Origin of the sequence: Streptomyces sp. NPDC019224, assembly GCF_040632605.1 — a bacterium.
In the GTDB taxonomy this organism is placed as follows: Bacteria; Actinomycetota; Actinomycetes; order Streptomycetales; family Streptomycetaceae; genus Streptomyces.
Map to the genome: position 1 here is coordinate 56,719 of NZ_JBEYCF010000027.1, position 43,420 is coordinate 100,138.

Here is a 43,420-nt window from a genome sequence, read left to right on the forward strand (position 1 = left end):
GGGCGTGAGCATGGCGGCCATCGGCTACCACTTCGGCTCCAAGGAGGCCCTGCTCAACCAGGCGCTCTTCGAGGCGCTCGACTCGGGGGGCCGGGCCCTGGGCCCGTCGACGGGGGACAGCGACCTCGGGGCGCTCTGGCACCGCCTGATCGAGGCGTTCTCGGCCGACAGGACGTTCTGGCTGGCCAACCTGGAGACGGTCCTGCGCGCCCAGCGCGACCCGGAGCTCCGCGAGCAGGTCGCCTCAGGGCTGCGGCAGGGACGCAGCGGCATGGCTCACGAGGTCACCGGGACGCCCGAGAGCGAACTCTCCGAGGAGACCGTGCGCACCCTCGGATCGGTGCAGCTCGCCCTGCTCGGCGGCCTGATGATGCAGCACATCACCGACCCCGACTCGGCGCCCACCGCCGACGAGGTGCTGGCCGGCATCCGCGCCCTGGCCGCCCGCCTGCCGGAGGAGGCGTGAGGCCGGACCGGGCGATACTGGGCGCATGACCCGCCTCATCCTCGCCACCCGCAACGCCGGGAAGATCACCGAACTCCACGCGATCCTCGCCGACGCGGGCCTCACCCATGAACTCGTCGGCGCCGACGCGTATCCGGAGGTCCCCGACGTCAAGGAGACCGGCGTCACCTTCGCCGAGAACGCCCTGCTCAAGGCCCACGCCCTCGCGCAGGCCACCGGCCACCCCGCGATCGCCGACGACTCGGGCCTCTGCGTGGACGTCCTCGGCGGCGCCCCCGGCATCTTCTCGGCCCGCTGGTCCGGCACCCACGGCAACGACCGCGCCAACCTGGACCTGCTCCTGGCCCAGCTCTCCGACATCGACGACCCCCACCGCGCGGCCCACTTCGCCTGCGCGGCCGCGCTCGCCCTCCCGGACGGCACGGAACGCGTGGTCGAGGGCCGCCTCACCGGCACCCTGCGCCACGCCCCGGCCGGCGGCTACGGATTCGGCTACGACCCGATCCTCCAGCCCGACGGCGAGACCCGCACCTGCGCGGAACTGACCCCGGACCAGAAGAACGCGATCAGCCACCGCGGCAAGGCGTTCCGGGCGCTGGTACCGGTGGTGCGGGAGCTGGTGGGGTGAAACGTGAAGCGGCTTCCGCCTTCGTTTCAAAGGTGGAAGCCGCTTCTTGCCTGTGGGCCCGGTGGGACTTGAACCCACGACACACCGGTTCTAAGCCGGCGCCCTCTGGCCAGCTGGGGTACGGACCCGCGCGCCCCACTCTACTGTGTGCTGGTGCGCCCTTTCGAGAAGGCTGCCGTTTGACTGGGGTGCGAAGGGCGGAGGCGTCGCGGAGCGGCCTGGCGGTGATCGACGGAGTTCCCGTTGATGTGGTCGGCCTCCAGTGCGAGGCGTCTCCCACGCCGCGACTCGCCGGTTCCGCATACCGCGCAGGCGCGTGGAAGCCCTACGTCGTCATGCGCGCAGCCTCTTCGGGCGGCTCGCGCGTGTACCGAGCCCCCACGTTCCCCTCCGCATCCGGCCGCCCGTGCGCGGCCTCGTACGGAGTAACGAACCGACTATCGGGGAGTTACGTCCGATATCCGACAAGATGCGGAACGGCCCGTACCGCTTCGAGGGGAAGCCGTACGGGCCGTACGCGGGGCGGGACGGGTCAGAACTTCGGATCCGGGGTCTGGGCCGCGACCAGTTCCGCCGCTTCCTCCGTGGTCTCCACCGAGGGCGGGGAGCCCGCCAGGGGCTTGTTGGCGGTCTCCTTCATGCAGGCCACCGCGATCACGCCGACCAGGGCCGCCGCCATCGAGTAGTACGCCGGCATCAGGTTGGAGCCGGAGACGCTGATCAGGGCCGTGATCACCAGCGGGGTCGTACCGCCGAAGATCGACGCGGAGAGGTTGTAGCCCACCGAGAGCGAGCCGTAGCGGACGTTCGTCGGGAACAGGGCCGGGAGGGCCGCGGACATCGTGCCGAGCATGCAGACCAGGGAGAGGCCCAGGAGGAGCATGCCGATGGTGATCGCCGGGATGCCGCCCTGGCGGATCAGGAGGAACGCGGGCAGCGAGAAGACCAGGAAGCCGAGCATGCCGGTCATCAGGAGCGGCTTGCGGCCGAAGCGGTCCGAGAGCTTGCCGACCCGGCTGATGATCAGCATCAGGAACACCATCACGCCGAGCAGGATGAGCAGGCCGTGGGTCTCGCTGTAGCCCAGCTCGTCGGAGAGGTACGTCGGCATGTACGACAGCAGCATGTAGTCGGTGATGTTGTACGCGCCGACCAGGCAGATGCAGAGGATCAGCGTCGGCCAGTAGTCGCGGAAGATCTTGGCGAGGTCGCCCTTGGCCGTCGTCTCGACGCTGTCCGCCGCCTCCGTGGCGTGCGCCGTGCCGCCCTCCAGCTTCTGGAAGGCCGGGGTCTCGTCGAGGCGCAGTCGCAGGTAGAGGCCGACGAGGCCGAGCGGGCCCGCGACGAGGAACGGGATGCGCCAGCCCCAGGACTCCATCTGGGCGTCGTCGAGGAGCGCGTAGAGCAGCGTGACCAAACCGGCGGCGCCCACGTAACCGGCCAGGGTGCCGAACTCCAGGAAGCTGCCGAAGAAGCCGCGCCGCTTGTCGGGGGCGTACTCGGCGATGAAGGTGGAGGCCCCGCCGTACTCGCCGCCCGTCGAGAAGCCCTGGAGCATGCGGAAGAAGATCAGCAGGACGGCGGCCCAGACGCCGATGGTGGCGTGGGAGGGGATGAGGCCGATCGCGAAGGTGCCGGTCGCCATCAGGATCATGGTGAGGGCGAGGACCTTCTTGCGGCCGATCTTGTCGCCCATCGGCCCGAAGAACATGCCGCCGAGGGGGCGGACGAGGAAGGCGACCGCGAAGGTGGCGAAGGAGGAGAGGAGCTGGGTGGTGTCGTTCCCGGACGGGAAGAACACGTGTCCCAGGGTCGCGGCGAGGTAGGAGTAGATGCCGAAGTCGAACCACTCCATGGCGTTGCCGAGCGAGGCCGCCTTGACCGCGCGCTTGACCGCCTGGTCGTCCGTGACCGTGATGTCCGTACGCCGAAGCTTGGGGTTCTGGCGTTTCCGGATCGCACGGAACAGGGCGGGGTGGCGTTTGACCGCTTCGGGATCGGCCACCTGGTGGGGGTCGGAGGCCGCCATGGCCGGGTCCTTTCCTCGGTAACTCTTTCAGGAAAGGCTTCTGCGCGGACATGGCGGTCGCAAACCGGTTCGGCGGTGGAATGGGATGTCCATCACATGTTTTCGGCCGTTCGGCCCAGTGGGTGGCTTGTTCCGGGTGGGTCCGTGCCCCTCTGTCCCGCCTCGCCGGAGCTCAGATCCCGAGGTCCTTGATGATCTTGGCGACGTGGCCGGTGGCCCGGACGTTGTAGAAGGCGTGGGCGACCCTGCCGTCCTCGTCGACGACGACCGTGGACCGGATGACACCCGTCACCGTTTTGCCGTAGAGCTTCTTCTCGCCGAACGCGCCGTACGCCTCAAGAGTCTCCTTGGCCGGATCGCCCACCAGTGTGACCTTGAGGTTCTCCTTCTCGCGGAACTTCGCGAGCTTCTCCGGCTTGTCCGGGGAGACCCCGATGACGTCGTAGCCGGCCTCGGCGAGCAGGTCGAGGTTGTCCGTGAAGTCGCAGGCCTGCTTGGTGCAGCCGGGGGTGAGGGCGGCGGGGTAGAAGTAGACGATGACCTTGCGGCCCTTGTGGTCCGCGAGCGAGACGTCGTTGCCGTCGGCGTCGGGGAGGGTGAAGGCGGGGGCGGTGTCGCCGGGTGTGAGGCGCTCGCTCATGGTTCTCCTCGTTGGTACGTGGGGTCTACGGGACCGAGCGTAATGGGGGTGCCGTCGGGTGCGGACGCGGCGGAACTGACAGACTGTCGATGAAGGTTTACCGGACGAGGACCACGGAGGCGGCGCGGTGTCGGATGCCAGGACCCCTGCGCAGATCGAGGCGGACATCATCAGCAGGCGCGAGCAGCTTGCGGTGGTACTCGATGAGATCGGGGTGCGGGTGCACCCGAAGACGATCATCGGTGACGCGAAGGCGAAGGTCGCCGTGACCGTGGACCGGACGGCCGGGCGGGCCTACGTGGCGGTGAACCGGGCCGTGTCGGACGTGAGGGGCCAGTTCGTGTCGCCGTCGGGCAGCCCCCGGCTGGAGCGCGTGATCCCGGCGGCGCTGCTCACGGTGGGCGTGGTCGGCCTGGTCGTCGTGACCTCCCGGCGCGGCAGGCGCTGAGTGACCTCCCGGCGCGGCAGGCGCTGACCGGGCGGGACCGGGCGCCGGTCCGGTGGGTGACGCGTGAAGCGCCGCCCCCTTGTGCGTGCGCGGTCCGTGGCCCGGTAGGTTGCGGGGCGTGAGCGAGAACACCGACGACAAGCTGCCCATCCGGATGCTGCACGACCGAGTGCTGGTCCGGTCCGAGTCGCCCGAGGGCGAGCGGCGTTCCGGCGGCGGCATTCTGATTCCCGCGACGGCCGCGGTCGGCCGTCGGCTGGCGTGGGCCGTGGTGGTGGCGGTGGGGCAGAACGTACGGACGGTCGAGCCGGGCGACCGGGTGCTGTTCGACCCGGAGGACCGGGCGGAGGTCGAGGTGCGGGGCGTGGCGTACGTGCTGATGCGCGAGCGCGATCTGCACGCGGTGGCCGCGGACCGGTTCGAGGGCTCGAAGGACTCGACCGGGCTGTATCTGTAGCCGGCGCCCCGTGCACGTCAGGACCCGGTGACAGCCGTCACCGGGTCCTTTGCCTGTCTTGTGGGGCTTGAAGGCCACGTCGGGACACTGAGTCCGGGGAGGGGTCAGGGACGGCTGCCGGGCGCCCGGGGGTCTTCGAGGAGGCCGCCGGTGTCGCCGCCCCCGTTTCCGCCGGTGTCGCCGGTGCTCCCGCCGCCGGTGTCCCCGCCCCCCGCCCCGCCGCCGGTGTCCGCGTCGCCGGTGCCCGTGCCGCCGTCCGTGGTGCCGCCGTCGCCGGTGCCCGTGCCGCCGTTGCCCGTGCCGCCGTCGCCGGTGCCGCCGGCGGGGGTGTCGGTGGTGCCGGGGTTGGTCCGCGGGGCGGACGGGGCCCGGGACGGGGTGGTGGACGGGGTGCGCCGGGGGTTGTCCGAGGGGGTGCGCCCGCCGGTGTCGCCGGGTGCGGTGTTCTCCTCGGTGGGCAGCGCGGTCTCGTCGGTGCCTTCCTCGAGGTCGAGGTCGAAGCCCTTGACCGGGGTGGAGCGCAGGGCGGCGCCGGTGTACTGGGCCCAGGTTTCCGCGGGGGCGCCGCCGCCGTTGATGCGGGGGAGTCCGAGTGCGCCGTAGAGGGGTTTCTGGGCGCCGGTGTCGGGGTCCTGGCCCATGACGGCGACGACGGTGGCGAGCTCGGGGGTGTAGCCGGCGAACCAGGCGGCCTTGTCCTCCTCGGCGGTGCCGGTCTTTCCGGCGGCGGGGCGGCCCGCGCCCTGGGCGGCGGTTCCGGTGCCGCCGTCGACGACGCTCCGCAGGATCGAGGTGGTGGTGTCGGCGGCCTCGCGGCTGACGGCCTGCTTCACCGTACGGTCGGGGAGGGTCACGTTCTCGCCGTCCTTGGTGACCTTGCCGACCAGGACGTGGGCGCCGTGCTTGCCGTGGGCGGCGAGGGTGGCGTACGCCTCGGTCATGTCGAGGACGCTGGCGGTGGCGACGCCGAGTGCGATGGAGGGGGTGGGGGTGAGGTCCGAGGTGTTCTCGGGGACACCGAGGTCGATGGCCGTCTGCCGGACCTTCTCGGGGCCGACGTCCTCGGCCATCTGGGCGTAGACGGCGTTGACGGACTTGTCGGTGGCGGCGCTGACGGTGATGGGGCCGTAGCTGCGGTCGTCCTCGTTGGCGGGGTCGTAGCCGGTGGGGCCGTCGGGGCCCTGGACCATGCGCTTGTTGGTGCCGTCGTAGATGGTGCCGGGGGTGATGCGGCGGCCGTCCTGGGTGGTGGAGTCGTTGGCGACGGCGGAGGTGAAGACGAAGGGTTTGAAGGTGGAGCCGACCTGGTAGTCGCGGCGGGTGGCGTTGTTGACGTACTGCCGGGTGTAGTCGATGCCGCCGTACAGGGCGACGACGTGGCCGTTGGCGGGGTCGATGGAGGCGCCGCCGACACGGACGTTGCGGTCGGGGGCGCGTTCGTCGTCGGTCCTGGACATGACCTTGTCCTCGACGGCCTGGACGAGGGCGTCCTGCTTCTTCTTCTGCAGGGTGGTGGTGATGCGGTAGCCGCGGGTGGCGAGGGTCTTCTCGTCGAGGATGTCGTTGCCGACGAGGTAGTCCTCGACCGCCTTGACGATGTAGCCGCGCTGTCCGGAGAGGCTGTTGGCGGGCTTGACCGGGCCGGGGACGGGGAAGGTCATCGCGGCGCGCTGTGCGGGGGTGAGCCACTTCTCCTTGACCATGCCGTCGAGCACGTAGTTCCAGCGGGCGACGGCGGCGGGCCTGTTCTCGGGCTGGGCGACCACGTCGTAGGCGCTGGGGGCGTTGAGCAGGGAGGCGAGGTACGCGCCTTCGGCGGTGGTGACGTCGTCGATGTCCTTGCCGTAGTACGCCTGGGCGGCGGCCTGGATGCCGTAGGCGTTGCGGCCGAAGTAGCTGGTGTTGAGGTAGCCCTCCAGGATCTGGTCCTTGGACTGTTCCCGGTTGAGCTTGATCGCGATGAAGAATTCCTTGACCTTGCGGACGACGGTCTGTTCCTGGCCCAGGTAGTAGTTCTTGACGTACTGCTGGGTGATGGTCGAGCCGCCCTGTCTGCCCTTGCCGGTGAGGGTGTTCCAGCCGGCCCGGAACATCGCCTTGACGTCGACGGCGCGTTCGGAGTAGAAGTCGCGGTCCTCGGCGGCGAGGACGGCGTGCTGGACGGTGCGGGGGACCTGGGCGAGTCGGATGTTCTCGCGGTTGATGTCGCCGTCGCGGGCGATGACGCTGCCGTCCGCGTAGAGGTAGACGTTGGACTGGGCGGTGGCGCTGGCGTTGGCCGCGGGGATCTCGACGAGCCGGTAGCCGGCGATGAACCCGCCGGTCAGGAGCAGGGCGATGAGCAGGATGCCGCCGAGGACCATGCGCCAGGTGGGGACGAGCCGCCGCCAGCCGGTGCGCTTGGGGCGCTTGGGCCGTTTGGTCCTGCCGGACTTCTTCGCGCCGGTGCCGTCCGTGGCCGGGGCGTCCTGGCCGGCGGGGGCGGAGCCCGGGGTGGCGGCGTCGGCGTCGGCAGGCAGGTCCTTGGGGGCCCACCCCGGGGGGTCGGTGTCCCCGTTCTGCTGCTGTGGCTCGTCGCTCATGTCGGTGCAGACTCCTCCGCCGCGGTCAGTTCCCCCATAGTGCCCTTTTCTTGCTCATAACCCTCGGAGCGACTGCCGAAAAGCGATCGCGGCGGTTGCCCCGGCTGGACTAGGGTTCTGCACTTTGGTGTCCACGCGCGGTGCGGCACCCGCGGACGGGGAGGCGGTTGCTGTGCGGGTCTACGCGGTGGTGGCGGCGGGTGGTTTCCGCCGTTACGCCACCTATCGGATCGAGACGGCGGCGGGGGTGTTCACCAACACCGTCTTCGGCTTCATCCTGGCTTACACGTACACGGCGTTGTGGGACGAGCGGCCCGGGCTGGGCGGTTACGACATGCCGCAGGCGCTCACGTTCGTCTGGCTGGGGCAGGCGCTGCTGATGACGTGCGTGATGATGGGCGGCGGCTTCGAGGACGAGCTGATCGAGCGCATCCGCACGGGCGACATCGCGGTCGACCTCTACCGTCCGGTCGATCTCCAGATGTGGTGGCTGGCGCAGGACTTGGGGCGGGCGGCCTTCCATCTGCTGGGGCGCGGCATCGTGCCGATGATGCTCGGGGCGCTCGCCTTCGACCTGGCGCTGCCGGGGTCGCCGGGGCCGTGGCTGGCGTTCCTCGTCGCGGTGGCGCTGGGCGTGGTGGTGAGCTTCGCGATCCGCTATCTGGTGGCGCTGTCCGCCTTCTGGCTGATGGACGGGGCGGGCGCGGCGCAGATCGCCTTCCTGGCGGGACTGTTCTTCTCGGGGATGCTGCTGCCGCTGAACCTGTTCCCGGGGCTGCTGGGCGAGGTGGCGCGGCTGCTGCCGTGGTCGGCGCTGCTCCAGGTGCCGGCGGATGTGTTCCTGGGCAAGCACACGGGCTGGGGTCTGGTGCGGGTGTACGTGTTCCAGGCGTCCTGGGCCGCGGTGCTGCTGCTGGTGGGGCGGATGGTGCAGTCGGCGGCGACGCGGAGGGTGGTGGTCCAGGGTGGCTGAGGGGGTGGAGGCGGCGGTTTTGGAGGCACCGGTGGCGGTGTTCGCCCCGAGGCCGCGGCTGGTCGAGGGGGTGCGGGCGTACGGGCTGATCGTGGGCATGTGGCTGCGCTCGACGATGGCGTACCGGGCGTCGTTCCTGATGACGGCGTTCGGGAACTTCGCGGCGACGGCGTTCGACTTCGTGACGATCATGCTGATGTTCGCGCACGTCGACGCGCTGGGCGGCTACTCGCTCCCGGAGATCGCACTGCTGTACGGGGCGTCGGGTACGGCGTTCGGCCTGGCGGACCTGTTGATGGGGTCGATGGACCGGCTGGGCCGCCGGGTGCGCGACGGCACGCTGGACACGCTGCTGGTGCGGCCCGTCCCGGTCCTCGCGCAGGTGGCGGCCGACCGCTTCGCGCTGCGCCGGCTGGGGCGGATCACACAGGGGCTGCTGGTGCTGGGCTACGGGCTGGTGGCCGCGGACATCGAGTGGACCGTGGCGAAGGCGGTCGTGCTGCCGCTGATGCTGCTGAGCGGGTCGGTGATCTTCGGTGCGGTCTTCGTGGCCGGCGGGGCGTTCCAGTTCGTCGCGCAGGACGCCTCGCAGGTGCAGAACTCCTTCACGTACGGGGGGAACACGCTGCTCCAGTACCCGCCGACGATCTTCGCGAAGGACCTGGTGCGCGGGGTGACCTTCGTGGTGCCGCTGGCCTTCGTGAACTGGCTGCCGGTGCTGTACGTGCTCGGCCGGGAGCTGCCGCTGGGGCTGCCCGACGGGGTGGCGTTCCTGCCGCCGCTGGTGGCCGCGGTCTGCGCGACCGGGGCGGGCCTCGCGTGGCGGGCGGGGCTGAGGGCGTACCGGAGCACGGGAAGTTGAAGCGGGACGGGAGAGGGAACGGCATGAGCACGGACACGGAATCGAAGCCGGGCGGGCATACCGGCGCCGGGACGGCCTTCATCGAGCTGGACCGGCTGGAGAAGGTCTTCGACGTCCGCCGCAGGACGGGCTTCCTGCGCGGCGAGCGCCGTCAGGTGCGGGCGGTCGACGGGATCAGCTTCCGGGTGGAGCGCGGCGAGATGGTCGGCTACATCGGGCCGAACGGGGCCGGCAAGTCGACGACGATCAAGATGCTGACGGGCATCCTCACGCCGAGCGGCGGCTCGCTGCGCGTCGCGGGCATCGACCCCTCCCGGGAGCGTACGAGGCTGGCGCACCGGATCGGTGTGGTCTTCGGCCAGCGCACGACGCTGTGGTGGGACCTGCCGCTGCGCGACTCGTACCGGCTGATTCACCGGATGTACCGGGTGCCCGACGCGCGCTTCCGCGCGAACCTGGACCGGTGCGTCGAACTCCTGGACCTGGGTGAGCTGCTGGACGTGCCCGTACGGCAGTTGTCGCTCGGGCAGCGGATGCGCGGCGACATCGCGGCGGCGCTGCTGCACGACCCGGAGGTGCTGTACCTGGACGAGCCGACGATCGGCCTCGACGTGGTGTCCAAGGCCAAGGTGCGGGGATTCCTGCGGGAGTTGAACGCGGAGCGCGGCACGACCGTGCTGCTGACGACCCATGACCTCACGGACATCGAGCAGTTGTGCAGCCGGGTGATGGTGATCGACCACGGCCGGCTGATGTACGACGGGGCGCCGGCCGGGCTGCACGAGGTGGGGGAGAGCGAGCGGACGCTCGTGGTCGACCTGGAGCGCGAACTCCCGCCGATCCGGCTGGAGTCGGAGCCCCTGGTGCGGACGGTGAAGGTGGAGGGGCCGCGCCAGTGGCTGGCCTTCCCGGCGTCGGCGTCGGCGGCCCCGCTGGTGGCGCGGATCGCCGCGGAGTATCCGCTGGTGGACCTCTCGGTGCGGGAGCCGGACATCGAGGCCGTCATCGCCAGGATGTACGCGTCGGCTCCCGCCCGGTAGGCCGATGACGTGAGCGTGTCCGTTCAATAGGCTGCCGGGTATGACGAGCGAACTCCCCGACATGCGGGCCTCCGACGCCGAGCGTGAACGTATTGCCGAGATCCTGCGCGAGGCGGTGGCCGAGGGCCGGCTGGAGATGGAGGAGTTCGAGCAGCGCCTGGACAGCGCGTACAGGGCCCGTACGCACGGGGAGCTGGAACCACTCGTCCGCGACCTCCCGGGTGTCGGCCCGTCCGCGGCGGCGCCGGCCGTCGTGCGGCCCCGGACCGGCTCGGCGGTCCGCTGGGCGGACCGGATAGGGAAGCCGGCCACCTCGGGCGGCGCCTTCGCGTTCTGGGGCGGTTTCCGCCGCCGGGGGAACTGGACGGTCGGCAAGGTCTTCACCGCGTTCGCCATGTGGGGCGGCGGCGACATCGACCTGCGCGAGGCGGACTTCGAGGACCGCGAGACCGTCATCCGCTGCTTCACGATCATGGGCGGCATCCATGTGACGGTTCCGCCGGACCTGAACGTGGACGTCCGGGGCATCGGCGTCATGGGCGGCTTCGGGGAGCGCGCCAAGGACGAGCCGGCCCCCGCCCCGGACGCGCCCCGGGTCCGGATCACCGGTTTCGCGCTGATGGGCGGCGTGGGTGTGGAGCACAAGCGCAGCAAGGCGGAGAAGCAGCGACTGCGGGAGGCGCAGCGCGAGCGGGGGCGGCTGGAGAAGGGCGGCCGATAGCGTCCCGGCTGCCGCCTCACCGCTTCTCGGCGGTCAGAGGGCGTCGGTCGTGGTGCGGGTCCCCAGCAGGGAGCCGACGTCCACCAGAGAAGCCAGGCGCGCGTATCCGGCGTCGTTCAGGTGCAGGTGGTCGCCGGAGTCGTAGGCGCCGCGCAGCCGCTGCGGGCGGTCCGGGTCGCGCAGGGCGAGGTCGGAGTCGAGGACCTCGTCGAAGACCCCGCCCGCCCGGATCTCCGCGTTGACGCGCTCGCGCACCCGCTCCCCGGCGGCCGTCCAGTTGCGCGCGCCCCGGTACGGCATGAGGGTCGCGCCGATGACCCGCAGTCCGCGCGCGTGGGCCCGCTCGGTGAGGCCGCGCAGGGCGCCGGTGATCCGCTCGGGGTCGGTCTCCCGGGGGAACGCCTGCACGTCGTTGATGCCGAGCGCGATGACGACGGTCTTCACGCCGGCGACGCCGAGGACGTCGCGCTCGAAGCGGTCGAGGGCGCGCGGGCCGATGCCGTCGCGCAGCAGGCGGTTGCCGCCGATGCCTTGGTTGACCACCGCGTAGCGGCCGTGCAGCCGGTCGGCGACGGCGTCCGGCCAGCGGGTGTTCGCGTCGGTGGTGGAGCCGGTGCCGGCGGTGAGCGAGTCGCCGAACGCGACGAGCGTCGCGGTCGCCTCCGTGTCGCCGCCGCGCACGTCCACGGCGGTGAGGTAGCGCCACTGCGCGGTGCGCCAGGTGCCCCGGGGGTCCTCGGTGTACGAGGTCTGGTGGCTGTTGGGGTGCGAGGTGACCGGCCCCTCGGCGGTCGGGGTGCGCAGGGTGACCACGAGGTCGGCGTCGGCGGCGACCGGGACGGCGACGGCGTCGCTGACGGTCTGCCGGCCGGCCGCGACCGTGACGGACGGGGAGCCGCGGAACGTCACCGGCCGGGTGTTCACGGTGACGCGGTCGATGAGCAGGGGGCGCGTGCCGAACAGGTTGGACAGGGTGAGGCGGGCCTCGGCGCCGCCGATGCTGGTGTGCACCACGTTGCGGATGACGCGCCGGCTCCGGTCCTGTGCCTGCGCCGGGTCGGCCACTCCGAGGACGGGGGCCGCGGCCCAGGTGGCGAGCCAGTGGCCGGAGGAGTGCGCCGGGGCGGCCGGGGTCCGGGCCCCGCCCTGCGGGGCCGGGGTGGCGGCGGCCGTCGCCCGGTGCCCGGTGAACAGCAGGGAACCGGCGAACGCCACGGCGGCGGCGAGCGCGGCGGTGCCCGCCACGAGGGCGATGAGCAGGGCGTACCCCTGGCGCCTGGGCATGGGCGGTGTGTCTCCTTGCGGAAGGCGGAAGGCGGAAGGCGGAAGGCGGGGAGTGGAGCGGGTTCCCATGATGCGGCAGGGCGCGGGGAACTCGACGTGCGGCCCGGGAGTAGGTCAGGTAGGCACAATGCGTAGCGGGCGCCGGGCGCTGTGCGTACACGGACGGGTGGAGCGGATGGAACGGATCGATGGGACCGGGCGGACCGAGCGGGGCGGGCTGCCCCCGGGGCCCGGCGGGAAGCCGCGGGACGCGGGCGCGCGGGAGCGGCCCGCGGGCCTCGCCTCGTTCGCGTACACCGCGGCGGACGAGGAGAAGCGTCGTGGCGTACGCCGTATGAAGACCACGGCCACCGGCCTCCTTCTGCTGGTCGCGCTCGTGTACGTCCTCGCCACCTGGGCGAAGAACGAGGGGGTGAGCGGCTGGCCGGGCTTCGTCGCGGCGGCCGCCGAGGCGGGGATGGTGGGTGCGCTGGCCGACTGGTTCGCCGTCACGGCCCTCTTCAAGCGTCCGCTCGGTCTGCCGATTCCGCACACCGCCATCATTCCCACCAAGAAGGACCAGCTGGGTGCCTCCCTCGGTTCCTTCGTCGGCGAGAACTTTCTCTCCGGGGAGGTCGTACGTGACCGGATTCACTCCCTGGGCATCGGCCGCCGGGTCGGCGGCTGGCTCGCGGAACCGGCCCACGCGGACCGGGTCACGGCCGAGCTGGCGACCGCGCTGCGCGGGGCGCTGACGGTCCTGCGGGACGCGGATGTGCAGGCCGTCGTCGGTGAGGCGATCACCCGGCGGGCGAACGCGGTGGAGATCGGCCCCGGCCTCGGCAAGATGCTGGAGAAGATCGTCGCGGACGGCGGCCACCGCAAGCTCGTCGACCTGGTCTGCGTCCGGGCGCACGACTGGCTCGTGCTGCACGGCGACTCGGTGATGGACGCGGTGCAGGGCGGGGCGCCGGGCTGGACGCCCCGGTTCGTCGACAAGCGGGTCGGGGAGCGGGTCTACAAGGAGCTGCTGCGCTTCGTCACCGAGATGCGGGACATGCCGGCCCACCCGGCACGCGGCTCCATCGACACGTTCCTGGCGGACTTCGCGGCCGACCTGCAGAGCGACTCGGAGACCCGGGAGCGGGTGGAGCGGCTGAAGTCGGAGATCCTGGGGCGCGGCGAGGTCCAGGACGTCATCGCCTCCGCCTGGGCGTCGGTGCGCGCGATGGTGATCGCGGCGGCGGAGGACGAGCAGAGCGAGCTGCGGCTGCGTGCCCGGGCCTCCCTGATGTCGCTGGGCGCCCGGCTGGCCACGGACGACCGGCTCCAGGGGAAGCTGGAGGGCTGGCTGGAGGACGCGGCGGTGTACGTCGTGACGACGTACCGGGCGGAGATCACCTCGCTGATCAGCGACACGGTGGCCGGCTGGGACGCGGACCACACCTCCCGCAAGATCGAGGCCCACATCGGCCGTGACCTGCAGTTCATCCGCATCAACGGCACGGTGGTGGGAGCACTGGCGGGCCTGGTGATCTACACGGTGTCCTGGGCGCTCTGGTGAGGAGCAGGTCCCCCGGGGCCCGGGCCCCGGGGGACCTGCTCCTCAGGACGCCCGGCGGGTGACCGCCCAGGACGCGGCGGCCACGGTGCCCGCCACGGTGAAGACGGCGGGCCAGGCGCCGACCTTCTTGGCCAGCGGGTGGGAGCCCGCGAACGCGGCCACGTACGCGGTGGTCAGCGCGGCGGCCGCGCGCGGGCCCGCCTGCCGGTTCCACTCGTACGCGGCGACGCCGCCCGCCGCCGCGAGCGCGACCCCGCCCAGCGGCCGCTTGCGGGTCCACCGCGCGACGGCGTAACCGCCGACCAGTCCGCCCGCCGCCACCGCCGCTGCCGGCACCTTCGCCATCGCAGCCACCTCCGCCTTCGTCCACGTCATGGGGGCGCGCCGGGCGCACTCGTACGCCCCGCGCTCAGCGCCGTACCGGCGCCCGGATCGAGGCTAACCCGCGTGCCCGCCCTCCGGTCGGCGAGGGGGTGGACAGCCGTTCACCCTGGCGGTGCGCATGCGTGCACCGGCCACAGCCTGTGGCTCGTCATCGCGGGCGCCACGGCCGTCGCCTCCGGCACGGCCGTCGCGTGCTCCGCGCTGCAGCGGCTGATCACGGGCTGAGGCTCCCGGGGCCGCCGCCCCGGGGGGACCCGCTCCTCGACCGCCGGAGGGGCTTGAGGGGTCAGCCCGTCGGATTCCGCGGATCGTCGATGTCGACCGTGAGCTCGAACTCCGCGGTGGAACGGAACGTGGCGACCTTGCCCGACAACCGGATCCGGGTGAACGGATTGGATTCCGAGAAGAACATCGCCCAGATCAGCTTGCGGTCGGCAGTCAGACGGGCGAGGAACCCGTCTGCGCCCATCGAGCCCTCGCCGCCCCACAGGAGCCCCTTCTCTCCCAGGTCCACCACGGCGAGGCCGTCGACCGAAGAGACCCAGAAGGGGTCCTCCTCCATCATCTCGTCGAGGTCGAACGGGGAGAGCACCGAGAAGCCACTCGGCGTGGTGGAGTCGAGGGCGACCTCGTAGGAGCGCCCGTCGGCGTAGTGGAGCGCGTCCGCGACGGGAAGTTCATAGTCTTCCCACAGGCGTTCGATCGTGGTCATTTCTTCTTGCACTTTCCGTTGCGCACGTGCTGGGGCCTTTCCTGGAGTCCGGTGGGGGGAACCGGCTCGCCGAGTTCGTTCCTGTTCCGCCCGGAGTTCATACGCCTTCGGAACTGTTCCGCCCACGTCCGTCCGGTGGTCGAATCGGGATGGACCGCGTTGGGGTCGACGCGCTCGATGACGACCGGCCGCCCCACTTCGCGTGCCGCGTCCAGCCGCCGGTTGTCGTACGACACCAGCTGACCGTCCACTTCCATCACCTTCAGCGCCGTGCCGGGGCGTTGCCAGTCCCACTCCCCGGAACGCATCTTCTCCACGTAGTCGTTCGGGGACACCGTACGTTGGGAGAAGTTGATGTCGTCCGGGTTGGCCCATTCCGGGTCGCCGGAGAGCCCCAGGTGGTCGGTCCAGCTGTGGGGGTTGCGGACATAGGCCGCCGCGTTGGGCGCCGGGGCCAGCCCGAGCGGGTCCGGGGTGGTGTAACGGGCGGTCTCCGGGTCGTAGTGCCGGAAGTAGTTGTAGTGGAGGCCGGTCTCCTCGTCCGCGTACTGGCCGGGGAAGCGGAGCGGGCAGTCCACCTCGCCGCCCGCGGCGGGCAGGGGGGTGCCCCAGAGGGTGGTGCGGGCCTGCCAGGCGAGGACGCCGTCCGGAGTGACCAGTTCGACGGGCGTACCGACCAGGTCCGTGACGATCGCGAAGAAGCGGGCGTCGTACTCGGACTGGGGGGTGGCGTCGGTGACGCCTGGGACCGAGGAGGCGGTCTCGGCCGTCCTGCGGATGGACTGGGCCATCGGGCGGTGGGTGCCGGGCGCGTGGTCCCAGGTGGTCGTCGTGCCGTCCGGGGCGGCCTGCTCGGCCAGGCCGGTGCCGTCCCAGGTGAAGGTGAGGACGGTTCCGTCGGGACCTGTCTTGGAGACGCGGCGGCCCAGGGGGTCGTAGGCGTAGGTCCATTCCTCGCCGTTGGGAGTGGTGGCCCCGGTGAGGCGGTTCTCCCCGTTCCACGTGTACGTCCAGGTGCGGGTTTGGCCGTTGAGGAGCTTGCGGGTTCTGCGGATCAGCCGGCCGGCGGCGTCGTGTTCGTAGCTGGTGCGGCCCGCCCGGCGGATCAGGGCGCCGTCGTAGCTCCGCTTCCCGGTCGTGGGGTGGTGCGGGGCGTCGGCGTGGGTCTGGTTGCCCGCCCTGTCGTACGCGTATCTCTCGCTCCACCCGTGGGCCTGGACGTCCGTGGCCCGGCCTAGGGGGTCCAGGGCGAAACGCCTTGTCCCCGTGGTCAGTTCGCGTATCTCGGTGGGGTAGCCGTCCGGGCGGTAGGCGTAGGTGCGCTGCTGGAGGATCCGGTCGGCCTCGCTCCCCTCGTGGGTGGCGAGGGTCTGGGCGATGAGGCGGTTTCCCCTGTCCCAGGCCTGGGTGAGGGTGGTGGCGTCCCCGATGCGGCGCTCCGTCTCGCGGCCCGCGGCGTCGTAGGCGAAGGCGAGAGTCGTGTCGTCGCCCCGGCTCAGGCCGATGGGGCGGCCCGCCGGGTCGTAGGACCATTCCGAGCGCACGCCTGCCGGTGTGGTGCGCGAGATGCGGCGGCCCATGGCGTCGTACGCGTAGACGCTGGTGCGGCCGTTGACCTGTTCCGAGACGACGCGGCCGGCCGCGTCGTGCTCCCGGGTCACCGCCGCCTCCGGGTTGGCCGCGTGGAGCAGGGCGCCGTTCGCGGCGTACGCGTAGGTCGTGACGTCGCCGGTGGACTCGTCGAGCTGGGCGATCATGCGTCCGAGCGCGTCGAGGGTGAAGCGCAGTGTCTGGCCCGCCGCGTTCGTCTGGGCCGTGAGCCGGCCGGCCGCATCGCGTTCGTAGGTGCGGGTGGCACCGTCGAAGTCGGTCTCCGCGACCAGGTTTCCCGCCGCGTCGTAAACGTAACTCCACTGCCTGCCCTGCGGGTTGGTGACCTCGGTCAGGCGCAGCTCGGTGTCGTAGGCGAAGGTGTAGTGCGCTCCGTCGGGGTCGGTCCTCGTGGCGGGCTGGTCGAAGTGGGTGTACGTGTAGGTGGTGGTGTTACCGGCCTCGTCGGTGTGCAGGACGAGGTTGCCCTCGGTGTCCCACTGCCACTCCTCGCGGGCGCCGTCCGGCCCCTCGCGCCACGCCGGCATGCCCTCGATCGTCCAGCCGTGACGCGTGGTCCGGCCCAGGGCGTCGGTGACGGCGGTGACCTGGCCGTGCGGACCGCGGCGCATGCGGAGGGTGGAGCCCACCGGGGTCGTCGTCCCGATCGGGAGACCCGCCGCGTCCGTGACGAACCGGGTGGTGTGTCCCAGTGGGTCGGTGACGGAGGTGAGGTGGCCCGAACCGTTGTAGCCGTAGTGGGTGACGGCGCCGCCGGGATCGGTGGTGGAGGTGTGGGAACCGCTTTCGTCGTAGGTGTGGCGCCACACCGCGCCGCCCGGCTCCCGGGTCTCCAGCGGCAGGCCGCGGTCGTCGTAGACGGTCCCGGCCACCGTCCCGTCGGGCCGCTCGACGCTGACCAGCCGGCCCTCGTCGTCGTAGCCGTAGCGCGTGGTGTGCCCCAGGGGGTCGGTGACGGCGACGGGATGCCGGTTGTCCTCGTCCCACTCCGTGAGCGTGGTGTTTCCCAGCGGGTCCGTGTAGGAGACGATCTTGTACGCCTCGTTGCAGACGTACACGGAGGTGTTGCCCTGCGAGTCGGTGTAGCGGGAGGTGCGGGCGGCCTCGTCGTAGTGCATGCGGCCCGACAGGATGCCGTCCGGCCCGATGCCCCGCAGGACGCGTCCCTGCCGGTCGTAGACGTAGCCGTACGAGGTGCCGTTGCGGTCCGTCCACGACGTGACCCGGTGCTCCGCGTCGTACCGGTAACGCATGGCCTTGTTGGTCGAGTTGAAGACCTGGGCCAGGTTGCCGGCGGCGTCGTAGGAGTAGGAGACGAGCGTGGTGCTGTGCTCGTGCCGTGCGCCGTGCAGGAGCCGCAGGGCGGTGATCCGCGGTATGCCGGGATCGGTGTCGACGGCGATGCGGTAGCCGCCGGAGTGCCTGATCTCCTTCGGCGTGCCCTCCGTGTCGTGGACGACGTCGATGCGGTCGCCGTCGCCGGTCCGGTCGGTGATCGCGGTCAGCGCCAGCTCGCGGCCGCTCACGGGCAGCGGGGCGAAGTGGAGCATGCGGTTGCGGTCCGGGACGACGATGCGCATGGTGCCGGCGGGGTCGCCGTCCCAGTACAGCGGCCAACGGGGCCCCGAGGTGGGGAGCGTGGCCTCACCGGGCGTCGGCACCGGATACGTCAGCAGCATGCCGCCGTCCGTGATGTAGACGATCCCCTTCCCGTCGATCTCCAGCCGCTGGTCGAGCGTGCCCGCCCAGGTGGGGCCGAACCAGCCCCCGCACGGGTGCCCCGAGACGTAGTGCCGCTCCAGGACCACCGGCAGGGCGCCGGGCAGCGTGACGTCGGTGGCGGACATGAGCATCTCGCCCGTCGCCACGTCGATCGGCTCGCCGGTCGTCGGGCGCTCCTCGTTGGGCGTGGTGTTCCTGCCCGGATCACTGTCCGTCCGCGCACGGGCGCTGCCGTCCCGGCGCAGGCCCTCCACCCGGCCGCGCAGCCGCTGCGCGGCGTTCTTGGCGACGGAGGCCCCGCGCCGCGCCGAGCCGGCGCCCCCGGTGGCGAGGGCGAGGAGGATCTCGGGCGTCAGCAGACCGGCCGCCCTGGCCGGGTTCCGCTGCCACTCGTCCCAGTGGACGACGGCCTTGGCGAACTCCTGGGGGTGCTGTACGGCGTAGGACGCCCCGTCCACCATGCCCGCCAGGTGCAGACCGAGGCCGTCCGGGCCGTCGTTGACCAGGTCGTCGAACCCCTCGTACCAGCCGCGCATGGTGTCGCCCGCGCCGCCGAAGAAGTCTCCGACCCCCTTCTGGAACTTGTCCCAGCCCTTGCGGGGCGGCGGCTTGTCGGGGGCTTCCTCCGCGGCCTTGTCGAGCTTGCGCTTGGCCGCGACGATGACGGTGTCGAGCTCGCTCTCCAGCTTGTCCAGGCGGCCGTAGCAGTCCTGCAACGCGGCGAGGCCCGGATCGTCGTCCGGCGGACGCTCCGGCAGCGGATCGTCCTTGCGCTCCAGGGCGGTGTTGTAGTCCGTGACCCGCTTCCAGTACTTCTTGGAGGTCGCCCGTGCCTCGTCGGCGTCGTCGATGATCGGCCTGACCCGCGTGTGGACCGAGCGCAGCGTGTACGCGTAGGAGTCCAGGGCCTTCCCCGAAGCCTCGAAGTACTTCTGCGCCGACTCCAGTTCCCGGGGGAGCTGCCGGGTGGCGTCCTTGAACGCCTCGGAGCCGGCCCCCGTCCAGTCCATCAGGGACAGGTCGTCCAGCTTCTCCAGGCCGTCCTTGAACGCCCCCGCGTAGGCGAGGAGTTTCAGGGCGAGGCCGTCGACGACCTCCGGGTCGCCGTAGATGACGTCGCCGGGCTTGGCGTGCGGAGGTATCCGCTCGCGCTCGCCGCCCTCCATCGCATCGCGGCTCGTCATATCACCGGCCCCTTCCCCGATCCGCCGTCCACTTCCCAGCCGCCGTCCACCCGCAGGCGGGGGTGCTGGGGCACATCCTGGTAACTGCCTGAATCGCCGTCGTCCAGCCACGGCTCCTGGTAGATCTCGGGCGGCGGGTCGAACTTCGGCCGGGACCCCTCCTGCCAGGCCTTCATGCCTTCTTCGCCGAACGGGAGCTTGGCGATGTTGGCCGCGGTCGGCGAGAAGTTCTCGATGCACAGCAGATCGGCCAGCACGTAGGCGGCGAGGACCACCCGGAGCGTCTCCACCACCGTGTCCGTGTCCTCGGCCACCCGCCCCATGCCGAAGCCCCATTTCGAGAGCATCGTCCGGGTCGGGCCGACGATGTCGTAATCGGCGGCCTCCGAGATCTGCGCGGACAGCGCGTTCCAGTCCCGCTTGATCCGGTGCGCGGCGACCACGGACTCCTCCAGGGGAGCCAGCACCTTGCGCACCGAGTCGATCTCGATCCTGTACCCGTCTCCCGGCGCCGGCGCCGGCCCTGCCCCCGCCGGCGTCCTCCCGGCCTCAGGATCCGCCATCGTGCGCCCCCCGCGTCTCCGCTGTCTCGAGCGTCTGCGCGTCCAGCACGAGCGGCCGCCGGCCCAGTGGGTCCACCAACGCCCGTACTCCCGGCGGCAGCAGCTCCACGAGGTCCTCGACCGTGGTGGACGCCCACCCGCAGGGACCGGCGAACAGCCCCAGCGCCTCGACGGAGGTGAAGACCGGCACCACCGGCCCCTCGTCGGTCTCGCTCACCAAGAAGCCCGGCGTGTCCGGGCGTTGGAAGTACAGCCGGGCGGAACGTAAGGCCGCCATTTGCTCGGAGCGGGACATCGACGCGAATGCTTCTTGGCGCAGCAGGTCACGCAGCGACATGTTTCCCCCTGGTTTGCTCTCGCTATCGCCAAAGAGAAGCTATCGCACGCGCGTGCTATGCCTCGGTGAATTCGGCCAGGGTGTGCGGGACCCCACTCCGGTGCGGTCCCGCCGCCGCGTCCGCGTGCGAACGCACCGCTCAGCGCGCCGCGTTCCGCCACACCGTCAGGTCGATCGTGACGTAGTCGCTCGGGGAGTCCTCCGGCGCGTGCCCCTGGTACGTCAGCAGCGCCAGGTGCCCCGCGCCGGAAGTGACGCAGATCTGGCGCCCCTTGGACAGGTCCTCCACGGGGATGTTGTCGGCGTACCGGGTCTCCGCACGGCAGACGTCCAGCGAGCCCTGCTGGCCCGGATCGAGCAGGGTGAGGCGGCCGTCCTCGCTCTCCGCTTCGAAGTAGCCGGATTCGTAGGTCAGGTCGTACCCGCCGTCCACGCCGTTCTGCGGCCGGACCTCCGGGTCGCCGAACGTCAGGTGGTATCCCCGCGTGAGGTTGATGCCCGGGAAGTCGTCGGGATCCGGGCTCGACGTGGCGGAGGGCATCGGGCCCGAGTCATCCAGGCCGGCGCCGTCGTCGTCCGTGGCGGTGGACTCCGGGCTCGGCTTCGCACTCGCCTTGGGGGCGGGAGTGTTCTTCTTGTCCTGGGCGGCCGTGCTGCCCTTCGCGCCCTCCTCGCCGTCCTTCAGCAGGAAGTACGCCGTACCCCCGCCCGCGACACCGAACAGCAGCGCCGCGACGATCGCGATGGCCGCCACCCGCCCCCGCCGCTTGGGCGGTGTCGGCGCGCCGGCCTGCGGGGCCGGCTGGGTGACGTGCGGCGGCGCGCCGGCACCGGAGTACGCGGGCGCCGGGCCCGGGTACCCGTACGAGGCCTGCTGAGCCGGGTACCCGTACGCCGGCGTCTGCGCGGAAGGCGCACCGTACGCCCCCGGGCCCACCGGCGCGGGCCCCTGCCCCGGCGGCGGCGTGACCGGCGGGCCGTACCCCGGCGGCGGGGTGCTCGGCGCCGGCGTCGTGGGCGCATGCGCGGCCGGGGCGGCGGGCTCGGGCCGGGCCGGGGGCGCGGCCGGGGCGGACGACGGGGGCGGCGGCGTCTGCACGGGGGCCGGGGCGGCGGCCCGTACCGTGATGTCGGCGGCGACCGGCTTCGGCAGCCAGTCCTCCGGCCGCCGCAGCACCGTCTCCGCGTTCGCGGTCTGGCACAGCCGGATCACCTCGGCGACCGAGGGCCGGTCCTGCGGGTCCTTCGCCAGGCAGCGCCCGACCAGCTCCATCAGCCGCTCCGGCACACCGCTGAGGTCCGGCTCCTCGTGCACGATCCGGTAGAGCACCCCGTGCGAGGTCCCCTCGCCGAAGGCGGGCGTCCCGGTGGAGGCGAACGCCGCGACCTGGCCGAGCGCGAAGATGTCCGTCGCGGCGGTGACCCGGCGCCCGGCGGCCTGCTCCGGCGCCATGAACGACGGGGTGCCGATGGTGACCCCGCTGCCCGTGAGCGAGGTCGCGTCGGCCGCGTACGCGATGCCGAAGTCGATGACGCGCGGCCCGTCCGCCGCGAGCAGCACGTTCGACGGCTTGAGGTCGCGGTGGACGATCCCCGCCCCGTGGATGACGTGCAGCGCCTCGGCCATGCCCGCGATCAGCAGCAGCACCGTCTCGACCGGCAGCGCCCCGTGCGCCACGACCGCGTCGGCGAGCGAGGGCCCAGGCACGTACGCGGTGGCGAGCCACGGCTGCGCGCCCTCGGTGTCGGCGTCGATCACGGGCGCGGTGAACAGCCCCTGCACGCGCTGCGCGGACTGCACCTCCTGCGTGAACCGCCGGCGGAACTCCGCGTCCTCGCCGAACTCCGGCCGGATCACCTTGATCGCGACGGGCCGCCCGCCGGGCGTGTACGACAGGTACACCTTGCCCATGCCGCCCGCGCCGAGCTTGGCGGCCAGCCGGTAGCCGGCGATGGTGGTCGGATCGTCGGCCGCGAGGGGCTGGAAGACCTGCGGGTTACCGCCTCTGCCTGGCTGCTGACCGCTCATGAACTCGTCACTCCCCCGGAGAGCCGCTGCTGTGGACACGGCACTTTATCCAAATCCCTGGGGGAGAAGGGCCCTTGCGGAGCTACCGGAGCAGTAACGGTCAACGGGGCGCGGAGAAGCCGAACCGCACACCCGTCGCCTGCTCCGACACCTCCCGCGGCCGTCGGCCCCTCGCGGCCCACGCACCGGGAGCCCCAGATTCCCCTTGCCTGCCGCGGCCGTCCGTCCGACCATGGCGGCCGACGGCCCCGACGTACGGAGGCCGCCCCGGACGAAAGGCCGTACGTGCGCAAGCTCGTGTACTTCATCGCCGCGACCCTGGACGGCTTCATCGCCGGCCCGGACGGCTCCGACCCCAGCGGCCCCGACGGCTTCTGGCCCATCCCGGAGGACTACCTCAAGCACCTGATCGCCGAATACCCGGAGACGCTTCCCGGCCCGGCGCGGGCCGCGCTCGGCGTGACGGCGGAGGGCACGCGCTTCGACACGGTCCTGGAGGGCCGCCGCTCGTACCAGGTCGGCCTCGACGCCGGTCTCACGGACGCCTACCCGCACCTGCGGCACCTCGTGTTCTCCCGCACCCTGGGCGAGAGCCCCGATCCGGCCGTGGAGGTCGTCGCGGGTGATCCCGCCGCGCGCGTACGGGAGTTGAAGCAGGAGGACGGCAAGGACATCTGGCTCGTCGGCGGCGGCGAGCTGGCCGCCTCCCTCTACGGGGAGATCGACAGGCTCATCCTCAAGCTGAGCCCGACGACGATCGGGGCGGGCATCCCGCTGTTCGGGCGGAAGGCGGCGTTCGAGCCGGCCGCCTGGTCCCTCGCGGACCACACGGTCCTGGGGAGCGGCGCGGCGTACCTGACGTACGAGCGCGCCGCCGTCACCGGCTGAGAACGGGGCGCCGGCCGGCAGGGGCGAAAACCCCCACCGGCCGGCTCCGTGTCAGGCGGCCGCGCAGGCCGCGCCGCTGAGGGTGAACGCGGCCGGGGCGGCGTTCGCACCGCTCCGGCTGCCGGTGAAGCCCACGGTCACCGAGCCGTTCGGGGCGATCGTGGAGGTGTACGAGGCCGGTACGACGCTCACCGAGCCGCCGGTCTGCGTGGGCGTACCGCCCCACATGTTGGTGATCGTCTGGCCGTCGGCGAAGGAGAACCCGAGCGTCCAGCCGTCGATGGCGGCGGTGCCGGTGTTGCGGATGGTGATCTCGCCCTGGAAGCCGCCCTGCCACTCACCGACGACCTTGTAACCGACCGCGCAGCTGCCGGCGGGCGTGGTGGAGCCCTCGTCCGTGGTGACACGCACCGCGGCCGAGCGCTCCGAACGGTTGCCGGCCGCGTCGCGGGCGTAGACCGCGAAGGAGTACGCGGTGCCGGCGCTCAGGCCGGTGACGGTGACGCCGGCGGAGGCCGACGAGGCGACCGTGGTCTCCGTGGCACCGTCGACGCGGACGACGTCGTAGCCGGCGACGGCAACGTTGTCGGAGGAGGCGGCCCAGGCCAGGGTCGCGGAGGTGTCGGTCACGGCGGAGGCGGCCGGGGTGCCCGGGGCGGTCGGGGCCTCGGTGTCCTCGGAGGCGCCGCCGTAGACCGTGGCCTCGCGGGAGGTCTGGGCGATGCCGTCGGCGCCGTGGAAGATCCGCTCGCCCCAGGAGCTGAGCCGGGCCGGGTCGAAGCCGATGGTCAGGTCGAGGATCGGGTCGGTGTTGCCGCTCCACGACCAGGCGATCCAGCCGAGCCCGAGGCGCTGGGCCTCGGACATCATGGTGTCCTCGTCCGGGTCGCCGTACTGGTCGGCGGGGCCGCCGAACTCGCCGATGACCAGCGGCAGTCCGGCGTCCACGAAGGCGTTCAGGTAGTCGGTGACCTTCTGGGCGGTGTTGTAGACGCTGTACATGTGGATCGAGAAGAGCAGGTTGCCGGTGGCGTCGGCGTCGTAGACCGCCTGGGCGTTGTCCCGCATGACGCCCTGCCAGTCCTGGCCCCAGTTGGGCGCGTCCACCATGATCGTGTGCGCGAACCCGGCGGCGCGCAGCTTCTTGACCGCGGCGATGGTGGGGGTGGTCCAGCCGGCCGGGTCGGTGTTGCCCCACGGCTCGTTGCCGATGTTGATGATGACGTGGTCCTCCTGGCCGGCGAGGACGTCCTTCAGGCCGATCCAGTAGTCGGCCGCGTGGTCCAGCGTGCCGGCGGCGGAGTCCTCCCCGTATCCGGTGGTGTCGTGCACCTCCAGCACGCAGATGAGCCGGTTCGCCTCGCACTGGGCGATGATCGCGGCGACGTCGTCGGGCCCGTTCTCGCTCCAGCGGTGGCCGTCGGAGAGCACGACGCGGACGGTGTTGGCGCCGGTCGCCTTGATGTCGGCCAGCGACTGGGTCTCGCCCGGGTACCAGGTGTGGGCGTGGTTGACGCCGCGCATGATGAAGTCGTTGCCGTTGCCCTCGACCAGGCGGCCGTCGCTGATGTGCAGACCGGTGGCGGCGGGGGCGGCCTGCGCGGGGGCGAGGCCGCCGAGGGCGAGGAACCCGAGCAGGGTGGCCAGGACGGTGAGGATGACGGTGGCGGGACTCTTCGCCGTATGTCTCGCTGTACTCACTGCGGCTCCAGGTGGGGGAGGAGGAGGGGCGGACCACCGGTGTGGGAGCGCTCCCACACCGGTGCGCATCCATGAAGCCATTCAGTCAGGGGCACGTCAATAGATCGGACGACTCGGTTTGGCGGAGGCCGACTTCGAACTTTTCTCGTCGGACTGTCGGATTCGGTGGACGCCGTTCGTCGTCTTCGTGAAACGTTCGGAACGGCAGCAGGGAGAACGCTCATGAAGTACGTGTTGTTCATCGCCACGGACCCCGCCGGGGAGCGCACCGACGAGAACCCGGAGGCATGGGTCGAGAAGTGGAACGGGCGCGGCGTCCGGCTGGAGGGCATGCCGCTCGAGCCCGTCGAGGAGACGAGCACGGTGCGCGTCCGCGGGAGCGATGTCCTGGTCACCGACGGCCCCTTCGCCGAGACGGCCGAGTGGATCGCCGGGTACGACCTCCTGGAGGCCGCGGACCTGGACGAGGCGATCGAGGTCGCCGCCTCGCACCCGATGGCGACCGCCGGGCGCATCGAGATCCGCCCGGTCGAACCGCTCGACCACGGCCCGGGCACGGACAACGTCCCCCACGAGGGCGACGCCCCCGCCTCCCGCTTCCTCGCGATCATGCGGACCGACCCGGGCGCCCCGCCCTTCACCCCGGAACCCGCCGCGGTGGCCGACTGGGTGCGCGACGGCCTGGCGTCCGGCCGCTACCTCGGGGGCGAGCACCTGAGCCCCGTCGAGGACGCCACCCTCGTACGCCGTCGCGGGGGCGAACTCCTCATCACCGACGGGGCGTACACCGACGTGCCGGAGTGGGTCACCGGCCTCGTCTTCGTCGACGGCGACCGGGAGCAGGCGACGGAGTACCTCGCGCGATGCCCGATGGCCCGGTCCGGGGCGGTCGAACTGCGGGAGTTCCGGAGCGACTTCTCGTGAGCACCCGGCCCGGGGAGGCGCGGGCGGGGCTTGCCGGCGGGGCGGGGCCCGGGGAGGCGCGGGCGGCGCTCGCCGGGAGCACCGGGTCGGCGGAGGTACCGGTGGCGCTCGCCGGGAGCACCGGGCCCGCGGAGGTGCGCGCGGCGCTCGCCGCGGCCCACCGCGCCGAGTGGGGCGTCGTCTTCGGCACGCTCGTCCGCCTCACCGGTGACTGGGAGCTGGCCGAGGACTGCGCGCAGGACGCGTTCGCCCGCGCCCTGCCGGCCTGGGAGCGCGACGGGGTGCCGCGCAAGCCGGGCGCGTGGCTGGTGACCGCCGCCCGGCGCCGCGCCGTCGACGTACTGCGCCGCCGCACGGCGGAGCGCGACAAGATCGCCGAGGCGGCCGCGCTGGAGGAGGCGTACGAACCGGCGCCGCCCGGCGACGAGCGCCTCCGGCTGATCTTCACCTGCTGCCACCCGGCGCTCCCGCTCGAAGCCCGGGTGGCCCTCACCCTGCGCGCGGTCGGCGGCCTCACCACGCGCGAGATCGCCCGCGCGTTCCTGGTCGGCGAGGACACCGTCTCGCAGCGCGTCCTGCGCGCCAAGCGGAAGATCGCGGCGGCCGGCATCCCGTACCGCGTCCCGCCGCCCGGCGCCCGCGCCGAACGGCTGGGCGGGGTCCTCGCCGTGCTCTACCTGATCTTCACCGAGGGCTACGCGCCGAGCGACGGCAGCACCACCCGCGACCGGCTCGCCGAGGAGGCCGTCCGCCTCGCCCGGCTGGTCACGGCCGAGACATCGGACGAGCCCGAGGCGCGCGGACTCCTCGCCCTGCTCCTGCTCCAGCACTCCCGCCGCGCCGCCCGGCTCGACGCGGACGGCCGCCTGGTCACGCTGGAGCACCAGGACCGCTCGCTGTGGGACCGCGCACTGATCACCGAGGGCGCCGCCCTGGCCCGCGAGGCGCTGCTGGGCGGGGGCGCCGTCGCGGGTGCGGCGCGGGTGGGGGAGGGCGCCGTCGCGGGTGCGGCGCGGGTGGGGGAGGGCGTCGTTTCGGGTGCGGCGCGGGTGGGGGAGGGCGTCGTTTCGGGTGCGGCGCTGGTCGCCGAGAGTGCGGCCCTGGTCCGGGAGGCGTCTCCCGCGGCCGGCCCCTACGCGCTCCAGGCCGCGATCGCCGCGCAGCACGCCCTCGCCCCGGACGCCGCCGCGACCGACTGGGCGGCGATCACGGCCCTGTACGACCGGCTCCTCGCCCTGCGGGCGAACCCGGTCGTCGCCCTCAACCGCGCCGTCGCCCTCGGCATGCGCGACGGCCCGCGGGCCCAGCTGGACGCCCTCGACGCGCTCGGCACGCCGAAGGAACTGGCCGGACACCACGCCCTGGCCGCCGTCCGCGCGGACGCGCTGCGCCGCCTGGGCCGTACGCGGGAGGCGACGGCGATGTACGAGGCCGCGAGGGCGGCGGCCCCGAACGCGGCGATCGCCCAGGAGTACGCTCGCCGCCTCACCGAGCTGGGGCACCCGACGAAGGGAACACCGCACGATGACTGACGCCGGCCACGACGAGATACGCGCCCGGATCGCCAAGGGCCTCGTCTACACCGAGACCGAGGCGGCCTTCCTGACCCACCGCCGCCGCGAGGACGAGATCTTCGCGTACAACCACACGCCCCCGGGCGACACGGAGCGACGGCGGTCGCTGCTGACCGAGATCTTCGGCTCGGTCGGTGAACGCACGGCCCTGCAGGCCCCGTTCCACGCCGCCTTCGGCAGCAACGTCCACATCGGCGACGACTTCTTCGGCAACGCGAACCTGACGTTCGTCGACGACGTCGACATCCGCATCGGCGACGACGTCATGATCGCCCCGAGCGTGACCCTGACGACGACCGGACACCCGCTCCACCCCGCGCGCCGCGCGGACTTCGGCCGGTTCTCCGAACCGATCGTGATCGAGGACAAGGTGTGGATCGGCAGCAACGTCGTGGTCCTGCCCGGCGTCCGCATCGGCTACGGCTCGGTCATCGGCGCGGGCAGCGTGGTCAGCCGCAGCATCCCCGCGATGAGCGTCGCGCTCGGTACGCCGTGCCGGGTGGTCCGGCCCATCACGGACGCGGACCTCGCCGAGCGCGCGTAGGGGGCTTACCGGACGCCCGGGCCCGGGGCGGTGGGCGCCGTCGCCAGGAACACGATCCCGCCGACGAGGCGGCTGCCGCGGCTTCGGCCGGCGGGGGCGCCCTTGCGTTCCGGGGCAGACACCGGGTCACTCCACGTGGCGGGCAACCGCGTCAAGGGCGAGGTGCCACGGATAGGGGCGGCGCTCGCCGGGCGGGTTCGGCTCGAACCCGCCCGGCCCGTACAGCACGCCGACCCCCATGCCCCGGAGCTCGGCGATGCTCCGGTCCAGGGCGCGGTGCTGCGCGTAGGCAGTGTTCACGCACGGCATCGTCACCGTCGGAATTCGCTTGCCGATGCCCTCGGCGACGACCCCGACAACGAACGCCGACGTGATCCCGAGGGCCCACTGATTGATCGTGTTGAAGGTGGCGGGGGCGAGCAGGATGACGTCCGCCCTGGGCCATACGTCCGGCTGTCCGGGAAGCTTGTACTCCGACCGCACAGGGTGCCCTGTGAGGCGCTCCAGCTCGGGCACGTCCTTCTCCAGCCAGCGGGCTGCTGTCGATGTCAGGCCGAGGCACACATCCCAGCCCCGCCCCTGCGCCTCCTCGATGACACCGGCCACCTCGAACACCGGCGGCGCGGCCGAGCCGAACAGATACAGAGTCGTCATGTCGCCATCCGACCACACACAGGCAACCGCCCCCGAACCGGAGGGAATCGGGGACGACACGGGGGCCTGCGCAGAGGCGCGCGGGTACCGTTCCGGAGGACGAGTCAGGAACGAGGTACCGGTATGCCCACACCCGACGACAGCCGCACAGGCGATCGCATCAAGGAGCAGCGCCGGCTCGCCCGCCTCAGCCAGCGCGAGCTGTCGGAGCGGCTCCCGTACTCGTACAGCCTGCTCAATCAGGTGGAGTGCGGAGCCCGGGTGGCCTCAGCCGCGTTCACCGCCGCTGTGGCTGCAGCCCTCGGGATCGACACCACTCTCCTCACCGGACCGCCGCACGTGACCGATACGCAGCACGGGCGCCTCGCCGCCCTGGTACACCCGATCCGCGAATCCCTCGCCCTGTACGACCTCGACCCGGGCGAACGCACGCCTGCGCGCCCGGTGGCCGAGCTGGTGCTCGACGCGGACCGTCTTTGCCAGGAAGTGCGGGCGACGCACCTCCGTAAAGCGGCCCACGCCCTGCCGGACGTCATCAGCGACCTGACCCTCGCCGCCACCACCGCGCCGACGACTGAGACGTGGCGCGCCCTTGCGTCCGCCTACCGCACGGCCCACGACATTGCCGTGAAGCTCGGCTTCCCGGACCTCGCCGTCGTCGCCCTCGACCGCATGGGGTGGGCGGCCGGCCGTGCCTCGGACCCGTGCCTCGCTGCGATCCGTCAGTACCGCAGGGCGCTCGGGCACGCCGAGGCCGAGCAGGGGCTCGGCCGGCGCCTGGTGGAGGCCGGCCAGGTTCTCGTCGCCGACCAGACGTCCCGGGAAGGACTGGCCGTCGCGGGGCAACTGCACCTCGGAGCTTCGGCGGTGGCCGCGCGGGCTGGGGACAGCGGCGCCGTGGAACGGCACATCGCTGCGGCGCGCGAGCTGGCTGACCGCGTCGGCGGTGAGGCCCCCGAGGTGCACTGGCTCAGCTTCGGGCAGATGAACGTGATCCTTCACGAGATGGGTGCGGCCATCACCATGCGCCAGTACGACGACGCCCTGCGCCAGGCCCGCGCCGTGAAACTCCCGGCGGCGACGCTGACGTCACGGCGGTCCCGGTACCTGGTGGACAGGGCGCTGGTGGAGATGGAGACCGGGCATCTGGACGCCTCGTTGCAGCACCTGGTGGCAGCGCGGCGTACGGCCCCGGAGCAGACCCGCTACCACCCGCGGACCCGTGAGACGGTGACCGGGCTGCTCCACACCCGCCGCCGGACCTCTGAATCCCTCGTCGGCATGGCTACCTGGCTCGGCCTGTAGGCCGCTCACAGCGCTCACAAATCTGTGAGCGTTGTGCCCGTCGCGCCCTGGCACCCTCGTCTCACCGATCAGCGACGAGCCGGGGACCGCCATGATTGCGAGAGTTTTGCCACCAGTGACCAGCCTGTCCGAGCATCAGCAGCGTGGATGGCGCTGCGTCTGGTGTCGGCACCCGCTCAGGGTCGGTGACGACCTGGACCTCGGCGAGCAGCGCGCCCGCCCGGCCGGCGGGGCTGCGTACTCCTGGTTCCCGCGGGCCTGCGGAGACCCTGCTGCCTGTGCTGTCCGCGAGGGGGAGGCGAGCCCGTGCGTGCTGTGATCCGCCATGCCGACTGGACGATCGCCCTGGACCAGACCCCGGGCGCGTCCGGGCCGGTCTACGAGCTGGAGTGCACGACGTGCGATGCCGCTTCGGATGCCGGCGAGGAGCGGACGAGCCCCGAGGACTGGGCACTGCGCCACACCGGCAGCAACCCGACCCACCGCGGCTGCCGAGCCACCACCACCGCCTTCTTCCGGGTAAGCCCCGCTCCCGGGAACCCGTACGCCGAGGTGTCGGCATGAGGTGCCACCGCTGCGACCGCGCCCTGACCGAGGAGACCGCGACGCGCTACCCGATCGAGGGGGCGAGCGGCCCGGCCCGCATCGTCGTCCTGTGCAAGACGCCGTGCCGCCGCTCGCCGAGCCACCCGCCGTCCTACCCGACCCGCTGATCCCCCTGCCCGTCCCCGAGGCCGACGGTGGCGCCGGGGCTGGCAGGGACACTCCTGCTCCCCGCGCGCGGGGGTGGTCCCACGCTCAACCTGAACCGGTGGCTTCCGAACGACTGCTCCCCGCATGCGCGGGGAGGGTTCCAACTCTGCTCTTACAAAGCAGATGTCGGCGGTCTGCTCCCCGCACGCGCGGGGAGGCCTGGCCGCCATCTCCAGCAGGGCAGCGAGGTGATCCCCACCCTCAGCCTTCGGCGCGGCGGTACGTGGTGATCAGGACGCCGGACGCTGTCGGCTGCGTGGCGGTGAGCGTCAGGCGGTGAGGGGTCGTGCCCTCGGCGAAGAGCCGCTTGCCGCTGCCCAGGACGAGAGGAAACACCAGCAGCCGGTACTCGTCGACGAGGTCGTGCTCGATCAGGGTTCCGAGCAGCCCGCCGCTGCCCAGCACCACCGTGTCGCTCTCGGAGGCGGCCTTGACACGGCTGACCTCCTCCGCCGGATCGGCGCCCAGAAGGATGGAGTTCGCCCAGCTCAGCTCCCTGACCGAATGGGAAGCCACGTACTTGGGCATCGCGTTCATCGCGGCCACCGCGGGGTCGTCCATGTCGGCGTGCGGCCACGTGGCGGCGAAGATCTCGTATGTCCTGCGGCCCAGGAGCAGGGCTCCGGCACCAGCCGTGGCCTCGCTCATGAACCGCTCCACCGTCTCGTCGACATAGGGCAGTGCCCAGCCGCCTCGATCGAATCCACCGTCCCGGTCCTCGTCGGCCGAGAGGACCGACTGCATGACGCCGTCCAAGGAGACGAAGTCGACCACGACGAGCTGTCCCATGTGCTGCTCCCCTCCGCGTGCGTGCGTCATCGAGGCCGACTCCGCGGGAGCGGCCCTCATCGGCCGAGGCGGCGTCCTCTTCCGGGCGACGCGCTGATCCCGAAGAGACGGCCCAGGTTGCCACCCCACCGCTTCGTGCTGCTCCAGGCGCGACGACGAGCTGAAGCCGTTCTCCTTCCACGGGGGCACCCGGCATCGGCAACACCTGTGTGCTGGCGCGCGCGACGGAGGAGCAGCCCGGTCGGCAGAGGAGTCCGTTCGCCCCCAACTCGCCGACCCCGCACGGCTACAGTGGCCCCGCATGACCTCCACCCACAGCCCCACCCACATCACCGCCGACCTGATCCGCGAACTCCTCCGCGACCAGCACCCCGACCTGGCCGGCCACCCCCTGAGCCTCGGGGCGCGCGGGTGGGACAACCAGCTGTGGCGGCTGGGGGAGGAGCTCGCCGTACGGCTGCCGTGGGCGACGGAGGCCGCGGACGAGCTGCTGCTCAAGGAGCACGCCTGGCTGCCCGGCCTGGCCCCGGGCCTCCCGCTGCCGGTCCCCGTACCGCAGCGCCTGGGCGTACCGTCCGAGCGGTTCCCACGGACCTGGCTGGTCACCACCTGGGTGCCGGGCGAACCGGCCGACCGTGCTCCGGTGACGCGTGGCGAGGAGGCGGCCGGCACGCTGGCCGGGTTCCTCACGGCCCTGCACCGCCCGGCCCCGGCCGGAGCACCGGCCGGCCGGGGGCGCGGCGGGCCGCTCGCCCCGTACGCGGAACACTTCGCGCACGCCCTCGCCTCGGTCACCGAGCGGGGCCTGATCCCCGACCCGGACGGCATCCGCGAGGTGTGGGAGGACGCGGTCGCCGCCCCCGACTGGACGGGCCCAGCGCTGTGGCTCCACGGCGACCTGCATCCCGCCAACGTGCTGACGGACCGCGGCACGTTCTGTGGCGTCATCGACTTCGGCGACCTCTTCGCGGGCGACCCGGCCTGTGACCTCTCCGCCGTCTGGACCCTGCTCCCGGACGACGCCGCCGACCGCTTCCACGCCGCCTACGGCCCTGGCCCGGACGCAGCGACTCTGCGCCGCGCCCGCGGCTGGGCGGTCCTGCGCGCGATGGGAGCCCTCCTGGTCGCGGACGACGGCGACCGGGGCCTGCCCAACGGGAAGCCGACGTGGGGGCCGCCGGCCCGGAGGGCGCTGGAGCGGCTGGTCGCTTCGGTGGGACGGTGATCCTCCTGCTCGCGGCCGCCGGCGGCGTACGTGACGGGGCGCGGCAACCGCCGACACCGTACGCGGGTCGGACGGCGGCGACCCTCGGAGTCGTACATCGGTCAGAGCGCCGTGACCGCCGACAGCCCACGGTGACCGGAGCTCCGGCCCGGCCCGTGGCGGGCGGGCTCAGCCCCCGTACGGCCCCATGCCCTGGCTCCGCGCGTGCCCCTGCTGCGCCATCCCGCGTTCGCCGGCTCCGCCACGGCGCCGGAGGACGATGAGACAGGCGGCGACGGCTACGACGAGTACGGCCACGATCGAAACGATCAGGAGCATGGCGTCCCCCGCTCTGCTGGAGGGGCTGTGGGGCGGCCCCACGCTGATACCCCGTGGTTGCCGGCCAGTGGCTCCGTGGGAAGCACGGTTGGGGCTCGATCGCGGATCGGGCCTGCTCAGGCCGTGCCGGCAGAGGCGGCGAACGCCGCGAGCGCGGTGAAGTCGTCGTCCCGCAGTCCAATGCGCGGATTGACGTGGTGGAGGAGCGCGGGGGCCGGGTGGCGGGCACCGACGTACGTGTGATCGGCCTCGCTCTGCTCGTCGTCCACCCAGGCGAAGGCCCGGTCTTCGGCGTACGCGATCAGCGCTTCCGTCTTCCAGTGCACACCGTCGGGGCGCTCGCGGAACAAGGCGTCACCGAAGTCGACGAACGGAAGCGTCGGCAGACCGAGCACGGGCCCGATCCACCGGTTCGCATCGCCCATCCAGGTGGTGGCCCAGCACAACTCGTACCCGAGCGCCAACAGTGCCGGTCCATGGCCGGCGTTGAGCCAGACCCTCAGCGGCTTCGAGTGGATCCGGGGCGTGGCGGAGTCCGTACCGATGCCGTCCCGGGGAACGCGGATCGTGGTGTATCCCGCAGGGCGCCTCTCGGGCTGCGCGGCGTACGGATTCAGGGGACCGTCGACGTCCAGGAACAGCAAGGGTCGCGCCATGGTGCTCCCTTGGGACCGATCCGGAGTGTTGCCGGAGCATATCCCCGCACCGGGCCTCGGCGGAGCCCGTAACGCCTCTTGACCTCAAGTTAGGTCGAGGTCGCACGATCGAGTCATGAACCGGACGAGCACCACCGCGAACGCCCAGGACCACTTCGACATCACCACCCTCATCAGCGGTTTCTTCCGCATGCTGGACGAGCGCGGGTTCGACGAGGGCTGGGCGGACGCCTACTTCACCGATGACCTGCGGGCGTCGACACCGCTGGGCGTGGCCGAGGGCGCCGAAGCGGTACGCCACATGGAAGAGGCCGTCGGCCGCTTCGCCGCCACCCTGCACCTCTCCTCCGACGTCCTCGTCCGCACCGAGCCGGGAGCACGGACGGCCGACGCCTCCTGGAACGCCCACATGACCCACGTACACCGCGACTCCACCCTCCGCGCGCGCGGCGAGGGCGCCGATCCGCTCTTCACGGTGGGCGGGGTGTACGAGGGCCGCCTCCGGCGCACCGACAGCGGCTGGCGCATCAGCCGCATGGAGGTGCGGGCCGTCTGGACGACGGGGCAGCCGCCGGTGCTGCCGGCGGGGACGGCGGCGCGTGTACGGGAGTCGACGGGGCGGGAGGTGTCGGCGGCCCGGCCCTGACGGGCCCGGCCCGTGACGCTCAGGTCGCCTGCAGACGGGTGGTCGCGATGTTGAGCCGCGTGCCCGCGGGGGCGCGGCCGTCGGCATCCAGCAGAGCCGGGACGGCGGCGAAGAACTCGGCGCGCAGGCTCGCGGTCTGCTCCCGGTCGAGCTCCACCATGTTGTAGAAGGACCGGGTGGTGGCGACCCAGATCTCCTCCGGGGTGCCGCCCATCTCCAGCACGACGGTGTCCCAGCTGACCGGCGCGAACCCGGCCGGGCCGAGCAGCTCGTCCAAGGTCTCGCGGCTGAGGAGCCTGCCGCTGCCGAGCCGCGGCAGGGACCGCTCGGGCGGGGTCGCCCTGAAGTAGGGGCGGGCGAGTTCCAGGAACAGGCGCACGGCCTGTCCCTCGACCGCCCCACCCGAGACGGCGACGGCGAACCGGCCGCCGGGGGCCAGCACCCGGGCCGCCTCCGCCGCCACCCGGTCCACGTCGTGCATCAGCATCAGCGCCATGTGCGACACCACGGCGTCGAAGGAGCCGTTGGCGAAGGGCAGCTCCTGCGCCCGCCCCCGCCGCAGATCCGCGCCGCGGAGGGCGGGGCGCGCCCGGGCCAGCGCCAGCTCCCGCTCCGAGAGGTCGATCCCGGCCAACTCCCCGGCCCCGGCGGCCCTCAGCACCTCCAGCAGGGCCCCGTCCGCGCATCCCAGATCGAGCACGCGACGCGCTCCGGCGACTTCTGCGGCCAGCACCTGGTAACCCGTACGGCCGTCGGCGAGCGGGGCGCCTTGCACGCCGACCGACTGCTGCCCGGGGGCGGTGTCGTGGAAATCGCGCAGGAACGCCTCGGCGGCGTCGGCGGCGGAGCTGGGCGACGCGGATGTCGTAGTCATCTGCGGCACCCTACAGACGGCCGCCCGAGGCTGCGCCTTGACCGGCGGACGTGTCCGCACTGCCGTGCGCCGGGGCGTGGGTCCCGGACCCTGCTGACAGGGTCCGCATGGTGCACGGCGGTGGTGCGCTCGGGCAGGGCTGTACGGGCCATGGCGCGGCGCGCCCCTCTCACGGCCTGCGCCAACCGCTCGATGCGCGTTTGACCGCGTACCCGCACAGGCGGGTTCCGTAGAGGTCCAGGGCGTCGTCGGGGTCGGTGGCGTAGTGGGCGGCGACCTCCTCCCAGCGGTCCCAGCTGTAGAGGCGGGCGTAGCGGCGGTCGTCGTCGGTGCGCTGCTTCTCGCCGAACTCCGTAGTCTCGGCGCGCTGCTGAAGCCATGCCTGCCATGCGGCGTTGCCGGTGGGGTCGGCGGCCTGCGGATGGGCGTCGGCCGGCAAGTCGTCGTGCGGCGAGGCGGATGCCCGGTCGCGGAGCCGCGCGGTGATGTACGCGGCGGGGTTGGCGGGGCGCCAGGTGAGCCACCAGGAGGTCAACTCGGCGGCTACGTCATGCGTGCTGAGCCCTTCGTCGATCAACGGCCGCAGTGCGTAGGCGAGTCGGCGCAGCCCTTCGCTCTGCGTCCACGGGACGAGCGGCCGGACGCGGGCGGCGATCCGGATGTCGGCGGCGACCTGCATCGGGCTCCGCGGTGCCGAACTGCCTCCCCGGCGGGTGGTCCGCGCCCTCGCGCGCCTGCGCGGGGTGTCTTTCAACCTCTCTCTCACCTCAACTGCGCCTGTACGGGGTCGGGCGTCGAGAGATTGGGGCTCACGCCCACGGCGACCCGTCCTTTCCGCCCCGGTGTTTCCGGCGGGCGGCACCGGCACCCCGACCACCCGGGCCCTGAAGCCCTGACCGCCGACGCGGTGGCCGTGCGCCCGGTCGTAGGCGTACGGGATGGTGGCCGCGTAGACCGTCGCCGTACCCGCGTACGCCCGCCCGGGCAGCCGGAGGTTGCGTCGTGACCCGTGGCGGGCCCAGGCGAGGCACCCCAGCTCCCGGAGGTAGGCGACGTGCCGCTTGACCGTCGCTCTGGACAGCGCGCAGCGTGCGGCTGTCCCGTTGAGGTCGTACAGGACGGTTCCCTCGATGTAGTCCATCCGCCGCGCCAGCTCCCGCGCGATGCGTAACGTCGTCTCGCCCGCCTTCGGATGGATCCGGGCCTCCTCCACCAGCCACACCACAGCACGCAGCCAGGCCCGGGGCTGAGCATGACGGGCAGCGGTCGCCGCGACCTCCTGTATCGAGGCGGGAACGGGCTGCCAGCGGGGATCGGGGCAGGGGTGGGAGACGCGGCTCGGGGCCGCGCCGGGGATACGAGGCATCACAGTCCAGGGGGAGATGAGCAGGCCGCGGCAGGAGCGCGGGGGCACGGGGACCTTCAAAAAAATGATCCCATGGCGAGGTCGGTTAAGTGGCGGCTTGCGAAAATTCGACAACGAACATGCAGCCGCCCGGTGGCCCCTCGGTATCGTTGCCCTCACGGCACGGGCGAAGGAGAGACATGGGTACCCCACCCGAGCGACTGCTTGACACCGGGGGGGTCGCGGAAGCCGCGGGGATCACGGCCGCCACTGTCCGCCTGTATCTCAAGCGCACGCGCAAGCGCGTGGCCGGCGGCCTTTGCTTGAGGCCGGCGGACTTCCCGCTCCCCGACGATCAGTTCGGTCGTTCCCCCGTCTGGCGGGAGGGCACGATCAGGGCGTGGCTCGCAGTCCGCCGCAGGCCCGGTCGCCCGACTCCTGGCGCGTAGGCGATCCGCAGGGCGTGTCTGCCCCTCTCCGGTGTTGTGCCGGCATGTGGGCGCGGGACGCTTCTCCGCACGAGTGCGCGGCAGGCCAAGGCAGTTCGCCGTCGCGGGGACGATCGCCGTTCCGCGGGGCGACCGGGCGGCCGCCGGTGAGGGGGTGTCTTGCAGGCCGACCGGCTGCCGGCCGGGGGCGGATTGAGCCCACAACCCCCGTTTGAAGGCCAGGCGCGGCACCTGCGCGCCCGGGCGACCGGTCACGTTCCACGCACACTTGACCACTGTCCGAGAATGCTGTTGAGGTAAGCGAGTCGAGAAGCCGATTTTGGGGGTCACACATGTCCCGACCCGATCTGCGCGCGTTGTTCAGGTCGAACGACCGGGAATTGAAGGCAGTCGACTACTTCGCTGATCGGCGGGACGAGTGGGCCACTGTGGCAGAAACCCTCACCCTCCACACTCGATGGGTGCGACAGCCCGGGTTCGACGTGGAGGACCTGGAAGCGCCCCGCCGCAATGTCCTCGTCTTCTACGGGGTCGGCGGCATCGGCAAGTCGACGCTTTCGCGAGGCCTTGCCGAGCACTTGGCGGCCCCCACGGAGCGTGCCGGAGAATGGCCTCCCCTGAGCCCGTTGGTCGGTCCGGTGTTACCCGTACGGGTCGACCTCTCCAATGAATCCGGCGCCGACTTCGAGTCCCTGATCCTGGCGCTGAGACTGGCGGTCTCGGGGCTGGGGCAACCGATGCCGGCCTTCGACCTCGCCTTTCAGCGATACTGGGAACGCAATCACCCCGGGGAGCCGGTCGACGAGTACCTGAGGCGTCGCGCGTGGTTCAGCCGCTTCCCAGGGGTCGGGTCATTGCCGGGTCAGATGCAATCGGTGCTTGCCGACGTCGCCCAGGCGGTGGCCATGCCGGGCACTGCGGGCTCTGTGGTCGGGCAGAGCGTGGGAGCTGTCGTCCGCGCGCTGCGTGACCACCGGCAGAACGTGCGTGCTCTCGCCGGGTGCCGACGCCTCGCCGACCTTCTGGAAGCGGAGCCGGACCTCGACGCACTGAGCTTCTACGCCCACCTCCTCGCCTGGGACCTCAGCCGCGTACCGCAGAAGAGGCGCCCTACGCTCGTGGTTCTTCTCGACACCTTCGAGGACGTCGGTGACCGGGTGCACCGCGATCTGGAGCGGCTGATCCAACGCGTGGTGTGGCTCATGCCGAACGCCCTGTTCATCATCACCGGGCGCAATCGCCTTCAATGGGCCGACCACATGCTCGAGGGTCAGCTGGACTGGGCGGGGCCGGGATGCTGGCCGTTGCTGGCGGGCGGCACCGCCGGCGAACCACGCCAGCACGCCGTCGGATACCTTTCGGCAGCTGATTGCGAGACGTATTTGTGCCAACGGCTGACCCTGGCCGGAAGGCCCCTGATGGACGACCGCACCCGGCACGTCGTCACGGCCAATTCCCACGGTCTCCCGCTGTACCTGGATCTTGCGGTGATGCGGTTTCTCGACCTCTACCGCCGTTATGGCCGCGCCCCGGCGCCCGACGAGTTCAACCTCGGCTTTCCCGCACTCGTCGCGCGTACGTTCCGCGATCTCTCCCCGGAAGTGCGCCGCGTGCTCCGCGCGGTGAGCCTTCTCGACTCCTTCTCGACCGAGCTGGCCACCGCCGCCGCGGGGCTCGATCATGACGCCCCGGCTCTGGACCTCGTCGAGCGCCCCTTCGTCGAGACCGACTCCGGCGCGCCGTGGCCGTACCAGCTGCACGGACTCGTCCGTGACGCCGTGCGGGAGGCCGACGATACGAGCGAGGACCGGTGGAGCGAAGGAGACTGGAAGCGCGCGGCCGGCCGGGCGTTCGCCGCGCTTGGGCGTGAGGTGGCCGGAGACGACCGCGCAAGGCTCGTCTCGGCGCTGCGCCAGGGATTGCGCCTGGCTCGTGACTACGAGTTGGATCTGGGCTGGCTGGCGGATGCCGCGTATCGGTACGTGGACGACTTCGTCTGGGAGCCCCTCGAACTCCCGGCCCGGGTGGCGGACGGGGCAGCGGACAGTTCTCCTGCCGAAGCCTTGGGCGTGGCGCTCTCGGCGATTGCCCAACGCCAACGTGTGCACCGCAGCCGGACGGCGGAGCAACTGCGCCTTGTTCTCGCCGACGGTCACCTCCCCGAACAACTGCTGGAGTTGCCCCGCTACTTCCTCGCCGAGTGCGAGCGGGACCTGGGCCATTTCGACGCGTCCCTGGACGGCATGCGGCAGGTGGCCGATGGGGGCGGACGTCTCGCTCCCACAGCCGCACGGGGGCTCGTGCACCTGGCCCGCCGTGTCGGCCGCTTCGAACGTGTACGGGCCGCAGTAGACCGTCTGGGCCCGGAGGGCCGGGCCGACCGGGCCCGCGGCGACCTCTGGTGGACGCAGGGGAACATCGGGCCGGCCTGCTCGTCCTACGCCGCGGGCCGCGACGAGGCCCTGGACCTCGACCAGCCGGGTGAGGCCGCGCTGTCCCAGGCATGTCTTGCGTTCGCCGCGGCCTTCCAAGACCGTGCCCGATCGGCTGAACAGATCGCCCGAGCCGAGCGGATGCTTGGTGGAGTCTCCATCCGTTGGGCAGAACTCCAGACATCCATCGCTTCCCTCGTACGGGACGCGGGAGTTGCTGCGGACGTGCCCCAGCGTGCCGAAGACGCGGTGGGGCGGGCAAACGAGGCGGGGCTGACCTCGTCGCTCGCCTACATTCGTCTCGCGGTCTGCCTCCATTTCCTGGTGATCGGGGAGCCGGTTCTGCTGGCCGGGGCGAGGGCGCGCTTGCGAGAATGCGTGCGAGGAGAAGAGTTCGCCTATCTGGCGGAGCTTTCGTATCTGATGGCCGACGAGGAGCCGCCGGCCGGGCTTCCCCGCGCCCAGTGGCTGGACGGGCAGGCCGCTGTCCGAGCACGCTGGGTGGCCATCGTCGAGGACCGGCGCCGGGAGGCTGCCGCTATCAGAGGAGAATGAGCAGGTGGCGAAGTACACCACGCTGGAGCAGATCGACCTGGCAGTCGTAGCGGAGCGCTACGGACTCACGGGTCATCGGCTTGCTCCGTTGCCCGGTGGTGCGGCGAACTCCAGCTTCCACGTCGTCAGTGACACCGGCGAGTTCGTCCTGACCGTTCTCGACAACCACGATGTGAGCAGCGCCGAAGCCCTGGCTGCTCACACGCAGGGACTGTTTCTGCTGGGCGTACCCACCGTGTCGGTTGTTCCGGCCGTCGATGGATCGGCCATCACCGTCTTCGGTGATCGGCCGGTGATCTTGAAGGCATGGGCGGACGGCACGGTGGAACAACCGTTGCCGGAGGGGATGCTGCCGGAGGCCGGCCGCATCCTCGCCGATCTGCACGCGCTCCCCACCGGAACACCCGGCCTGAGCGATATCCCTGTCGGCACGCGGCGTCTCTCGACGGAACAGGAGTCCCTCGTTCCTGAGTTCCCGGATCGCGCCTTCTCCGACTGGCTGGGTGACCAGTTCGCTCGTGTCCACCGCATCGAGGCAGCCACCCGACGGCCGCGGACGATCACTCACGGCGACCTCTTCGACGACAACATCATCGTGGGGGCCGACGGGCGGCTCACTTTCCTCGACTGGGAGACCGTCTCACTCGATGACCCGCTGCTGGACCTCGGAATGGCGGCAGTGGGCCTCGCCCAGGAGGACGGTGAACTGTCACCGCAGCGTCTTCGAGCTCTGGTCGGGGGTTACGAGCAGGTCCGGCCCCTCACTGACCAGGACAGGCGGGCGCTTCCCACCGAGATCGTTCATGCGGCGCTGATCATCGCGTTCCACCGGTACTACCGCCACAACATCCGCTTCCCGGATGCCGGGAAGAGCGGATATCACTTGGAGATGATCAAGTTCGTGGAATCTGTGGAGGGAGCGGCGGAGGTCCTGGGGTGAGGGAGCAGCCACGCTGAGCGGACCCTGGCTTACTCCAGCTCGCCCCGGCACACCGAACGTACGAAGTCGTTCCAAGCGGCGGCCTGTGCGCGCAACTGTCCGCGCCTCGGCCGCTTGCTGTCCCGCACCGCAGCACCGTCGCCGAGCAGCGCGGCTTCGACGCACTCTGTACCGCTTCCACCGCTGTACGACGACTTGAACCACTGGAGGCCCTCTTCGTATCCCATCATGGCTCCCGGCACAGTCGCGCGGTGAAGGATGGCGGGCTTGGTGCCTGCTCGCACGGGTGCGGACTGCTGCGTCACCTCAGGGCTCCTTTGCGTACCGAGCTCACGAAGTCGCTCCAGGCGGTGGCCCGTACGCGGAACTGGCCCTGTCTCGGTTGCTTGCTGTCCCGTACGGCAGCACCGTCGCCGATGAACGCGGCCTCGACGCACTCGGTCTCGTTGCCTCCGCTGTACGACGACTTGAACCACGCGGACTCTGGTACCTCAGTGTTCGTCGTTCGCATCTTCCAGGTCCTCCTTGGCACGGCTGATCAGCTCACGCGAAGCTTCGATGTCCAAGGCTTGTGCGCGCAGGTATTCGAATGCAAGCCGGTAGCGGTCAAGTTCCTCCTCCTTCTCCATGAAGACGGATCCGACATGGAGGTCCACGTACACCACGTCCAGCGAGGGTTCGGCACCGCCGATGATGACGAAGCTGCCCAGCGCGGCGCAGTGGGCCCCGCGGGAGAAGGGAAGAACCTGCAGGGTCACGTTCCCTGAGTTGCTGCTGGCGAGCAGGTGGCTGAGCTGCTCGCGCATGATGGCTGGCGACCCCATCACCCGGCGCAGGACCGACTCGTCAAGGATGGCCCACAGATGTGGGGCGGCGGGGCGTTCGAGGATCTCCTGACGGCGCATGCGAATGTCCACGAGGCGTTCGATCTCCTCGGGGGACCGGCGCATTTCGTTGGCCTGCTGGAGGGCGGTCGTGTATCGCCGCGTTTGCAGAAGGCCTGGAACGTACACGCAGGAGAAGTGGTCCTCGCGCACCGCCTCGTCCTCAAGGGTGAGCATGAGGTTCATCGTCTCGGGGATGTGGTCAGCGAACGAACTCCACCAGCCTTGCTGCTTGGAGTCCTTCGCCAGAGCCACGATGGCTCCGCGCTCGGGGTCCTTCGCTCCGTACTCGCGGCAAAGGGCGTCGATCACGAGCCACTTGACCGGCCCCTCGGTCGTTTCATACCGGCTGATGGTGGCCTTGGATACGCCGACGAGCTGCCCTGCTTCTTCCAGTGTCATTCCCGCGCGGGCGCGCAGCTTCCGCATGGTCGCTCCGAGGTGCCGACGGCGGGTTGTGGCCCTGGCTGACATGAGGGAGTCCTTTCGTCTGCCGCCGGAGCGCACGCCGACAGCGCCAATGAGGCTACGGGCGAGCCGAGTTGCGCTACAGCGGATTCACCCCAACGAGATAGATGAGAAGTTACACAACAAGATTTCTCACTGTCATACTCGCCTCTGTGGCCACGCAGCGTCGTCAAGGGTGCACGCTAGGTGCGCGGCTGTGTGGTGCGAGGAGGGAGAGCGCATGCCAGGGCGCGACAACAGTTCCCGGTTCCGGAGCGTGCTGCCGTTCGAGGCCGCGCCTGCGGCTGTCAGGGATCTGCGGAGGGTGGTGAGGGGGCAGCTTGACTGCTGGGGTTTGCCGGCGGTCGCTGACGAGGCTGAACTGGTGGCGAGTGAGCTGGCCGCCAACGTGATCAAGCACGTGGGGCGCGGGGCTGCCGCCACGCTGGTGCTCGAGGTGTCGGGCGACCGGTTGCGGATCGAGCTCCACGACAAGAGCTTTCACGTTCCGGTCCTCAGGTCGGCAGCCTGCGATGACGAGTGTGGCCGGGGGTTGCATCTGCTCGCCGGCATGGCGGTCGACTGGGGGACCCTGCTGACGGCGACAGGCAAGGCTGTGTGGTGCGAGCTGTCAGCCGCGCCGGCACCGCACTGCCGCAAGGTGCGCAGAGCTGAGTCGGTCTTGGCGGAGTACCGGCGTGATGCCGGGGTTCAGCCGCTCCTGGGAAGCCTTGCTGACCGCGTTCTAGAGGAATCTGCCACTGGTCTCATCGCCGACCTCCTGCACTGGGTGGCCGCCCGGGGAGGTGATCCGGACGGCCTGCTGGACAGGGCGCAGATGCATTACGAATACGAGGCGGAGGCTTGCCCAGGGCGCGTGACTGGGGCGGCGTAGCGGTGCGTCAGCTGTGTGCGGGGTCCCTCGGGGCCCGTATCGCGGCAGTCAGTATGAAGGTGACATCTTCGTGCCGGCCGGCGTCGCCGAGAGCTGCCGCGACGTTCAGCACGGCCTGTCTGTCCCTCCGTTCAGCGACATTGAGCAGTATCGCCTCGGCGGCCTCGTCCAGGCCAGCCGTGCGGCAGGAGCCGACAGCCTTGACGATCTCCGGGGCGGAGTAAGAGGCGCCCGCCTGCCAGAGCAGGAAACCAGCGTCATGTTTTCGGCCGTCGGCAAGATATCTGGCCACCATCTCCGTCTCGGGCCAGGTGAGCTCTACAGCGTCTGCGGGGTGCCGGTCCCCCTCCCGCGTCTCCACGGTGTCCACGGCGAACGAGGCCACCGTGCCGTCGGCGCGGGTGATG

42 protein-coding genes and 1 tRNA gene (1 of these 43 cut by a window edge) are annotated in these 43,420 nt (G+C 71.6%); 21 read left to right on the top strand and 22 right to left on the bottom strand.

What is annotated here, in order from left to right; all coding sequences use genetic code 11:
* Positions 1-466, top strand: partial view of a TetR family transcriptional regulator gene (locus ABZ564_RS18955; protein ID WP_360857458.1) — the 3' portion only. It extends 95 nt beyond the left edge of the window; 466 of the gene's 561 nt are visible here — the last part of the coding sequence; its start codon lies beyond the left edge, outside the window; it ends in the stop codon at positions 464-466.
* A gap of 25 nt (positions 467-491) precedes the next feature.
* Positions 492-1,094 (top strand): RdgB/HAM1 family non-canonical purine NTP pyrophosphatase, encoded by a 603-nt coding sequence (gene rdgB, locus ABZ564_RS18960; protein WP_360857347.1) that lies wholly within the window; start codon positions 492-494, stop codon positions 1,092-1,094.
* A 53-nt stretch (positions 1,095-1,147) separates the two neighbouring features.
* On the opposite strand, the gene ABZ564_RS18965 is transcribed toward rdgB, so the two are convergent.
* The 3 genes from ABZ564_RS18965 to bcp all read right to left on the bottom strand — a co-directional run bounded on the left by ABZ564_RS18965 (position 1,148) and on the right by bcp (position 3,763).
* Positions 1,148-1,222, bottom strand: a tRNA-Leu gene (locus tag ABZ564_RS18965).
* Between the two features lie 404 nt (positions 1,223-1,626).
* Positions 1,627-3,123 (bottom strand): glycine betaine/L-proline transporter ProP, encoded by a 1,497-nt coding sequence (proP, locus tag ABZ564_RS18970; RefSeq protein ID WP_360857350.1) that lies wholly within the window; start codon positions 3,121-3,123, stop codon positions 1,627-1,629.
* A 172-nt stretch (positions 3,124-3,295) separates the two neighbouring features.
* Positions 3,296-3,763, bottom strand: coding sequence for a thioredoxin-dependent thiol peroxidase (bcp, locus tag ABZ564_RS18975; protein WP_360857353.1), 468 nt, complete (start codon positions 3,761-3,763; stop codon positions 3,296-3,298).
* A 127-nt stretch (positions 3,764-3,890) separates the two neighbouring features.
* Here bcp and ABZ564_RS18980 point away from each other — a divergent pair, with 127 nt between their 5' ends.
* Both ABZ564_RS18980 and ABZ564_RS18985 read left to right on the top strand, forming a co-directional pair.
* Positions 3,891-4,211, top strand: coding sequence for a DUF3618 domain-containing protein (locus tag ABZ564_RS18980; RefSeq protein ID WP_360857356.1), 321 nt, complete (start codon positions 3,891-3,893; stop codon positions 4,209-4,211).
* A 118-nt stretch (positions 4,212-4,329) separates the two neighbouring features.
* Positions 4,330-4,668 carry a co-chaperone GroES gene (locus tag ABZ564_RS18985; protein ID WP_360857359.1) on the top strand — a complete coding sequence of 113 codons (339 nt, stop codon included), beginning with the start codon at positions 4,330-4,332 and terminating at the stop codon, positions 4,666-4,668.
* Positions 4,669-4,772: 104 nt separating this feature from the next.
* Here the strand turns inward: ABZ564_RS18985 and ABZ564_RS18990 are convergent, their stop codons facing one another.
* A complete protein-coding gene (locus ABZ564_RS18990) occupies positions 4,773-7,250 on the bottom strand; it encodes a transglycosylase domain-containing protein (RefSeq protein WP_360857362.1) in 2,478 nt (825 codons plus the stop codon).
* 172 nt (positions 7,251-7,422) lie between these two features.
* Here ABZ564_RS18990 and ABZ564_RS18995 point away from each other — a divergent pair, with 172 nt between their 5' ends.
* The 4 genes from ABZ564_RS18995 to ABZ564_RS19010 all read left to right on the top strand — a co-directional run bounded on the left by ABZ564_RS18995 (position 7,423) and on the right by ABZ564_RS19010 (position 10,846).
* Positions 7,423-8,223, top strand: coding sequence for an ABC-2 family transporter protein (locus ABZ564_RS18995; RefSeq protein WP_360857461.1), 801 nt, complete (start codon positions 7,423-7,425; stop codon positions 8,221-8,223).
* Positions 8,216-9,085, top strand: a complete 870-nt coding sequence (locus ABZ564_RS19000) for an ABC transporter permease (RefSeq protein WP_360857364.1) — start codon at positions 8,216-8,218, stop codon at positions 9,083-9,085. Before ABZ564_RS18995 ends, ABZ564_RS19000 begins: the two co-directional genes overlap by 8 nt.
* Positions 9,086-9,108: 23 nt before the next feature.
* Positions 9,109-10,125, top strand: a complete 1,017-nt coding sequence (locus tag ABZ564_RS19005; protein ID WP_360857367.1) for an ATP-binding cassette domain-containing protein — start codon at positions 9,109-9,111, stop codon at positions 10,123-10,125.
* Between the two features lie 61 nt (positions 10,126-10,186).
* On the top strand, positions 10,187-10,846 hold the full coding sequence (locus ABZ564_RS19010) for a DUF1707 domain-containing protein (protein WP_360857464.1): 660 nt from the start codon (positions 10,187-10,189) through the stop codon (positions 10,844-10,846).
* A 33-nt stretch (positions 10,847-10,879) separates the two neighbouring features.
* Here ABZ564_RS19010 and ABZ564_RS19015 read toward each other — a convergent pair whose 3' ends face one another.
* Complete coding sequence (locus ABZ564_RS19015; protein WP_360857370.1) at positions 10,880-12,130, bottom strand: SGNH/GDSL hydrolase family protein; 1,251 nt, start codon at positions 12,128-12,130, stop codon at positions 10,880-10,882.
* 175 nt (positions 12,131-12,305) lie between these two features.
* On the opposite strand from ABZ564_RS19015, the gene ABZ564_RS19020 reads away from it, so the two are divergent.
* Complete coding sequence (locus ABZ564_RS19020; protein ID WP_360857373.1) at positions 12,306-13,673, top strand: DUF445 domain-containing protein; 1,368 nt, start codon at positions 12,306-12,308, stop codon at positions 13,671-13,673.
* A gap of 42 nt (positions 13,674-13,715) precedes the next feature.
* On the opposite strand, the gene ABZ564_RS19025 is transcribed toward ABZ564_RS19020, so the two are convergent.
* The 6 genes from ABZ564_RS19025 to ABZ564_RS19050 all read right to left on the bottom strand — a co-directional run bounded on the left by ABZ564_RS19025 (position 13,716) and on the right by ABZ564_RS19050 (position 22,215).
* On the bottom strand, positions 13,716-14,018 hold the full coding sequence (locus tag ABZ564_RS19025) for a hypothetical protein (protein ID WP_360857376.1): 303 nt from the start codon (positions 14,016-14,018) through the stop codon (positions 13,716-13,718).
* A gap of 325 nt (positions 14,019-14,343) precedes the next feature.
* Positions 14,344-14,769, bottom strand: coding sequence for a hypothetical protein (locus tag ABZ564_RS19030; protein WP_360857378.1), 426 nt, complete (start codon positions 14,767-14,769; stop codon positions 14,344-14,346).
* Positions 14,766-19,286, bottom strand: a complete 4,521-nt coding sequence (locus ABZ564_RS19035; protein WP_360857380.1) for a DUF6531 domain-containing protein — start codon at positions 19,284-19,286, stop codon at positions 14,766-14,768. Before ABZ564_RS19035 ends, ABZ564_RS19030 begins: the two co-directional genes overlap by 4 nt.
* Positions 19,283-19,849 carry a hypothetical protein gene (locus ABZ564_RS19040; RefSeq protein ID WP_360857383.1) on the bottom strand — a complete coding sequence of 189 codons (567 nt, stop codon included), beginning with the start codon at positions 19,847-19,849 and terminating at the stop codon, positions 19,283-19,285. Before ABZ564_RS19040 ends, ABZ564_RS19035 begins: the two co-directional genes overlap by 4 nt.
* Entirely contained in the window at positions 19,836-20,186 is a 351-nt protein-coding gene (locus ABZ564_RS19045; RefSeq protein WP_360857386.1) for an SseB family protein, read from the bottom strand. Before ABZ564_RS19045 ends, ABZ564_RS19040 begins: the two co-directional genes overlap by 14 nt.
* Before the next feature lie 139 nt (positions 20,187-20,325).
* Complete coding sequence (locus ABZ564_RS19050) at positions 20,326-22,215, bottom strand: protein kinase (RefSeq protein ID WP_360857389.1); 1,890 nt, start codon at positions 22,213-22,215, stop codon at positions 20,326-20,328.
* A gap of 285 nt (positions 22,216-22,500) precedes the next feature.
* Here ABZ564_RS19050 and ABZ564_RS19055 point away from each other — a divergent pair, with 285 nt between their 5' ends.
* Positions 22,501-23,103 carry a dihydrofolate reductase family protein gene (locus ABZ564_RS19055; protein WP_360857392.1) on the top strand — a complete coding sequence of 201 codons (603 nt, stop codon included), beginning with the start codon at positions 22,501-22,503 and terminating at the stop codon, positions 23,101-23,103.
* A gap of 51 nt (positions 23,104-23,154) precedes the next feature.
* Here ABZ564_RS19055 and ABZ564_RS19060 read toward each other — a convergent pair whose 3' ends face one another.
* Positions 23,155-24,804 (bottom strand): cellulase family glycosylhydrolase, encoded by a 1,650-nt coding sequence (locus ABZ564_RS19060; RefSeq protein ID WP_360857395.1) that lies wholly within the window; start codon positions 24,802-24,804, stop codon positions 23,155-23,157.
* 222 nt (positions 24,805-25,026) lie between these two features.
* On the opposite strand from ABZ564_RS19060, the gene ABZ564_RS19065 reads away from it, so the two are divergent.
* From ABZ564_RS19065 to ABZ564_RS19075, 3 genes are all read left to right on the top strand, one after another.
* Positions 25,027-25,728 (top strand): YciI family protein, encoded by a 702-nt coding sequence (locus tag ABZ564_RS19065; RefSeq protein WP_360857398.1) that lies wholly within the window; start codon positions 25,027-25,029, stop codon positions 25,726-25,728.
* 134 nt (positions 25,729-25,862) lie between these two features.
* Entirely contained in the window at positions 25,863-27,260 is a 1,398-nt protein-coding gene (locus ABZ564_RS19070) for a sigma-70 family RNA polymerase sigma factor (RefSeq protein WP_360857467.1), read from the top strand.
* The gene (locus tag ABZ564_RS19075) at positions 27,253-27,846 is read left to right on the top strand and encodes a sugar O-acetyltransferase (protein WP_360857400.1); all 594 of its coding nucleotides are present in this window, start codon (positions 27,253-27,255) and stop codon (positions 27,844-27,846) included. The genes ABZ564_RS19070 and ABZ564_RS19075 overlap by 8 nt, the downstream gene beginning before the upstream one ends.
* Positions 27,847-27,972: 126 nt before the next feature.
* Here the strand turns inward: ABZ564_RS19075 and ABZ564_RS19080 are convergent, their stop codons facing one another.
* Positions 27,973-28,500, bottom strand: coding sequence for a flavoprotein (locus ABZ564_RS19080; RefSeq protein ID WP_360857403.1), 528 nt, complete (start codon positions 28,498-28,500; stop codon positions 27,973-27,975).
* Between the two features lie 123 nt (positions 28,501-28,623).
* Here ABZ564_RS19080 and ABZ564_RS19085 point away from each other — a divergent pair, with 123 nt between their 5' ends.
* The 3 genes from ABZ564_RS19085 to ABZ564_RS19095 all read left to right on the top strand — a co-directional run bounded on the left by ABZ564_RS19085 (position 28,624) and on the right by ABZ564_RS19095 (position 30,518).
* Positions 28,624-29,805, top strand: coding sequence for a helix-turn-helix domain-containing protein (locus tag ABZ564_RS19085; RefSeq protein WP_360857406.1), 1,182 nt, complete (start codon positions 28,624-28,626; stop codon positions 29,803-29,805).
* A gap of 306 nt (positions 29,806-30,111) precedes the next feature.
* Positions 30,112-30,369 (top strand): hypothetical protein, encoded by a 258-nt coding sequence (locus tag ABZ564_RS19090; RefSeq protein WP_360857408.1) that lies wholly within the window; start codon positions 30,112-30,114, stop codon positions 30,367-30,369.
* A complete protein-coding gene (locus tag ABZ564_RS19095) occupies positions 30,366-30,518 on the top strand; it encodes a hypothetical protein (protein ID WP_360857411.1) in 153 nt (50 codons plus the stop codon). Before ABZ564_RS19090 ends, ABZ564_RS19095 begins: the two co-directional genes overlap by 4 nt.
* 241 nt (positions 30,519-30,759) lie before the next feature.
* Here the strand turns inward: ABZ564_RS19095 and ABZ564_RS19100 are convergent, their stop codons facing one another.
* Complete coding sequence (locus ABZ564_RS19100; RefSeq protein ID WP_360857414.1) at positions 30,760-31,347, bottom strand: dihydrofolate reductase family protein; 588 nt, start codon at positions 31,345-31,347, stop codon at positions 30,760-30,762.
* Positions 31,348-31,648: 301 nt separating this feature from the next.
* On the opposite strand from ABZ564_RS19100, the gene ABZ564_RS19105 reads away from it, so the two are divergent.
* Complete coding sequence (locus ABZ564_RS19105) at positions 31,649-32,572, top strand: aminoglycoside phosphotransferase family protein (RefSeq protein ID WP_360857417.1); 924 nt, start codon at positions 31,649-31,651, stop codon at positions 32,570-32,572.
* Positions 32,573-32,740: 168 nt separating this feature from the next.
* On the opposite strand, the gene ABZ564_RS19110 is transcribed toward ABZ564_RS19105, so the two are convergent.
* Positions 32,741-32,890, bottom strand: a complete 150-nt coding sequence (locus tag ABZ564_RS19110; protein ID WP_360857420.1) for a hypothetical protein — start codon at positions 32,888-32,890, stop codon at positions 32,741-32,743.
* Positions 32,891-33,006: 116 nt separating this feature from the next.
* Positions 33,007-33,546 (bottom strand): hypothetical protein, encoded by a 540-nt coding sequence (locus ABZ564_RS19115; RefSeq protein ID WP_360857423.1) that lies wholly within the window; start codon positions 33,544-33,546, stop codon positions 33,007-33,009.
* 115 nt (positions 33,547-33,661) lie between these two features.
* Here ABZ564_RS19115 and ABZ564_RS19120 point away from each other — a divergent pair, with 115 nt between their 5' ends.
* Complete coding sequence (locus ABZ564_RS19120; RefSeq protein ID WP_360857426.1) at positions 33,662-34,192, top strand: nuclear transport factor 2 family protein; 531 nt, start codon at positions 33,662-33,664, stop codon at positions 34,190-34,192.
* A gap of 19 nt (positions 34,193-34,211) precedes the next feature.
* Here the strand turns inward: ABZ564_RS19120 and ABZ564_RS19125 are convergent, their stop codons facing one another.
* A complete protein-coding gene (locus ABZ564_RS19125; RefSeq protein ID WP_360857429.1) occupies positions 34,212-35,066 on the bottom strand; it encodes a methyltransferase domain-containing protein in 855 nt (284 codons plus the stop codon).
* 169 nt (positions 35,067-35,235) lie between these two features.
* The gene (locus ABZ564_RS19130; protein WP_360857432.1) at positions 35,236-36,432 is read right to left on the bottom strand and encodes a cell wall protein; all 1,197 of its coding nucleotides are present in this window, start codon (positions 36,430-36,432) and stop codon (positions 35,236-35,238) included.
* 760 nt (positions 36,433-37,192) lie between these two features.
* On the opposite strand from ABZ564_RS19130, the gene ABZ564_RS19135 reads away from it, so the two are divergent.
* Together ABZ564_RS19135 and ABZ564_RS19140 are read left to right on the top strand one after the other, a co-directional pair.
* Positions 37,193-39,847 (top strand): ATP/GTP-binding protein, encoded by a 2,655-nt coding sequence (locus ABZ564_RS19135; RefSeq protein ID WP_360857435.1) that lies wholly within the window; start codon positions 37,193-37,195, stop codon positions 39,845-39,847.
* A 4-nt stretch (positions 39,848-39,851) separates the two neighbouring features.
* On the top strand, positions 39,852-40,787 hold the full coding sequence (locus ABZ564_RS19140) for a phosphotransferase (RefSeq protein WP_360857438.1): 936 nt from the start codon (positions 39,852-39,854) through the stop codon (positions 40,785-40,787).
* Positions 40,788-40,816: 29 nt separating this feature from the next.
* On the opposite strand, the gene ABZ564_RS19145 is transcribed toward ABZ564_RS19140, so the two are convergent.
* The 3 genes from ABZ564_RS19145 to ABZ564_RS19155 all read right to left on the bottom strand — a co-directional run bounded on the left by ABZ564_RS19145 (position 40,817) and on the right by ABZ564_RS19155 (position 42,145).
* Positions 40,817-41,014 carry a DUF397 domain-containing protein gene (locus ABZ564_RS19145; protein ID WP_360857469.1) on the bottom strand — a complete coding sequence of 66 codons (198 nt, stop codon included), beginning with the start codon at positions 41,012-41,014 and terminating at the stop codon, positions 40,817-40,819.
* A gap of 74 nt (positions 41,015-41,088) precedes the next feature.
* On the bottom strand, positions 41,089-41,298 hold the full coding sequence (locus ABZ564_RS19150) for a DUF397 domain-containing protein (protein WP_360857441.1): 210 nt from the start codon (positions 41,296-41,298) through the stop codon (positions 41,089-41,091).
* Complete coding sequence (locus ABZ564_RS19155; RefSeq protein WP_360857444.1) at positions 41,279-42,145, bottom strand: helix-turn-helix transcriptional regulator; 867 nt, start codon at positions 42,143-42,145, stop codon at positions 41,279-41,281. The genes ABZ564_RS19150 and ABZ564_RS19155 overlap by 20 nt, the downstream gene beginning before the upstream one ends.
* Before the next feature lie 214 nt (positions 42,146-42,359).
* On the opposite strand from ABZ564_RS19155, the gene ABZ564_RS19160 reads away from it, so the two are divergent.
* Positions 42,360-43,013 carry an ATP-binding protein gene (locus ABZ564_RS19160; protein ID WP_360857447.1) on the top strand — a complete coding sequence of 218 codons (654 nt, stop codon included), beginning with the start codon at positions 42,360-42,362 and terminating at the stop codon, positions 43,011-43,013.
* A gap of 7 nt (positions 43,014-43,020) precedes the next feature.
* Here ABZ564_RS19160 and ABZ564_RS19165 read toward each other — a convergent pair.
* The coding region (locus tag ABZ564_RS19165; protein WP_360857449.1) for a hypothetical protein at positions 43,021-43,420 on the bottom strand (400 nt) is incomplete at its 5' end.

Excerpts from the sequence above, each read along its gene's own strand:
- rdgB (WP_360857347.1), top strand. The coding sequence starts at position 492 with ATGACCCGCCTCATCCTCGCCACCCGCAACGCCGGGAAGATCACCGAA.
- proP (WP_360857350.1), bottom strand. The coding sequence starts at position 3,123 with ATGGCGGCCTCCGACCCCCACCAGGTGGCCGATCCCGAAGCGGTCAAA.
- bcp (WP_360857353.1), bottom strand. The coding sequence starts at position 3,763 with ATGAGCGAGCGCCTCACACCCGGCGACACCGCCCCCGCCTTCACCCTC.
- ABZ564_RS18990 (WP_360857362.1), bottom strand. The coding sequence starts at position 7,250 with ATGAGCGACGAGCCACAGCAGCAGAACGGGGACACCGACCCCCCGGGG.
- ABZ564_RS19005 (WP_360857367.1), top strand. The coding sequence starts at position 9,109 with ATGAGCACGGACACGGAATCGAAGCCGGGCGGGCATACCGGCGCCGGG.
- ABZ564_RS19010 (WP_360857464.1), top strand. The coding sequence starts at position 10,187 with ATGCGGGCCTCCGACGCCGAGCGTGAACGTATTGCCGAGATCCTGCGC.
- ABZ564_RS19015 (WP_360857370.1), bottom strand. The coding sequence starts at position 12,130 with ATGCCCAGGCGCCAGGGGTACGCCCTGCTCATCGCCCTCGTGGCGGGC.
- ABZ564_RS19020 (WP_360857373.1), top strand. The coding sequence starts at position 12,306 with ATGGAACGGATCGATGGGACCGGGCGGACCGAGCGGGGCGGGCTGCCC.
- ABZ564_RS19025 (WP_360857376.1), bottom strand. The coding sequence starts at position 14,018 with ATGGCGAAGGTGCCGGCAGCGGCGGTGGCGGCGGGCGGACTGGTCGGC.
- ABZ564_RS19030 (WP_360857378.1), bottom strand. The coding sequence starts at position 14,769 with ATGACCACGATCGAACGCCTGTGGGAAGACTATGAACTTCCCGTCGCG.
- ABZ564_RS19035 (WP_360857380.1), bottom strand. The coding sequence starts at position 19,286 with ATGACGAGCCGCGATGCGATGGAGGGCGGCGAGCGCGAGCGGATACCT.
- ABZ564_RS19040 (WP_360857383.1), bottom strand. The coding sequence starts at position 19,849 with ATGGCGGATCCTGAGGCCGGGAGGACGCCGGCGGGGGCAGGGCCGGCG.
- ABZ564_RS19045 (WP_360857386.1), bottom strand. The coding sequence starts at position 20,186 with ATGTCGCTGCGTGACCTGCTGCGCCAAGAAGCATTCGCGTCGATGTCC.
- ABZ564_RS19050 (WP_360857389.1), bottom strand. The coding sequence starts at position 22,215 with ATGAGCGGTCAGCAGCCAGGCAGAGGCGGTAACCCGCAGGTCTTCCAG.
- ABZ564_RS19065 (WP_360857398.1), top strand. The coding sequence starts at position 25,027 with ATGAAGTACGTGTTGTTCATCGCCACGGACCCCGCCGGGGAGCGCACC.
- ABZ564_RS19075 (WP_360857400.1), top strand. The coding sequence starts at position 27,253 with ATGACTGACGCCGGCCACGACGAGATACGCGCCCGGATCGCCAAGGGC.
- ABZ564_RS19080 (WP_360857403.1), bottom strand. The coding sequence starts at position 28,500 with ATGACGACTCTGTATCTGTTCGGCTCGGCCGCGCCGCCGGTGTTCGAG.
- ABZ564_RS19085 (WP_360857406.1), top strand. The coding sequence starts at position 28,624 with ATGCCCACACCCGACGACAGCCGCACAGGCGATCGCATCAAGGAGCAG.
- ABZ564_RS19095 (WP_360857411.1), top strand. The coding sequence starts at position 30,366 with ATGAGGTGCCACCGCTGCGACCGCGCCCTGACCGAGGAGACCGCGACG.
- ABZ564_RS19100 (WP_360857414.1), bottom strand. The coding sequence starts at position 31,347 with ATGGGACAGCTCGTCGTGGTCGACTTCGTCTCCTTGGACGGCGTCATG.
- ABZ564_RS19105 (WP_360857417.1), top strand. The coding sequence starts at position 31,649 with ATGACCTCCACCCACAGCCCCACCCACATCACCGCCGACCTGATCCGC.
- ABZ564_RS19110 (WP_360857420.1), bottom strand. The coding sequence starts at position 32,890 with ATGCTCCTGATCGTTTCGATCGTGGCCGTACTCGTCGTAGCCGTCGCC.
- ABZ564_RS19115 (WP_360857423.1), bottom strand. The coding sequence starts at position 33,546 with ATGGCGCGACCCTTGCTGTTCCTGGACGTCGACGGTCCCCTGAATCCG.
- ABZ564_RS19120 (WP_360857426.1), top strand. The coding sequence starts at position 33,662 with ATGAACCGGACGAGCACCACCGCGAACGCCCAGGACCACTTCGACATC.
- ABZ564_RS19125 (WP_360857429.1), bottom strand. The coding sequence starts at position 35,066 with ATGACTACGACATCCGCGTCGCCCAGCTCCGCCGCCGACGCCGCCGAG.
- ABZ564_RS19130 (WP_360857432.1), bottom strand. The coding sequence starts at position 36,432 with ATGCCTCGTATCCCCGGCGCGGCCCCGAGCCGCGTCTCCCACCCCTGC.
- ABZ564_RS19135 (WP_360857435.1), top strand. The coding sequence starts at position 37,193 with ATGTCCCGACCCGATCTGCGCGCGTTGTTCAGGTCGAACGACCGGGAA.
- ABZ564_RS19145 (WP_360857469.1), bottom strand. The coding sequence starts at position 41,014 with ATGGGATACGAAGAGGGCCTCCAGTGGTTCAAGTCGTCGTACAGCGGT.
- ABZ564_RS19150 (WP_360857441.1), bottom strand. The coding sequence starts at position 41,298 with ATGCGAACGACGAACACTGAGGTACCAGAGTCCGCGTGGTTCAAGTCG.
- ABZ564_RS19155 (WP_360857444.1), bottom strand. The coding sequence starts at position 42,145 with ATGTCAGCCAGGGCCACAACCCGCCGTCGGCACCTCGGAGCGACCATG.
- ABZ564_RS19160 (WP_360857447.1), top strand. The coding sequence starts at position 42,360 with ATGCCAGGGCGCGACAACAGTTCCCGGTTCCGGAGCGTGCTGCCGTTC.